Here is a 56,451-nt window from a genome sequence, read left to right as displayed (position 1 = left end):
GCGCCTGGGCGCTTGCACCCAGTTGCCGGGTGGTCGGGTACTCGACCGAGATCAACCCGGTGATCTCCGTCAAGCGCTTCATCGCCTGTTCATGAACGGCTTCTGAGACAGCTGGTGCGGCAAATGCCGGGGAGAGTATCGCAACGCGATCGCCCGGGCTTACCTTCGCTGGCGCAGTGAGGTTCTTTGGCGTCATCTGATCATTAGAGCAGTCAGCCATCGGATCCGGTCGCCTCCACGCCGGTCCGAACGCGGCGCTGCTAGCGTTTGTCGCGTGGATGCATACACCTGGCACGTGCCCGCTCCGTCCGAAGGGGGCAGGACCTGGACTCGCCTTGCCAAACTTGTCGCAAGCAACGAATTCGTGCTGCACGGGTCGCAGACACCGGGCCTAACGTTGCTTGCCCCAAGGGCGCCAGTCGACTCCAGCCCTGACGAGTTTTCCAAGACGACCGCCGTCTACGCGACTGAGGACCCGTCCTGGGCGGTCGCGTACGCGATCCGTTCATCGGCATGCCGACGTTTCCTGAACGCCTGCTTCTATCCAGGCGCCGTGGCCGGAGGATGGTCCGAACGGCGGATCTTCCTCTCGTACGCTGCAACCGAGGACGGCCAGGCTCCAACCAGGGCGGGGGTGGTCTACGTTCTTCCGCGGAACAGTTTCACAAGGATGCCCAGCTACACGGATCCCGTTCTTGGCCCGATTACCGAGTGCCAGTTCATTAGCACCGAGCCTGTTCCTGTCCTGGCCGAAATAGCAGTTGAACCCCAAGACCTGCCGCTCACTCCGGCGCTCCACGACTTCGAGGCCGTGTCCGGCCGCGCTTCTGCCATGCCTACGGGATTCCCTTGGCTCGGCTGAAGAGTCGTTCGTCTCCGACGCGTGCGTAACCCGATCCCGCCGTCGGGCACTTGCCGTGTCGGCAACCTTGGGAGGTTGCTCCGGGCGAGGCTGGGCGTTGGAGCCGGCGCTGAAGAGGCGATTGGTTAGGATCGGCGTCGAACGAGTCGGCGGGGGCCCGGCCATCCACCCGAGTCACGTTCAGCTTCGGGTCTTGAGATCACCAGGGTGTGCCTCGCAGATCGATGTCGCCGTTCGGCCACTCGCTCGCGTCGCGGGTCGACGAGCAGATAAGCGTTGGCCCTCCTTCGGACACGATGACCGAGCTCTGGTCCGCTCGGGACAGACACCGTGCAGTGGCACGCACCTGAACCCATCCCGCCGACGCGTAGAAGGGGACCACCTCTTTTCGACATCCGAGGAGACCAAAGTCGGCTCCGGCTTCGTCGCGCATCGCCACTTGGGCGTGACGCATCGCTCGGCTGCCGAGGCCAAGACCTCGAAAGCGTAGATCCACCAGCACGCCTCCTGCCCCAGCCACAAGGATGTCGCTGGCGCCTACCGAAATCACCCGACGCTGAAAGCCCACGTGCGCCGCCAGTTCAGACCCCCGGAACGCCAACACATGGAAATCCGCCGGCGAGTAGCCGTACGGCGCGTCGGGATCCCACCGGCCGTGGTCGCTTAGGTACTCACTGTCGAAAAGCACTTCCAGGGCCGCAAGTTCCCTCCTGCTGAGATCTCCATGCCGCCGCAGCTCCAGGGTTTCATTCATTGTCCGAGCCTATGCCTTCGTATCGGGAACCTGGACGCACCGGCCCGAGTGGCCGTGCTTCGGATCCCGGATCACCGCGTTCCCCAGTTGGGCACAGACCGCGAACTGGGACGCGCCGGACGACAATTTGGCGCGTCCCGCGGCGGGCAAGTAGAGGCGTTGGACTCAGACCGGCTGATCGAGGCGGACGGGCATGAGGATCGACAGGGTGCCGTCTCGGTCCGGGTTACGGATGGCCACCGGCGCAATCGGATCGTCCAGACCGAGGGTGAGCTGGCTGCCGGTGCCGAGCGCCTCCAGGAGGAACGCGCGGTTCACCCCGATGACCAGCGCGTCGGGGTCGCCGGATGAGCCGACCTCGACCCCCCCTTGAAGTGATGCTGAGTCGGCTGACGTCGTAAGCGACGCCGTCGTTGTCTCGAGTGAAGGTCTCGGTCGTACCCGCAGTTAGTGCGGCTCTCAACGCAGCGGCATCCACGGGGACTTCGCGGTTGCCGAGGCCGAGCCAGCTGCGATACGACGGGAAGTCGACGTCGGCGAGCTCCGCATGGATGGTGCCGGCATCACCGGTCAAGGTGATCGTGTCGCCGGTAACGACGACGTCCAGGAATCCCGTGTGGTTACCGGCGAGCAATTCGTTAACCGCTGCCGTGGGCAGAAGCACATGCAGTTCGGCCTGCTGCGACATGGGTACCGTGCTGGCGGCGAGTCGGTACCGGTCCGTAGCAACCACACGCAACCGGCCGGGCTCGCTGTCGAGGAACACCCCATTCAGGCGCAGCTGTTCTGGGTCGTCACTGATGGCATACCGAACTTCTCCGAGCGCTCGAATGAGTTCGGCGGCAGCCAGCGTGCATCGGGTCATGGTGATCTCCTGGTGTTCTAGTAGTTGATGAACGATGGAGATCTCCCTGCGGGCGTCGGCCAGGCCTGCTTCCAGCCGTCCGAGATGAGCTGCCACGATCGGCCGAGCCCGGGAAGGTTCGGCCAGGATCGTCCGGATGTCATCCAGCGGAAGGCCTACCCGCCGCAGGTGCGCCGCCAGCCGGGCGTGAACCACCTGACTCGGATGATAGAAGCGATACCCAGAGGAAGGGTCGACCACCGACGGCGGCAAAACACCGGCGCCGTCGTAGAAGCGCAGGGCGCTCACTGGCAGCCCGCTGAGTGCTGCCAGCCGGCCGATGCCGAGCAATTCGTTCTCCATGTATGCACTCTCCCGTCTCTACCTAGTTGAGGGTCAATCCCGAATATTCTTCGCATTTCCCTGCTTGCCCCGCGGAGGATCTTCGCGTCTAGCCTTGCGGAGGTACGAGATTAATACAGTGATGAAGAGAAGCACTGTGCAGCCAATGAGGGCCCAGGACAAAATGTGCGTGCCGCGGGTTCCGCTGATCGTAAAGAGTTGACCGGTAATTATCAGTGCACAAGTAACAGCGACCGAGATGACTGCGGTCTTGGTGGGTTGTCTTCGCGTTCGGGCCATGACCGGAACCCTACCGGGCAGGTTTTGCATCTCTAGGGCAACACGAACGCGAGCCGCTGTTCTGGCGCCCACACGTATGTGTCATCGCACCGATAGCCCCTTAGCCACGGCCGCCCATCCACGACACGGAGGTAGAAACCCTTGGGCTACTCCACGCCCTTGCTCAGCGGTTCGGAGGCGACGTGGATCGCTCCGGTCGGGGCGCGGCCTGCGGACAGGACGGAGTCCGGCGCGTTGGGCTGCTCCGTAATCGCCAATCGGAGGTAAGGGCCCGTCACCACGGGGCAAAGTTCGAGCCCTTGGTTCCTCGCCGCGGTGAAGACCCGTGACTGAATGGCGCCACGCTCAAAGCCAAGCTCCCCCACCGTTCGTTCCACGATTCGTATGCTTCGAGCCTCTGGAGCGTCGAAGGCGGGGTGGTCGAGCAACGTCTCGGCGTGAACATTGAGCATGACGTCCGCTGCGTGCAGTAAGTGTGTGAGCTCAGCTCGCGAGTGGCTCCCCACTTGAACCACGAAACCGTCACCATGAACTGTGCTGACCATGCACCGATTCTCCATCACTACCCATGGATGACGCCTCATCGCAGTCGCAGTTCTTAGGCCAACTTGCGCCAATCGGCCGGGCCGGCCTTGGCGATCTCCTCGTCATTGAGCGTGGCGCTGATATAGGGGCTCTGCGTCGCAACCGGAGCTAAACTCGGGATTGCCAGCTTTTTGGGGGCGTTTCTACGCGGTACCCGTAGCGTCGCACTGTCGGATACGGCCTGGGGTGACACGACTGCAAAAGGGGAAGCAACAGTGAGCGACCTGAAGCTAACACTCATCATCCTCGTCATAGTAATTTCCGCGGCAGTCGTCGGGGCCGTCTTGGGTCAGCTTTTCCCGCGGTCGGGCGTGCTGTATATGGTTCCCACAGGAATCGGTGTCGGCATATCCGTTCGCTTATTCGCACGACATCTGGCGCGCAGACGAGAGAACTAGATGTACTAACCCGGGACGTTAGTGACGCGGCTGGCGGGTGAGGCGCCTTTGAGGGCGGTGTGTGGCCTGTGGTGATTGTAGTAGTCGATGAAGTCCTGGTAACAGGCTTGGCGTTCTGTTTCTGACCGGTAAGGGCGCGCGTAGGCCCATTCTTCCTGGAGGATCCGGTTGAAGCGTTCGACCTTGCCGTTGGTTTGTGGCCGGTAGGGCCGGGTGCGTTTGTGTTTGATGCCTGCGTCGGCAAGAACTGCGGCGAACGCACGGGACCGGTAGCAGGAGCCGTTGTCGGTGAGTACCCGCTGAATTCTGACGTCGTGGGCAGCAAAAGCGGCGATGGCGTTGCGCATGAACGCGGACGCTGTGGCCTGGGTTTCGTCGGGAAGGATCTCGGAATAGACGAACCGGGAATGGTCATCGACTGCATGGTGAATGAAGGAATAACCCCGGACCTGCCCGCGGTCCGTGCGGCGGCCCTCGGAGAGGTTCCGGGCCCGGGAATTCGCCTCACCTCTGACGCGCCCATGGATCCGGTGTCCACCGCCGTTCGGGATCCGGCCCACCTTCTTTACGTCCACATGGACCATCTCGCCGGGCTGGGCGTATTCATAGCGGCGGGCATGGTCCCGGCCACGGACCCGGGCCCCGGTGGCCGGATCGGTGAACCGCAACGGCGGACAGAGGTACCGCGTCAGGATCCGGTGAACCGTCGAGATGTTCAGGTGCAGGTGATACGCGATCCGGGCCGGACCCCAGCGCCTGTTCACCCGCAGTCCCAGCACCCGCCGCTCCGTGCGTACGCCGGTACGGTGAGGGCAGGAACGCGGCCGGCTCCGGCGGTCTTCCAAGCCCGCTTCGCCGTAGTCCCGGTACCGATGGGACCAACGAGCTGCGGTCGGCACGGAGACATTGAACCGTTCAGCCGCCCTGCGCAAACTCCAACCATCATCAACGATGCATCGAGCCAGCCGAAGACGGCCCGAATGGGCCAGAAACGCGTTACGGTGGGACACGAGGACCTCCTGGATTGTGTTCGCTCTCGACAAGCACCACACAACACCCGGAGGTCCTCTTATTGCGTCAAATCAAACCACGTGTCATCAACGTGCCGGGACAATACATCTAGCCAGCACCCGCCCGTCCGGCCCACCCGGCGGCGGACCGCGGAACCGAAATGTAGACTGGTTCCTGGCATCCGCCGTCGAGGGCCCTCACGGGACCCGCGGACGACGGCGCCGCGCGCGAGTGGTGAAATTGGCAGACACGCAGGATTTAGGTTCCTGTGCCTTCGGGCGTGGGGGTTCAAGTCCCCCCTTGCGCACTGAACAAGACCCCGGTCCTCGGACCGGGGTCTTGGCGTTTAACCGCCGAGCCGGCCTCACCCTCCGGTCATCAAACCCCGGAACTACGGGCTGAAAGAGGGCAACATCTGCTGCCCGGACGGCCCGCCGGAAAAGAATTTCTATTCCCCACCCATCCCTTTCCGCTGAGCGCCCGAATACCCATTGAGACACCAACCAAGGGTAGGTGCCCACCAGTCGGAGAAAAGCCACAGCGGCAAAGATGTTCGCTGCAGGCAATGAAATCGGCACAACAAAGGAGAATCGAAATGCAGACCATCAAGCGCACGACTTTCGCCGTTGCAGGTATCGCTGCCGCAGCCATGCTCAGCCTCACTGCCTGTGGCGGTTCCAGCACGGGATCCGCTTCCTCGGCCCCGGCTTCCTCGCCGTCGGGCTCCGCCATGGAATCCAGCATGGCGCCGTCGCCGTCCATGTCCTCCTCCGCCGCAGCGATGGACCCGGCCGCTGACCTCGTCGGCTCCGGCTGCGCCGCTTACGCCGCCCAGGTTCCCGACGGCAAGGGTTCGGTCTCCGGCATGGCCCTGGACCCGGTGGCCACCGCCGCCTCCAACAACCCGATCCTGACCACCCTGACCGCCGCCGTTTCCGGCAAGCTCAACCCCAAGGTCAACCTGGTGGACACCCTGAACGGCAGCGAATTCACTGTCTTCGCTCCGACGGATGACGCGTTCAAGAAGATCGACGCCGCCACCATCGACAAGCTCAAGACGGACGATGCCCTGCTGAGCAAGATCCTGACCTACCACGTGATCCCGGGCAAGATCAGCCCGGCCGAGATCGTGGGCACCCACAAGAGCGTCCAGGGCGGTTCCGTGACCGTGACCGGCAGCAAGGATGCGCTCAAGGTTGACGGCGCCAACGTGGTCTGCGGCGGCGTCAAGACCGCCAACGCCACGGTCTACATGGTCGACTCGGTCCTGATGCCGAAGTAGGCAACACCCAAGCCCTCCTGACCCGGATCCAGCCTGACTCCCTGGATCCACCTGGAGAAACGAAGGCCCGCACCGGATGGTGCGGGCCTTCGCCTGTTCCGGGGCCCGCTCCGCCGGCCCACCGTGGCGGCGGCCCTGACGGGAATCCGGCGCACCGGTCAACTAGACTGGGGCTGTTCCGCAGCCGGCGGCCTTCCCGTACCCCAGAGGTGATTCCAACAGTGCCCAGCAGTACCCTGCCCACCAGTACCGGACCCCGCAGGCGGTTGCGCCGCGTCGCTGCCGGTTTGGGCGCGGTCCTGCTCATGCTGCCGCTGGCGTCGTGCACCGGAACACCGGGCCCGACGCCGCCGCCGTCGTCCTCTGCCAGCGCTTCGGCCGCCGCCCCCACCGCCACCTTCACCTTTGGCACCGCCTCGCGCCCGCTCGGCCTGGATCCGGCCCTCGTGTCCGACGTCGACTCGTACCGCATCACCCGCCAGATCCTCGAGGGCCTGGTCGGCGTCGACCAGACCAGCGGCAAGCCCACCCCGCTGCTGGCAACGGAGTGGACCACCAGCGGCGACGGCCGCGCCTACACCTTCAAGCTCCGGGAGAAGGTGACGTTCCAGGACGGCACGGCCTTCAACGCGGCGGCCGTGTGCACCAACTTCAAGCGCTGGTTCAACTTCTCCCCGGCCCTGCGGAAGCAGGCGCCCGGCACCACGTTCAAGGGCGTCTTTATGGCGCACGCGGACCAGGCGTCGCTGTCCATCTACAAGGGCTGCACCGCGCTGTCGGCGAACAGCGTCCGCATCGACCTCACCCAACCGTTCACCGGCTTCCTGCAGGCGCTCACCCTGCCCGCCTTTGCGATCTCCTCGCCCAAGGCCATGGCCGCGCACTCCGCCGACGTGCTCAACCAGAGCCGCGAGGGCCAGCCGGTCTCCGCCTACGCCCTGCACCCGGTGGGGACCGGACCGTTCGTTTTCAGCTCCTGGGACAACAACACTGTCACCCTGGACAGCAACAAGGGCTACTGGGGCAAAAAAGGCCAGATCGGCACCGTCCACTTTGTCAGCTACGACCACCCGCAGACCCGGATGCAGGCGCTGCTGGACGGCAAGATCGACGCCTACGATTCAGTGACCGTCGGAAACTTCGACCAGCTGGTCAAGCGCGGCAAGCAGATCATCCAGCGCGACCCATTCTCCGTCATGTACCTGGGCATGAACCAGCAGGTGCCGGTGCTGCGGAACCTCAAGGTCCGCCAGGCGATCGAAATGGCCCTGGACAAGGACACCCTGATCCGGAAGTTCTTCATTGACAACACCGCGGCGGCCTCCCAGTTCGTTCCGCCGAAGCTGAGCGGCTTCAACAACAACGCACCCTCGCTGGGGTACGACCAGAACAAGGCCAAGGAACTGCTCGCCGACGCCGGCTACAAGGGCGAGGAACTGAAGTTCTACTACCCGCTCAACGTCGCACGCCCCTACCTTCCGACCCCGGAGAAGGTCTACGCCGAGATCAGCCGGCAGCTCACCGCCGTCGGGCTCAACATCAAGCCTGTTCCGGTCGAATGGTCCGACGGCTACCTCCAGAAGGTCACCTCCCCCGGGGACCACGCCCTGCACCTGCTCGGCTGGAACGGTTCCTACGCGGATCCGGACAACTTCGTGGGCCCGCTGTTCGGTGAGAACACCGGCGAGTTCGACTACCAGGATCCGCAGGTGTTCTCCAAGATCTCCCGCGCCCGCGGCCTGCCGGACGGCAAGGAGCGGACCGAGCAGTACCAGACCATCAACGCCCAGATCGCCGCGACGGTGCCTGCGGTGCCGATCGCGTTCCCGATCTCGGCGCTGGCGCTGTCCGACCGGGTCCTGAAGTACCCGGCGTCGCCGGTCCTGAACGAAGTTTTCACCAACGTCGAGTTAAAGCCTTGACGGCAGGGCCCAATTTCAGTTAGTGGGCCGTGCGGGGATATTCTGTGACAGCCAGAGCCGCTGCTATCGGAGACTGATTGTGACTTTCATTTCCAAGACCCAACATGCCGACGTCGTCCTGATTGGCGGCGGCATCATGAGCGCCACGCTGGGCGCTTTCCTCAAGCAGCTGGAGCCGAACTGGACCATCTCCCTGTTCGAACGGCTGGACCAGCCGGGCCTGGAAAGCTCCGACCCGTGGAACAACGCCGGCACCGGCCACGCCGCCCTGTGTGAGCTTAACTACTCCCCCGCGGCCAAGGACGGCTCGGTGGACCCCTCGAAGGCCCTGCACATCAACGAGCAGTTCCAGCTCTCCCGCCAGTTCTGGTCCCACCTGGTCACCAACTCCCTGATCGGCTCCCCCAAGGGCTTCATCAACACCGTGCCGCACATGAGTTTCGTGGTCGGCGACGCCAATGCCAAGTTCCTGCGCACCCGCTACGAGGCGCTCAAGCCGAACCCGCTGTTCCGCTCCATGGAGTACTCCGAGGAGCACGCCCAGATCGCCAAGTGGGCGCCGCTGATCGTCAAGGGCCGCGACCCGAAGCAGCACATCGCCGCCACCCGCGCCGCCGAGGGCACCGACGTCGACTTCGGTGCCCTGACCCGCGAGCTGACCGGCTACCTCGGCAAAAACGGCGTGGAGATCAACTACGGCCACGACGTCACAGGTATCAGCCGGGCCTCCGACGGCCGCTGGGACCTTGCGCTCAAGCACCCGCGTTCCGGTGAGCACGGCTCCATCCACGCGAAGTTCGTCTTTGTCGGCGCCGGCGGCGGCGCCCTGCACCTGCTGCAGGCCTCCGGCATCCCGGAAAGCAAGGGATTCGGCGGCTTCCCGGTCTCCGGCCAGTTCTTCCGCTGCACGGACGAGACCCTCGCCGCCCAGCACAGCGCCAAGGTCTACGGCCAGGCCTCCGTGGGCGCCCCGCCCATGTCCGTCCCGCACCTGGACACCCGGTTCGTCAACGGCAAGCGCTCCCTGCTCTTCGGCCCGTACGCCGGCTTCTCCACGAATTTCCTGAAGAACGGCTCCTACCTGGACCTGCCGCTGTCCATCCGCCCCTCCAACATCATCCCGATGCTGGCCGTGGCCAAGGACAACATGGATCTGACCGCCTACCTGGTCAAGGAAGTCGCCAAGCGGCACGGCGCCAAGGTCGAGGCCCTGCGGGAGTACTACCCGGAGGCCAAGGACGGCGACTGGGAACTCATCACGGCCGGCCAGCGGGTCCAGATCATCAAAAAGGACCCGAAGAAGGGCGGCGTGCTGCAGTTCGGCACCGAGGTCATCGCCGGACGCGACGGCACCATCGGCGCCCTGCTCGGCGCTTCCCCGGGCGCCTCCACCGCCGTGCCGATCATGATCGAGCTGCTCCAGAAGTCCTTCCCGAAGAACTTCAAGGGCTGGCAGGCCAAGCTCAAGGAGATGATGCCCGGCTACGGCGTCAAGCTCAACGAGAACCCGGACCTCGCCGCCAAGCTCGAGGCCGAGACGGCCGCGGCACTGCAGCTGGAGCCGGTCAGCGCCACCCGCTGAAACCCTTCCGGGTTGCGGCACGTTGTACCCCTTGACGTCATGCGTTGACGCCTGCCCGTAGACCCTCCAGGAGACCATAAGATGTTTCGGCTGGCCCAGCTCTCGCTAGCAAACCGGGCGCTGATCGCGCTGATCACCGTCTTCGCGTCGGTCTTCGGGGTGATCACGATGACCTCGCTTAAGCAGGAGCTCATCCCGTCCATCGAGTTCCCGCAGATCACGGTCATCACCTCGATGCCCGGGGCCTCGCCGGAAGTGGTGGACAAGCAGGTCAGCGGGCCGCTGGAGACGGCGCTGAACGGCGTAGAGGGGCTGGAGTCGACGACGTCGACGTCGCGCAACGGCGTCTCGCAGATCACCCTGGCCTTCACCTACGGCTCCAACCTGGACCGCGCCCGGAACCAGATCGACCGCGCCATCTCCAACGCGAAGCAGGCACTGCCCAAGGACGTCCAGCCGCAGGCGATCGCCGGCAGCATCAGCGACTTCCCGATCGTCTACCTCGCGGTCTCCTCCGACAAGCCCTTGAGCGAACTCAACACGGACCTGGCCCGCCTGAGCGTGCCCCGGCTGCAGAAGCTCGACGGCGTGCGCGGCGCCGAAGTGACCGGCGGGGCCACCCAGCACATCAAGATCATGCCGCGGCCGGCGGCCATGGCCGCCTCCGGCGTCACCATCGCGTCCATTTCCGAGGCGCTGAAGAACAACGGCAGCCTGGTTCCGGCCGGCAGTATCGAGGAGCAGGGCAAGACGCTCTCGCTGCAGGTCGGCAGCCCGGTGGACTCTCTCGACGCGGTCAAGTCCCTGCCGCTGGGCGGCGCCCGCAGCGCCGCGACGATCGGCAGTGTGGCGGACGTGAGCATCACCGAGGACGCCCGCACCTCGATCACCCGCACCAACGGCAAGGAAACCCTCGCCGTCTCGGTCACCAAGAAGCCCGAGGGTGACACGGTGGGCATCTCCCACGCGGTGAAGGACACCATCCCGCAGCTTGAGGCCGAGCTGGGGTCCAACGCCAAGTTCACCCCCGTCTTCGACCAGGCTCCCTTCATCGAGAAGTCCATCAAGGACCTCACCACCGAGGGGCTCCTGGGACTGGGCTTCGCCGTCGCCGTGATCCTGCTGTTCCTGCTCTCGGTGCGCTCCACGCTGGTCACGGCCGTCTCCATCCCGCTGTCCCTGCTGATCACCTTTATCGGGCTCTCGGCGACCGGGTATTCGCTGAACATCCTGACCCTTGGCGCGCTGACCATCGCGATCGGCCGGGTGGTGGACGACTCGATCGTGGTGATCGAGAACATCAAGCGGCACCTGAGCTACGGCGAGCAGAAGATTACCGCCATCCTCACCTCCATCCGCGAAGTTGCCGGCGCGATCACCGCGTCCACGCTCACCACCGTGGCGGTCTTCCTGCCGATCGCCTTCGTGGCCGGACTCGCCGGGGAACTGTTCCGGCCCTTCGCGCTCACCGTGACGATCGCCCTGGTGTCCTCGCTGCTGGTCTCGCTGACCATCGTCCCGGTGCTGGCGTACTGGTTCCTGCGGACCCCCGCGGACAAGGCGGGCACTGCCGTCTCCGAGGCCTCCGCCCGCGAGACCGCCGCCAGAGCCCACGAGGCCGAGCAGCGCAGCTTCCTGCAGCGCGGCTACCTCCCGGTCCTGACCAAGACCCAGCGGCATCCCATCATCACCCTGGTCGCGGCCGTCCTGGTCCTCGGCGGCACGGTGGCGATGTCCCCGCTGCTCGCCACCGACCTGCTGGGCCGCTCCGGCGAAAACAGCATGACCGTAAAGCAGGCCCTGCCCGCCGGCACCAGCCTGTCCGAGGGCAGCGCCGCCGCCGTCAAGGTCGAGAAGGTGCTGCGCGGCATCGACGGGATCAAGGACGTGCAGGTCACCACCGGCAACGCCCAGTCCGGTTTCTCCGCGCTGCAGTCCACCGGGGCGGCGAATTCCAGCTTCACCGTCGTCACCGACGAGTCCGCCAAACAGGGCCAACTGCAGGACACCGTCCGCAGTGAACTCGCCAAGATCTCCGGCGCCGGCAAGATCACCGTCGGCTCCCAGCAGGGCGGATTCGGTACGACGTCGACGGTGGACATCACGCTCAAGGCCGCCAGTTCCGCGGACCTCAAGACCGCCAGCGATGCCATGGTCAAGGCCATGGACGGCGTCCCCGGTTCCTCCGAGGTCAGCACCAACCTGGCCGCGAGCCAGCCCGTGGTCCAGGTCAAGGTGGACCGCGCCAAGGCCGTCGCGGCCGGCTTGAACGAGCAGCAGGTCGCCGGCGTGCTGGCGTCCACGATCAGCCCGGTCCCGGCCGGCACCGTCCGGATCGGCACCAACGACTACCCGGTCCGGATCGGCGAAGGCACCCGCTTCACCAGCATCGGCGCCGTCCGGGACCTCCCGCTGCCGACGGCGCGGGGCCCGGTTCCGCTGTCCTCGATCGCCTCCGTGGAACAGGTCGACGTCCCGGTCTCGATTACGGCCAGCAACGGCCAGCGGACCGCGCGCGTGTCCGTCACGCCGTCGGGCGGCAACCTCGGGGCCGTGAGCACCGAGGTGCAGGCCCGGCTCAAGTCGGTCCAGCTGCCGCCGGGCGTGACCGCGGAAATCGGCGGCGCCACCACGCAGCAGGCCGAGTCCTTTGGCCAGCTGGGACTGGCGCTGCTGGCCGCGATCGCCATTGTCTACGTGATCATGGTGGCCGCGTTCAAATCGCTTGTGCAGCCGCTGATCCTGCTGGTCTCGATTCCCTTCGCCGCCACCGGCGCGATCGCGCTGCTGCTCGTGACCGGCGTCCCGCTGGGGCTGCCGTCGCTGATCGGCATGCTGATGCTGGTGGGCATTGTGGTGACCAACGCGATTGTGCTGATCGACCTGATCAACCAGTACCGGCAGCCCCGCAACGGCGAACCCGGCATGAGCGTGGCGGACGCCATCACGCACGGCGCCCGGCAGCGGCTCCGGCCGATCCTGATGACCGCGCTGGCCACCGTGTTCGCGCTGACCCCGATGGCGCTGGGCCTGACCGGCGGCGGCGGTTTCATCTCGCAGCCGCTGGCCATCGTGGTGATTGGCGGCCTGATTTCCTCGACCCTCCTGACGTTGATCCTGGTGCCGGTGCTGTACCGGCTGGTGGAGGGCCGGCGCGAACGCAAGGCCCTGCAGAAGGCCAACGGCGGCAGGGCCGCCCACGGCCGCCGGGCCCAGCCCGCGCCGTCGGAGGCCGCGGGGTCCGGCGCCGGGGCCGGGACCCCGGGCCGCGCCGGCGATGCCCGCCCGGCGACAGGCAGCAGGGACGATGACGAGCGCGACGACGAACCGGACGAGGCGCCCGCCCTCCGGCACTGACCCTCTCCCCCGCTGATCACTCCGGGGTACAGCCGTTGGGCAGCTTCCCCGGTTTCTACTTATGGATGGGTTTGGTCAGGTCGAGGCTGATGGTCTGGCCCGGGGCCAACTCCCCGGCGGGCAGGTCGGCGAAGGTGAACCAGACGCGGTCGGTGCCGGTGAGCGGGCGGTTCGCCGCATCCAGATTCGCTAGCTCCGATATTCCGAACCGGAAGGAGATCTGGCGTTCGGTGTCCCCGGGTGCTGTGGTGTAGGTCTGGGGAATCCCGGCGGCGTCGGCGGTGAAGGCGCCTTGGGCGCCGTCAATCTTGAGCTCTCCGGGCATGAGCCTCACCCTGGTCCCCGCGGGGATAGGCCGGTCTGCGATCAGGGACGGGTTGTACTGCAGCAACTGCTCCGTGGTGCATCGGAATTTGTAGCCGAGGCTGTCGAAAGAGTCGCCGTCGACGGTGGTGTAGAAGATGGTCTGACCGAATGAATTGTTGACGCTCGTTCCTCGACCGGATCGACTGTCGACGGGATTTTTCTGCAGCTGGATGCGGTTCCCCGCACGGACGAAGTAGACGTTGCCCTTCTCGTACACGTACGGGACCTTGTTCGCTTCCGCTAACTGTTCGCCGGTGAGCCCAAACCTGTATGTGATCCCGTCGAGGGTGTCATTGGGTTCAATTGTGTAACTCGTGGGGATGCCGTCCTCGTCGACGACGGCTGCACCCTTCGCCCCGACGATCGGACCCGGAGCCGGGATCAGTCGAAGCTTAGTGCCAGCCAGCAGGGGTGCGCCTTGGTCGAGGCCATTGAACTCGGCAAGTTTCTCCTCGGTGATGCCGAAGGACGCGGCCACTCCCGCCGACGTGTCACCGGAGACTGTGGTGTAGTAGTCCGCGTTCCCAAACGAATCGGTAACAATGGGCCCCGCGAGGGAAGACGTCCCGGTACCGGCCGGCGTCGCCGTCGCGGTGGCCTCTGCGGCGGTCGGAGCCGCTGCCGTGATGTCCGGACGTGTTCCTGGGTTCGAGACGATGACTATGCAGGCCGCGACCGCGGCGACCGCAAGCCCCGCGGCGGCGAAACGCCCCCAATGACGTTTGGCCGGCACGCGGTGGAAGTCGTCAACGGATCCGCCGACGGCGATCTGAGTGACGTCGGAATTCATGAACGACAGCGACCGCTGGCGGCTGAGGATCAGTTCCTCCTCGGTGATCGCGAGCGCAGGGTCGGCGGCTGAAAGCAGGTCGGCGGCGGTCTTGTCCGGGCTCATTCTGTCGTTCCTTCTGTCACTGTCTGCTGCTGAAGTATTCGGCTTAGTTCCTTGCGTGCCCGGTGCAGGCGCATTCGCACGGCAGCCGCTGATGTGTCGAGGAGGTGGGACAACTCGACGGCGGTGAGTCCGTCCCAGTACGTCAGCAGTAACACCTCCCGCTCCTTCGGGGCCAAGCGGTCGATGCCATCCCGGACGGCGGATTCCTCGGCGGGCGCCCCGTGGATGCGCTCCAACCGCAAAGCTCCGACGAGTGCGGCAGACCGGGACAAGGACCTGTCATGGTTTCGGAGTACATTCCGGGCGACGCCGAAAAGGACAACTACGGGGAGGTCATCGCCATGTCCGGACTTCTCCCAGACAATTCTGAAAACCTCAGCGCACAGGTCCTCCGCGGTGGCGGCACCGTCCGTCCTTCGCCGGAAATAGCGGTAGATACGGTCGTGGGCCGCCGTGTGAGCGGCCAGAAACCGTTGTTCCCTCTCCAGATCCACACGTTTCCCCATTGTTTTCAAGCCCATGCCCTGTTAATGTCCGGCAGCCAACAAACTGTAACGAGAATTTTGAAAAACTCTTAGGACGACGTCGCCGTCGTTCCTTACTGACCGCCTTGCACCGCGGCAGATGCCCACGCCCCCCGCCCGCAAGACGATCCCCCTTCCGGGGTGCGTTCCAAGCTAGGCGCGCTCTACTGAGGAGCGGAACTCACGAGCTCGTAGTGTTCGACCAAAGTTGCCTCAAAATCTTCTTCCGGGCTCGCCTAACGGGGCGGCGTGGAAGTCCTGGGATGACTTCCTTGACTGATCTAATGATGAGATGAAGCCAAGAGTATTTGCTGCCCCCGCGAAGGCTGGCGCTGGCGATCGGGTTGCGATCCTGTCTCCAGCATTCGCGGCACCTGCCGTCTCGGAGGCTGTTCACGAGCAGGCTATGAGGCGGCTGACGGAAACGACCGGGCTGATACCAGTCGAGTACGCAACTACAAGGCAACTGGGCGCAAGCGCGCAGGCTAGGGCAGCCGACATTAATGCCGCGTTCGCTGACCCCTCTATTTGGGCTGTACTTGCGACGATCGGTGGCAACGACCAGATCACCGTCATCAAGCACATCGACGCCGAGGTCATTACCGACAACCCGAAGCCATTCCTCGGCTACAGCGACAACACGAACCTGCACAACTTCCTGTGGGGTCTCGGGATCCCCAGCTACTACGGCGGTTCCACGCAGGTGCATCTAGGAGCAGGACCACGTGTGGATGGCGAGCACCTCGCCTCACTTCGCGCCGCGTTGATCGAGGGCGGATCCATCGAACTTACCGATCCTGGAGAGTCAGAAGACTTCGGCATCACCTGGACAGACCCCCGCGCCCTGACCCACTTCGGTATCCGCGAGGCGACGGAACCGTGGGCCTGGTCCGGTCCAACGACGGTCGTGGAAGGACGCTCGTGGGGCGGTTGTCTCGAGGTGATCGATCAGATCGCGATGGCTGATCGGATGCCGGCTGTGCGCGACCTCGAAGGGGCGATCCTGCTATTCGAGACTAGCGAGGAGCTGCCCGCCGCAGACGAAGTGCGGCGATGGGTGCGGGCCCTGGGAGAGAGAGGGATCCTCGAAGCCGCCGCCGGCGTACTGGTCGCCCGGCCACCAGTCAGCCGGCTAGGCGCACCTGTGCCGGCAGCGGACGAACGAGCCCGACTACGCGAGGAGCAGAGCGAAGTGATAATCGGGCAGGTCAGTGCGTACAACCCGGACGCGGTCATCTGCGTCGGAGTTCCCTTCGGCCACACCCGACCCCAATGGATCCTTCCCCACGGAGGATTGATCCGGATCGACGGAATCACCAAAACAATTACCGCTGACTACAGCTGAGGCGCCCCGGTCGAGGATTCGGAAATGGGACTGGCCGGCGCTCTGCGTTTGACGCGGCGCCCGTTAGCCGATCCAGGGGCGCTATCGGGCCATTATTGTGTAGCGTCCTACTTCCCCTCGGCTCGTCGTCACGATCCCGTCCAGAACTCCGCCGCAGCGTTCTATGGTCTTTACCGAGGGAACGTTGTCCACAAAGCTGCACAGCAGAACTCGATTCATACCGCGGGCCTGGGCCACGCCGAGCATCTCCCGGAGCGCCTTAACGGCAAGGCCGCGTCCTCTGGCGGACGGCCGGAGTCCGTAGCCCACGTGCCCCAGGACGTCCACGTCCCGGCCTGATTCGTGACGCAGAGCGATTCCCCCAAGGACTTTGCCGTCCTCGACGATCCAACGGAACGTGGCCCCGTCGTCTACTGAGGATTCCTTGGCCGAGAGCCGATCGACGAACTCGCGGAATCCCTCCGACGAACGAACATCGTCGGTCTCCAGCAGGCCGAAACCATCCTCGTGGAGGCCGTCGCCCCACTCCTCGTATGCTTCTCGCCACGCCGTATACAGGCCAACCGAAGGACGGACGAGCAGAGACATAGCCCAACGCTACCGTCCACGAGCGTCCCGTCGAGGGATCCCTCACTGAGACACATCCATTGTCATTTACCTCACGTAGACGCTCTCTTTTGCGAACGTATCGCTACCAATCCTTTCGGAGTGTCTCGTCGGGAACGACATAGGAGCTGGAGTAATGAACCCAATCGTCCCTGCGTCCCTCCCTGAAAAGGCGGTCTGCAACCATCTGGCACTCCTGCCAATCTTTCCGGGAGTCCTGCGGCCCATAACCGACAGCTTGACCGAGTTGATCCAACGTCACCAGCCGCGTGACTCCCGGCGCAGTCGCCACTTCGTAAGTGATCGTTCCTTTGAGGGAGAGCCAGCTCTTGCGGACGGGAATTTCGATCAGACGGAAGTAAGTGCCTTCATTGGCGAACATGGCAGCAGCCGCCGCGCTCTCTTTTGATTCCGGCTCAGCATTGACGAAATCCGTGAACTTCTGGAGAAGTTCTTCGTAGTCGGCGTTGAGGACTTCATCCACTTCTCCGTCCGTATGCACGTACCGGTCACTGAGGCTTCCGCTGCCGCCCTTCATTGACGAGCGGAGCCACAGTCGAACCTCCTCCACAGCATCTTCCGATGGTTCGCTCTGAAGCGCTCTGGCAAGGGATTCGCATTTGAGCGCCACGACAGTGAGGTTCATGTGTCTTAGCAAGGACGCAAACCGCATCATGTCGGCTGCCAGTACTTCCGTGTCCGTTTTCATTAGGCTTCTTTCGCGCGGTAGGGGTAAAGCTAACCACGGGAGGACGCCGCCTTCACGGTTTCCCGGTCTGAGGAAGCCGATCCTTATCGGGAGCCTCAGGAGGCCGCCCGTAAGCCGGTCCCCACCCGTCCAGTCATCCGCCTGTTTCCTGACTACGGGCATCGGTGGCCACTTTGGGAGAACAGCACCGCCGAGCACCCGACCAACTACGCAATGAAGCCAGCAGATTTCGGGCTGTCACAGACCTTAACTGGCCGGCTTCGCGCTTGGTACGACGCCTGGGATACCGAGAACCTGTATGAGAACGGTTGGAGTTCACGCGCCAACGAACGGGCCTGGAAAGCTGAGGGCGCCCGTATCGCCGAGCAACTTCGCGCAGAAGTCAAAGCCTTCGCTGACGTGGAATACGACGGATAGCGGCCCCGCCCCACGGGTGTCCCGTAAAGGATCCTTTACCGGGCAGCCGTGCCGGTCCGTGCGAGCCAGTCCTTCACTAGGGCGGCGGTGAGTTCCGGGCGTTCAAGATGGGCATTATGGCCGGCGGAATCCAGCACCGCGTAGGTTCCTCGGACATAGTGGTCGCGTAGTTTCCATCCGTCCTCGTACCCCGTCACGTGATCCTGACGCCCGAAAAGGTGCAACGAGGGCGCTTCGAACGGAGCAGGGTGCGCGATCTCCGGATCGACCGAGAGCGCATACTGCTCTGCCACCCGTTCAAGAATGTTTTGGTTCGCGCCACGGAGTCCAGGAAGTACATACGTGATGAATGCGTCGAGCGTGGCCTCGCTCTGGACTACGGCCATCTCTTCGTAGTCATCCCTCGCCTGGCCAGCCAAAGCCAGAACGGAGGGGTCCTCTCGGACAACCTGCCGACGGGGAAGGATGCGCGCCTGATGGGTCGGCTCGTACACGCCCGCAAGAGTAGCCAGTCCAAGGATCTGATCTCGACGCTCGTGAGCGACGTACCGGGCAATCATGCCCCCAAAGGAGTTGCCTATCACTGCGAAGGGCCGGTCGCCAAGACACGCATGGATGTCGTCCAAGGCCCCGTGTGCGACATGGTCTGCGCTAATGGCGTTGCTGTCAGCATTTCCTTCGGCCCACGGCAGGTCGATATAGATGCGCTGCCACCCGGATTCTTCAATGGCGTCCTCTAGCGGCAGCATGATCCGATGATCAACGCCGAATCCGTCGATCACGATTAGCGGAAGGCCTTCTCCTAAGACTTGAGCAATCACGACCAGAGCCTACAGCCCTAGCCGGTGGGCCAGCGAACGCCAAGCGCCAGAAGTGACTGCCCCACCTAGGAAACGAAGACGACCGCACCTGGCTCGCCATACGTCTGCCGATCTACGACGCCATCGTGGGGATTCCATGAAGCCGACTTGAATCCCTCAATCCTCAATGCCGGATATTTCTCGAACTCCGTCTTGACGATGGTCACGTTACCTTCAAAAATCAGCTCCCTTCCACCTTCAATCTCGATTTTGAGTCCATTCGGAAGATCCACGGCGGAGGTGAGTGCGAAGAGGGAATCTAAAGGCCTCCCGTACCAACCGTCAGGTAGCACCAAGCCAGCCCGCCCGTGCTTTTCGAAGAAACGCTCGACTATATGGGCAGGCGGACCAAGAGTCATCCAGCGCTTACGGGTCATAGGTCGATCCTACCGACGGGCTTCCTTCACCGGACCTGCCCTCTGTCGCCCCCGGTGAGGGTGCCCTATACGGACGCTTCCGGGGACTCAACGCATGCGGCACCCGGGCCCGGCGGCGGCCGGGGTCAGAACGGGCCGGAGGGCGAGGAATAATCCGACAAAGACGGCGTTGTAGAGAGGGTGATACATGCAAATGCATGTAAATCGGGTATAGTAGAAGCAGCAACCGGAAGTCTCCGGCCCCGGAAAGGAACACCATGCAGATCGGCGTCTTCAGCGTCAGCGACATCACCACCGACCCCACCACGGGCCGCACCCCCACGGAACACGAGCGCATCAAAGCCTCGGTTGCCATCGCCAAGAAGGTCGAAGAAATCGGCATGGACGTCTACGCCATCGGCGAGCACCACAACCGCCCGTTCTTCTCCTCCTCCCCCACCACCACGCTGGCCTACATCGCGGCACAAACCGAGCGGATCATCCTCTCCACCGCCACCACGCTGATCACCACCAATGACCCGGTGAAGATCGCCGAGGACTTCGCGATGCTCCAGCACCTCGCCGACGGCCGGGTGGACCTGGTCCTGGGCCGCGGCAACACCGCCCCTGTCTACCCCTGGTTCGGCAAGAACATCCAGGACGGGATCGAACTCGCGATCGAGAACTACTCCCTGCTGCGCCGGCTCTGGGACGAGGACACGGTCAACTGGTCCGGCAAGCACCGCACCCCGCTGCAGAACTTCACCTCCACGCCGCGCCCGCTCGACGGCGTCGCCCCCTTCGTCTGGCACGGCTCCATCCGCACCCCGCAGATCGCCGAAGTGGCCGCGTACTACGGCGACGGATTCTTCGCCAACAACATCTTCTGGCCCAAGGAGCACTACCAGCAGCTGATCGGCCTCTACCGTGAACGCTACGAGCACTACGGCCACGGCAAGGCGGACCAGGCGATCGTCGGCCTGGGCGGCCAGTTCTTCATGCGGAAGAACTCGCAGGACGCGGTGAAGGAGTTCCGCCCCTACTTCGACAACGCCCCGGTCTACGGCCACGGCCCCTCGCTGGAGGACTTCACCTCGCAGACCCCACTGACGGTCGGCAGCCCGCAGGAGGTCATCGAAAAGACCCTCACCTTCCGCGAGTACTTTGGCGACTACCAGCGCCAACTGTTCCTGATCGACCACGCCGGCCTGCCGTTGAAGACCGTACTGGAGCAGTTGGACCTGTTCGGCGAGGAAGTCCTGCCGGTGCTCCGCAAGGAATACGCCGAGAAGACCCCGGCCCACGTCCCGGAACCGCCGACGCACGCCGGCCGTGTGGCCGCCTCGCTGGCGGCCCGCGAGGCCGCCCCGCAGGACGCCTGATGTCCGCCGAAGCGGCGCCGGCGGAAGCCGGCCGGGCGGGCGCACCGGCAGGCCCGGGCACCAGCCCGGCCTCGCCGGTGCGGCTCGCGGCGCAGACCTGGGAGTCGCTGTTCCGGGCCCAGGTCGCCGTGATGCGCCGGCTGCAGGCGGGACCGGCGTTTAAGTCCCTCGCCCTGAACGAGTACGACGTGCTGTTCACCCTCTCCCGCTGCCCCACCGGCTGGCTGCGCCAGAATGAGCTCAACGACCACGTGCTGCTGAGCCAGTCGAGCCTGAGCCGCTTAGTGGAGCGGCTGGAAAAGCGGGGCCTCGTGGAGCGGCAACCCGCGCCCGACGACGGCCGCGGCGTGCTCGTCCGGCTCACCGAGGCCGGACGGGAACTGCAGAAGACCATCGGGCGGGAGCATGTCCGCGACATTGTGGACCTGGTGGGCCCGGCACTGACCGCCGAGGAACAGCGTGAGCTGATGCGCCTGACGGAGAAGCTGCGGGCCTCGGTCCTGGGCCGCTAGCTGTGCTGCTCCGCCGCGGGCCCGGGGGGCTCAGCGGATGGCGACCAGCGCCGCCGGGTCCTCGACCGGCAGGTCGCCGGTGACGGTGGCAGTGACCTTGAGTTCACGGAGCGAGAGGCTGCCGCCCACGGTGGACAGGAACGCGGTGTCCGAGGAGTCCCGGCCGGCGGTAATCCGAAGCATGCTCTCCCGGGGCGCCAGGCCGGTCGGATCGATCACGTGCCAGGCCCCGTCCACGTGGGCTTCGGCCACGGCGTGGAAGTCCATCGGGCTCAATCCGGGCGCGTACACGGCGGCCAGCCGCGCCGGGACGTTCTTGGACCGCAGCAGTGAGATGGCCAGGTGGGCGAAGTCCCGGCAGACGCCGCGCCGGTGCAGCAGCGTTTCGACGGCGCCGTCGGTACCGCGCGATGAGCCGCTGACGTAGCGCAGTTCGCTGAAGACCCAGTTCCGCACGGCGTGCAGCAGTTCCCCGCCGTCCAGCCCGCCGAACTCGGCGTACGCCGTCGGGAGCAGCCGGTCCGACTCGGCGTAGCGGCTGGGCCGCACGTAGCGGATGAGCTCCATCAGCCCGGGTTCCTCTGGAGCGGCGAAGCCGGTGACGGTCGCCCCGTACTCCACCAGCACCTCGGTGGGCTCGGCGAACTCCATGTAGTGGAAGCGCCCGCCGTGGTGGTCCGAGAGCTCGGTCAGGGGCACGTCCTCGCCGCCGGCCGTCACGGACAGCGACTCCTCGAATCCGCTGTAGCCGGGGTTGCGGGCAACAGCCACCGCCATCGCGACCTTGGTATCGGCCACGGTCTTGAAGGCCAGGCGTGCGGACACGATGCGTTCCATGAATCTCCGGAGGGTGCGAGCGAAGCCGCTGGATTGTCAGCGGGCGGGCGGTCGCCCCGGGCCGTTGTAGAGGGCGCGGGGCGGGACTAGTTTTTGATCTTCAGCGACATTAGCATCCGCTGGACATTGGCGAATTCCGAGCCCTCGTTGACGTATTTGTCCGCCTGGCCCAGCGTGTCAAAAGACTTGGCCGGGGCGACTTTCTGGTCCGGAGCGAACGCCTTGAACTCAGCCAGATCGCCGAAGGAGTAGTCGCCCTTGCCCTCGGGGCCGCGGACACTGTTCCGCAGGGTGCAGGCTTTCCCGCCCGCCCCGCCCACCACGTTGGTGATGCCGTAGGAGCCGAAGTACTTGTAGCCCTGGATCACACGGAAGACCACGTGCGGGTCGATGGTTCCCTCCCCGCCGCGGTGCGGCAGTTCCACCGGAACGCTGCTGACCACCACATACGGTTTCGCCGCCGAGGCCTTGCAGGAGGCGGCGGCCTGGGGCCGGAGCCCGGTCTGCAGAGTGGCCAGGTACCGGCCTTCCGCGTCCTTGACCTCGATCCTGAGCGCCCCCGGAAGGGTGCCCGGCGCCGGAGTGAGCGACTGCGCAATCCACTCCTGCGGCAGATCAAAACTCACGGTCTTCCCGGGATCGTAGAACGTTTTCCAGGCCGCCGCCGTCGCGCCCGCGGTCGCGCCGGCTGAGGGAGAGGTCCCGGGGGAAGCAGATGCCGTCCCCGAAGCCGGGCCGCCTGACGTAGCCGTCGACGCTGCGCTTGCGGAGGGGCCCGACGTCGCGCTCCCGCCCGGAGGTGCGGCCGTCCAGGCCGGCGCGCCCTTGCCCTCGCTGCTGCAGCCGGCGAGCGCCGCCGCGGTGAGCGCCAGCGCGGGGGCTAGCCGGAGTCCGCGGGATAGAACCGTGCCAGTCATGCTGCCAGCGTAACCGCGGGCCGGGGCTGTTCCGGGCTTCCGGAACCGCGTTTCGCAGAAGCGGACGCCGCGGCCGTCGGCACGGCCCGCCGCAGGTCCGGCAGCGAAACAAGGCTAGGCTGGGGGGATGGCGGAACAGCACCTTGATGCAGCGGAATCTGGCGGCCCGGACGGCGTGGCGCGGATGTCCGCCGTCGACATCGCAGACTGGCGGCTCCGGACCTTTGCGCTCTACGCCACCGTGCGTAAGATCGCCGCGGATAGCCCGGCCGAAGCCCACTCCTACTGGCGGCAGGAGCGCGACCGGATGTTCGCTACGCACCCCGCCTCGCCCCTGACCGAAGACGCCAAGGCGAGCTTCGGCGGCCTCCGGACCGCGGACTACGACCCGATCTACCGCTTCCACGTCCCCATCACGAAGGAGGGCGCCGGACGGGAGATGAACGTCGAAACCGGAACCGACGGCGTCGTCCGTTTTGTCCGGCTGGGCACCTTCGACCTGCCGGAGATGGGCCAGCTGGCGGTTTGGAAGCTCAACGGCTACGGCGGCGGCATATTCGTGCCGTTCCGCGACGCCACCGCCGGCCAGCCCGGCGGCAGCTACGGCGCGGGCCGCTACCTGCTGGACACCATCAAGGGCGCCTTCCACGGCGTGACGGGCTCGGGGCCCGACGCCGAGTTCGTGCTGGACTTCAACTTCGCCTACAACCCGTCCTGCGCCTACAACGAGGCGTGGGCCTGCCCGCTGGCCGGGCCGTCGAACCGGCTCGCCGTGGACATCCCGGTTGGCGAGCTGTACTAGCCGGATGGAGTCGCAGCTACAACAAGCGCAGCACGGCCCGCAGTTCCCGCCGGATACCACCGCGGCCTCCCCGGCTTCTTCCCCCTCAGCTACTTCCTCCACCGCACGAGCGCGCCGCCACCGGGGCGTACTCCGCTACCCGGTGGTCCGCCAGCTCCTGCGCTTCACCGGCGTCGGCGTCGTTTGCACCGTGTCTTCGCTGGCACTCTATGCCTTCCTGCGGCCGTGGATCGGGCCCCAGCCGGCCAACGCGGCCGCGCTGATCATCACCTCGCTGATGAACACCGCGCTGAACCGGCGGCTGACGTTCAAAATCACCGAACGCCACCGGATGAAGCGCGACCATCTCAACGGGCTGATCGTGATCGCCGTCGCCCTGCTGATCACCGGCGGCAGCCTCGGCATCCTGCACTGGATCAACCCGGACGCCACCGTGGCCGCCGAACTCTGGACCACCACCCTGTCCGGCTTCCTGGCCACGGCCGTAAGGTTCACGATGCTGCGGCACTGGATCTTCCGCCGCGCCCGGCACCGCTAGCACCCAGCGGACTGCCGGCTACCCGAGTGCGCGGATGCTGCCGACGGCGGTGCCCACCGCGGCCGCTGCTTCCCGCAGCTCGGTGGCGGTGATGGACGAATCGAAGCTGAAGCGCACGGCGGTCTGGGCCACTTCGGCGCTGATTCCCATAGCCATCAGCACGGGCGATGGCTCGTCGGAGCCCGCGGCGCAGGCCGAACCGCTCGAACAGACCACACCCTGCCGTTCCAGCTCCAGCAGCACAGACTCGCCGCTGGTTCCCGGGAAGCAGAACGACGCCACCGAGGGCAGCCGCTCGTCCGGATGGCCGGTCAGCACGGCGCCGGGCACTCCGGCCAGGACGGCGCCGATGAAGTCGTCACGCAATCCAGCGACCCGGGCGGAGGCCGCCTGCTGCGAGGTCCCGGCGAGGCTCAGCGCCGTTGCCAGGGCCACCGCGCCGGCAACGTTCTCGGTACCCGAGCGGCGGCCGCGTTCCTGGCCGCCGCCGTGGATCAGCGGCTCCAGCCGGGTCCGGCCGCGCACGAACAACGCCCCGCAGCCCTTCGGTGCGCCCAGCTTGTGGCCGGAAATGCTCAGGGCATCGACGCCCAGGCCACGAGTGTCGAGGGGGAGCCAGCCCGCGGCCTGCACGGCGTCGCTGTGGAACGGGATGCCGCGACCGCGGGCCAGTGCCGCCAGCCGGGCTACGGGCTGGATTGTCCCGACCTCGTTGTTGGCGTACATGACGCTGGCCAGCACGGTTTCCGGCCGGAGCACGGCCGCGAACGCTTCCTCGGTCACCTGCCCGTAGCGGTCCACCGGGATCACGTCGACCGCGAAGCCGTGGACACGTTCGAGGTACCTGGCGGATTCCTCCACCGCGGGATGTTCGACGGCGCTGATCGCCACCCGGTCAAGGCCCGGGTCCGCAGCGCGGCGGGCCAGGGCGATGCCCTTGACGGCGAGGTTGTCCGCTTCCGTGCCGCCGGAGGTGAAGACGACCTCCCTTGGGCGGCAGCCCAGGGCCTTCGCCGTCGTTTCCCGGGCTCCTGCGAGCGCCGCGGCGGCGGCGTCGCCGAGCGAATGGTGGCTTGATGGGTTGCCGAAGTCCCCGCTGAGGTACGGCCACATGGCCTCGAGCACCTCGCGGCGGACCGGCGTGGTGGCGGCGGCGTCCAGGAAGATCACGGCATCCCTCAGCTAGCCGGTAGTTCGACGTCGAGTTCGATGTCGAGGCCCAGGTCCAAGGCGGTGACGCTGTGGGTGAGCGCACCGATCGAGATGACGTCCACCCCGGTGGCGGCGATGCCGGCCACGGTCGCGAGGCTGACGTTGCCGCTGGCCTCGACCCGTGCCCGCCCCGCGACGAGTTCGACGCCGTCGGCGAGTTCGATCAGTGAGAAGTTGTCCAGCATGATGGTGTCCACGCCGGCGGCCAGCACGGGCTCAATCTGCTCCATCCTGTCCACCTCCACCTCGAAATGCGTGGTGTGCCCCAGCCGTGCCTTGGCGTCGCGCAGCACCGCGGTGAGCTTTGCAGGGTCTCCCCCGGTGAGCACCGCAAGGTGGTTGTCCTTGGCCAGGACCGCGTCCGAGAGGCTGAAGCGGTGGTTTGCTCCGCCGCCGCAGCGGACCGCGTAACGCTCCAGCACCCTAAGCCCCGGCGTCGTCTTCCGGGTATCGGTAATCCGCGCGCGGGTGCCGGCGACCAACGCGACGAACTCCGCGGTCCGGGTGGCGATCGCGCTCATCCGCTGCACCAGGTTCAGCGCCACCCGTTCGGCCAGCAGCACACCGCGGGCGTTGCCGTTCACCCGGGCCAGTGCGGTGCCGGCGTCGAAGGCCTCACCGTCCGCCACGAGCAGTTCGACGACGGCGGCCGGGTCCGCCAGCTTCATCGCCGCGGCGAACACCTCCCCACCGCTGAACACGCCGGGCACCCGGGCCGCGAGCACGGCGGTGGCGCGGGCACCGGCCGGGATCAGGGTCTGCGAGGTGATGTCGCCGTAGGGTGCGTCCTCTTGCAGGGCGGCGCGCAGCACGGCACCGACGGCGGCCGCCGGAAGGGTGCCGGCGAGGGCGGCCGCAGGGACGACGGCGGGAAGGGCGGCGGCAGGTGCTGTCATGACGGAATCCTTTGTTTCGGGCGGGATACGGCGGCATACCGGTGGCCGTGCGGGCCGGCCGGCGGGTTGGACCGGGGCGGGGCTGCGAGCATCGCCGGCGGGCCGGGGGCAACAGCGTCACTGGCGGCGTCGGCTGCATCGGCGCGGAAGTGGGCACCGACCGAGCCGGTCCTGGCCCGGGCGGCCTCCACCAGCAGCCGGGCGGCCAGCAACAAGTTCCGGTCCTCGTACTCGGATTGAACCAGCCCCGCGTCCGCCACACTCTCGGGCCGGACAACAGCGCCCCACGCAGCCAGTTGGGCAGCCGCAGCATCGAGCTCAGCCCCCGAACGCAACACCCCCGCAGCCCCAGTCATCAACCGCCCAAGAGCATCCCTCGAAAACGGCGCCGGAACGGGCCCCGTCTTCCCAACACCCTCGGGCAAGCTGGCCGGGTGGGTTACTCCCCCAGTCGTGTCGCGCGAGGGTACTGCGGAAGCGTGCGTCAAAGGGAGGCCGCCCGCGGCCGAGCTAGCACGCGGAGCAGTGCCGTCGTGCGACGCTTCGACTCGGAGGAAGTCCTCAACCGCCCGTCGCCCGAACACCAGCCCTTCGAGCAGCGAATTGCTGGCCAGCCGGTTGGCGCCCTGCGCGCCGGTGCAGGCGGTCTCGCCCGCCGCGTACAGCCCCGGTACCGAGGTGCGTCCGCAAAGGTCGGTCGTGACCCCGCCCATCCAGTAGTGCGCGGCCGGGGACACGGGCAGCGGCTCGGCGGTCCAGTCGTAGCCGGCGGCGCGGGTGGCCGCGGTGATGGTGGGGAACCGCCGGGCCAGGAAGCCGCGGCCGCGGGCGGCTTCAATGCCCCGGGCATCCAGGTACACCGGGCTGTCCGCCGGCTGCCCGGTGGCCGCCAGGTGCAGTGCGATGCTGCGGGAGACGACGTCGCGCGGTGCCAGTTCGGCGTCGGGGTGGAAGTCAGGCATAAAGCGGTGGCCGGCGGCGTCGAGCAGGAGCGCACCCTCGCCGCGCACCGCCTCGGAGATCAGCAGCGCGGGCGGCCCGCCGGGCACCCCGGCCGCGGCCAGTGTGGTCGGGTGGAACTGGAAGAACTCCAGGTCGCGGACGGCAGCACCCGCGCGCCAGGCCAGGGCGAGGCCGTCGGCGGTGGCCACCGAAGGATTGCTGGTGCGGGCAAACAGCCGCCCGGCGCCGCCGGTGGCGAGCAGCACAGCGTCGGCGTCGAGCCGCTTCAGCTCCCCGCCGGCAAGGTAGGCGACACCGGTGACGGCTGGCGAACTTGCGCCTTTCGGGTTTCCGCCCTCGGTCAGGAGCTCGGTCACGAAGGCGCCGGTCTCGACCCGGAGTCCGCCCTGGACGGCGCGGTCCAGCACGGCGGCCACGAGGGCACGCGCGATGCGGGCCCCGGTCGCATCGCCGCCGGCGTGCAGGATGCGTGCGGCGGAATGCGCAGCCTCCAGCCCCAGCGCCGGGCCTCCATCGTCACGGACGTCGAAGTCCACACCGAAGCGGCGCAGCCCGACGATGTCCCGGACGGCCTCCGTGCACAGGATCCGCACCGCGTCCGGATTGTTCAGCCCGGCCCCGGCGGCGAGGGTATCGGCGATATGCGCCGCCACGGAGTCACCCGGTGCGGCCTCCCCCGGCGCCAGCACGGCGGACACGCCGCCTTGGGCGTAGAAGGTGTTGCTCTCCTCGAGCGCGCCCTTGGTCAGGAGCACCACCTCAGATGCGGGCGCTTCAGAGGCCAGCAGTGCCGCGTACAGCCCGGCGATGCCGCTGCCGACGACGACGAGCCGCCTGGTCACGGCCGGGCCGCCAGCATGCGTTCCAAGGCCACGCGGGCGGGGGCCGCGACGTCGTCCGCCACCGTGATGCGGTTGACCACCTCGCCGCGGACCAGGGACTCCAGCACCCAGGCCAGGTAGCCCGGGTGGATGCGGTACATGGTGGAGCAGGGGCAGATCACCGGGTCGAGGCAGAAAATGGTGTGCTGCGGGTATTCGGCGGCCAGCCGGTTGACCAGGTTGATCTCGGTGCCGACCGCGAAGACGGTGGGCTCGGTGGCGGCGGCAATGGCCTTGCGGATGAAGTCGGTGGATCCGGCAGCATCGGCAGCGTCGACCACCTCCATGGGGCACTCCGGGTGCACAATCACCTGCACGCCCGGGAACTCGGCGCGCGCCTTCTCGATCTGGGCCACGTTGAAGCGCTTGTGGACCGAGCAGAAGCCGTGCCAGAGGATCACGCGGGAATCCTGCAGGGTCTGTCCGTCGTTGCCGCCGAGGTCCTTGCGCGGATTCCACATCGGCATCTGCTCCAGCGGCACCCCCATGGCTTTGGCGGTATTGCGGCCCAGGTGCTGGTCCGGGAAGAACAGCACGCGCTGGCCCCGCTCGAACGCCCACTCCAGCACGGTGGCGGCGTTCGAGGAAGTGCAGACAATGCCGCCGTGCTCGCCGCAGATGCCCTTGAGCGCTGCCGAGGAGTTCATGTAGGTGACCGGGATGACGGGCACCCGGCCGTCGGCGTCGGGTTCGGTGCCGAACAGCTCCTCCAGCTGTTCCCAGCACTCGGTGACCGAGTCGATGTCCGCCATGTCCGCCATCGAGCAGCCCGCGGCGAGGTTGGGCAGGATCACGGCCTGCTCCGGCCGGGACAGGATGTCCGCGGTTTCGGCCATGAAGTGCACGCCGCAGAAAATGATCGCCTCGGCGTCGGGCCGGGTCAGGGCCGCGTTGGCGAGCTGGAAGGAGTCGCCCACGAAGTCGGCGTATTCCACCACCTCGTCGCGCTGGTAGAAATGGCCCAGGATGACGGCCCGGTCCCCCAGCGCCGCCTTGGCGGCCCTGATGCGGGCGTCCAGTTCGGCGTCGCCGGCCAGGCGGTACTCCTCCGGGAGCTGGCCCTGGCGGGGGGTGGACGGCGGGGCGACGTCGGCCACGGAGGCTCCGGGGCCGTAGGCGGGCATGCCGGTGCGGGCCTCGGCAAGATCGAAGTCCCAGGGGCCGCGGGCGAGGGCCGGGCTGCAGGTGGACCCCGCCGCCGCAATGCCGGCGGCGCTGCCGGCGGCCTGTTCGCGCGTGATCAGCTGGATCGCCGTGTTGACGCTGCTCATGGTGTGCTCCTGTTGTCTGGATCGAGGCCGGGGCGGCCGGTAAAGCGGTAGAGGCGGGGCGGGCGGTGCTTGCCGCCTTGCAGGTATTCATCGGTTTCTTCAATTTCCGGGGTCGCCTTGATCTGGCGGCGGAAGTTGGCCGGGTCCAGCTCGCGGTCCAGGACTGCCTCATAGACCTCCCGGACCTGCGCGAGGGTGAAGTATTCGCCGAGCAGGTGGTAGGCGATCGAGCCGTAGGCCATCTTGTTCCGCAACCGCCAGAGCGCGTAGTCGATGATCGTCTTGTGGTCGAACGCCAGCTCGCCCAGCCGGTCGGCCCGGAACCAGCGGACGTTTTCGGATTCGTCGGCGAGCGCGGCCTCGGTGGGCTGCACCAGCGCCCAGTACACGATCGACACCACACGCTGGGTGGGCGAACGGTGCAGGCCGCCGAAGGCGTAAAGCTGCTCAAGGTAGCTCGGCGCCAGGCCGGTGGTCTCGCGCAGGTTGCGTGAAGCGGCATCCTGCAGCGACTCGTTGTGCGTCAGCGGACCGCCGGGCAGCGCCCAAAGGCCCTTGAAAGGCTCACGGATCCGGCGCACCAGCGGGATCCAGAGCGTGGGCCGGCCGGAACGTTCGCTCGGCCGGAGCGCGAAGATCACCGTGGAAATCGCCAGCGACGGCGGCGCGAGCTGGCGCTCCGAGACGTTGGCTGGAGAGGTGTAAACGGTGATCGACCCCCGCTATCCTTCGGCCCGGGCCCTCCTGTGGGGACCGCCCGGCCGGCTCCGGCCCTACCGCCGGAGTAGTTATAGTCAAGTTGACTAGAACTAATTCTACGACGGCGGCCCCCCGGTACAAAATGTTGCTGCTCCCGGCCCGGCGGCCCGGGCTGGTTCCGGCCTACTGGCCCCGTGCGGCGGCTTCGAGCAGCGGCAGGGTCCGGCCCTCGAAGTGGGTGTTGAGCACAATCACCGAAGAAGAGCGCAGCACGGTCCGGGTGGCGATCATCGCGTCCAGCACGCGCTGCAGGTCGGAGTTGGAGCGGGCGGCAATCCGGGCCATTAGGTCCGAGCCGCCGGACACGGTGTGGATCTCGATCAGCTCGGGGATGCGCGCCAGGGCCTCCACGACGGCGTCGTGCCCGAGGTCCTGGTTGATGGTCAGCGAGCAGAACGCGACCACAGGATAGCCGAAGCGGGCCGGGTCCGGCTGCGGAACCCAGGAGCCGATGACGCCGCTGTCCTGCATCCGGTCCAGCCGCGACTGGACGGTGGCGCGGGCGACCTTCAGCACCCGGGACGCCTCCAGCACGGAAGCCCGCGGAGAATCCGTGAAGAATCGGACAATTTTGGCATCCAGCGGATCCACGTTCACGTCAGTTTCCTTATCCCGGGGCATTTCACAGCACAAATCGTCAGAATCAGGGTCAGCCCCTCAACAAACTGCAACCATGCTCTCACGCCCGGCGCGCCCGCGGGCCCCTCCGGGACGGTAAATTCGAATGGTCCCAAAAGGACGCACCCACCACCGTAAGAAGGTTCGCCAGCATGACAACGAAGTCCACCGCGGAGCGCCCGGCCCTGAAACTCGGCCACAGCATGTTGCCCCGCCAGCTCACCATGATGGGACTCGGCAGCGCCATCGGCGCCGGCCTGTTCCTCGGATCGGGGGCCGGAATCCAGGCCGCCGGACCGGCCGTCCTGATCTCCTACCTGGTCGCGGGCACCCTGATCATCATTGTCATGTGGGCCCTCGGCGAGATGGCCGCCGCCAACCCGAACAGCGGCGCGTTCTCCGTGTACGCCGAGAAGGCCATGGGCAAGACCGCCGGCGCCACCGTGGGCTGGCTCTGGTGGCTGCAGCTCGTCGTCGTCATCGCTGCGGAGGCCCTCGGCGCGGCCGGGCTGCTCTTCACGGTCTGGCCGGCGGTCCCGGTCTGGGGGCTCGCGCTGATTTTCATGGCGGTCTTCACGGCCATCAACCTCGCCGGGGTGAAGAACTTCGGCGAGTTCGAGTTCTGGTTCGCGATCCTCAAGGTCGCCGCCATCCTGCTGTTCCTGGCCATCGGCGCCGCGCTGCTGTTCGGCTGGCTGCCGGACGTGCCCAGTCCGGGTCTGAGCAACATCACGTCCAACTTCGCCCCGGCCGGCCTGGGCGGCATCGCCACGGCACTTTTTGTGGTGATCTTCGCCTTCGGCGGCACGGAAATCGTCAGCGTTGCCGCGGCCGAGACCGAGAACCCCGAGCGCAGCGTCGGCCACGCGATCCGCACCGTGGTCTGGCGGATTCTGGTCTTCTACATCGGCTCCGTCTTCGTCATTGCCGCCGTGCTTCCGTCGACGTCGACGGCGCTCAAGTCCCCGTTCGCGGGCGTCCTGGACCTGGCCCGCATCCCCGGCGCGGGAGCTGCGATCACCTTGGTCGCCGTCGTCGCCCTGCTCTCCGCCCTCAACGCGAACCTGTACGGCGCTTCCCGGATGGCCTACTCGCTCTCCGAGCGCGGCGAAGCCCCGCGGTTCCTGTCGCGGCTCAACCACGCCCGGGTTCCGGTCATCGCGGTCAGCATCTCGGTGGCCTTCGGCTTCCTGGCCGCCGTGCTTGAACTGCTGTTCCCGGAACAGATCCTGCCGGCACTGTTCCAGCTGGTCGGCTCCACCTGCCTCGTGGTGTGGGGCTCGGCCCTGGTGTCCCAGCTGATCCTGCGGCGCCGCGCGGACCGTGCGGGCACCGAGCTGCCGCTGCGGATGAAAGGCTTTCCGGCGATCACCATTTTCGGACTGGTACTCCTGGCCCTGATCTTCGCCGTCGGCTTCAGCAGCCCGGACAGCAGCCGGCAGCTCTTCAGCACGATGGCGTTGATCGCCGGCATCGCCGCGGCGTGCTGGGTCGGCGCCCGGCTCAGCCGCCGCGCCGCCCGGTAGCCGAGGCGCCGGGACCGTAGAGGGCTGTACAAACTGCTAAGCACATCGGCGCCGGCGCCGGCGGGTTTGTGCAGACTGGCCAGCATTTCCTGAGCTGATTGCCCAGCACCCGCCGCGTGACTAGGGTCACAGGCATGGACACACTCCCCCTCGCGGTACCCGGTGACGACGCCGGGCCGCTCACTCCCGCCCAGCTCCGCGAGCTGTACTCGCTGATGGTCGCCGTCCGGCACCTCGACACCTCCGCGATCGCCTGGCAGCGGCAGGGCATCATCCCCGGCTACGCCCCCGAATTCGGCCAGGAGGCGGCCCAGGTGGGCAGCGGCTACGCCGTGGACACCGCCCGCGATTTCGTCTTCCCCACCTACCGCGAGATGGGCGTCGCCCGGACCATGGGCGTGGACATGGTGGGCTACATGTCCACCCACAAGGCCACCTGGCACGGCGGCCTGTACAACCCGGCGGAGTCCCGGCTGGCCCCGATCCAGGCCGTCGTCGCCGGGTCCGTGCTGCACGCCGTCGGCTGGGCCCACGGCCAGACCCTGGACCAAAACGACGGCGTCGCGCTGACCTATTTCGGCGACGGCGCCTCCTCGCAGGGCGACGTCCATGAGGCGATGAACTTCGCGGCGGTGATGAAGGCCCCCGTGGTCTTCTTCGTCCAGAACAACGGCTGGGCCATCTCCGTGCCCACCGAACGCCAGGTGGCTGGCGGCTCGGTCGCCGCCCGCGCCGCCGGTTACGGGATGCCGGCGCTGCAGATCGACGGCAACGACGTCGTCGCCGTCGTCGCCGTCGTCGAGGCGACCCGCCGCGCCTTCGCGCACGCCCGCGGCGGCAACGGCCCCGTCCTGGTCGAGGCCATGACCTACCGCCGCGGGCCGCACTCGACCTCCGACGATCCCGGCCGCTACCGCTCCCTCGACGAGGAGCGCGACGGCGCCGGGGCGGACCCGCTGGAGCGCCTCAAGCAGCGGCTGCTGGCCGAGGGCATCGCCGACGAAGCCTTCTTCGCCGAGGCCCTTGCAGCGGCCAAGGCGGAGGAGGAACAGATCCGCACCGGCATCCAGGCCCTCGGATCCCGCCCCGGCGCCGAAATGTTTGACCTGGTCTTCCAGGAAACCACCCCTGCCCTGCAGGCCCAGGCCGCCAACTGGCGCGAGGAGTCCGAACATGTCTAACTCGATTCTCGAAGGCGCAACTGTGGCAGGCGACAACGCAGAAAGCACAGCCTCCAGCACCACCGTGATGTCCATGCAGCAGGCACTCAACCGGGCCCTGGACGAGGTGCTCGCGGACAATCCCAAGGCCGTGATCTTCGGGGAGGACTGCGGCCGGCTCGGCGGCGTCTTCCGGATCACCGACGGGCTGCAGGCCAAACACGGCGCGCAGCGGGTCTTCGATACCCCGCTGGCGGAATCCGGCATCCTCGGCATGTCCGTGGGGCTGGCGATGGCCGGTTTCCACCCCATCCCCGAGGTCCAGTTCGACGGCTTCGCCTATCCGGCGATCAACCAGATCGTCTGCCAGATCGCGCGGATGAACTACCGCAGCCGCGGCACCCTACCGATGCCGATCACCCTGCGGGTTCCCAGCTTCGGCGGCATCCGCGCTCCCGAACACCACGGCGAAAGCCTGGAGGCGCTCTTCGCCCACGTGCCCGGGCTCAAGGTGGTCTCGCCGTCGAACCCGCACGAGGCCTACCACCTGCTCAAGTACGCCGCCACGCGGCCGGACCCGGTGATCTTCATGGAGCCGAAGTCCCGCTACTGGCAAAAGGGCGAGGTGGACCTGGCCGCGCACGATGCCGCCGGCGGCCCACCGGAGGGCGCCAAGGTCATGCGCGAAGGCCGGCACCTCACGCTCGTGGCCTGGGGCGCCATGGTGGCCCGCTGCCTCCAGGTGGCCGAGCTCGCGGCCGAGGACGGGATCGACATCGAGGTCCTGGACCTGCGCTGGCTCAAGCCGATCGACGCCGAGGCGCTGGCCGTGTCGGTGCGCAAGACGCGCCGCGCCGTCGTCGTCCATGAGGCTCCGCTGACCTCCGGACTGGGCGCCGAGGTGGCGCAGCTGATCACGCAGAGCTGCTTCGACACGCTCAAGGCGCCGGTGGAGCGCGTGACCGGCTTCGACGTCCCGTACCCCTCCGGTGACCTCGAAGATGAATACATCCCGAACATTGACCGGATCCTCTTCGGCATCCAGCGAGTATTGGAGTACAAACGTGGCTGAAATTTCCTTCCCGCTGCCGGACCTGGGCGAGGGCCTGATCGAGGCGACCGTGCTGGAATGGCTGGTCGCGCCCGGCGACCAGGTGGAGCGGAACCAGCCGCTCGTGGAGGTCGAAACCACCAAGTCGGCCGTCGAATTGCCCAGCCCGCAGGCAGGTAAGGTAGTGCGTATCCACGGCGGGCCCGGCGACAAGATCAACGTCGGCGAGCCCCTGATCGTGTTCGAGGTGCCGGACAACACGGCCGGCATCGTGGGCACGGTCCCGAAGGAAGAGGCACCGAAGCGCCGGGTCCGCCTGAGCGCCGTACTTGATGAGGACTGACACCATGAGCGGCAGGCACACCGGCGAGCAGCATTCCCACACGGTCGAGGGCACCGACCCGCAGCTTTACGTGGGGGTGCACGACCCCAAGCACGACGCCGGGCTGCGTCCGGTCCTGCTGCTGCACGGCTTTTCCTCCTCCGCCAAGCTCAACTGGGAGGACACCGGCTGGATCGCCGCCCTCACCGACGCCGGCCGGCGCGTGATCACCGTGGACCTGCCCGGCCACGGCCGCAGCGGCGCCCCCGAGGACCGGGACTCCTACTCCCCCAGCCGGATCCGGGCGGATCTTTTGCAGATCGCGTTCGACGCCGGCGCCCGTCCCCTGCGCGACGGCGACCCGGCCAGCGGCCTGGACGTCATCGGCTACTCGCTGGGCTCCCGGCTGGCTTGGGAATTCGGCGCCACCCAGCACGAACTGGTCCACCGGCTGGTGCTCGGCGGCCCCAACGTGGCGGACCCGCTGGCGGAGTTCGACCTGGTTGCCGCGCAGCGCTACCTGGCCGACGGCACGCCCATCGCGGACGCTTCCACGGCCGGGCTGCTGAAGATGGCACAGCTGCTGCCCAGCAACAACATTTTCGCCCTGCTGTCCCTGGTCGAGGCGATCAAGGATGAACCGTTCGACCCCGCCGAGGCCGTCCCGCAGATGCCTGTGCTGCTCGTTGCCGGAGAAAACGACGAGCGGGCCGCCTCCATGCCTGAACTCGCGGCCCTGGGCGCCAAGGCCGGGGCGATGGTGGAACAGCTCATCCTGCCGGCCCGGAACCACACGAATGCCGTCACGAGCAGGGCCTTCAAACAGGGCGCCATCAGCTTCCTGGGCGTCTAAGCGGCGCGGCTGCTCTTACAACAGGCGAACACAAGAGAGGCACGGACCGCGGTCCGTGCCTCTCTTGTGTTGTGCGTTTCTTGTGTTGTGCGTTCCCTACCGGAACCGCAACCTAGTGGTGGCGGCTGACGCCCAACGCGCGGCCGCGGGTTTCCTTGGCCAGGATGACGCCGACGGCGGAGATAACGCAGAGGATCATGATGTAGATGCCGATGGAACCGGTCCACTTGGTGCTCTGCAGCAGGGCCTCAGCGATGGTCGCCGCGAAGGCGCCGCCGAGGATGGCACCGAACGCGTAGCCGATGGAGATGCCCGAGTAGCGGACGTTGGCCGGGAACATTTCGGCGTACATCGCCGACATCGGGCCGTAGGACAGGCCCAGGCCGATGGTCAGTACAAACAGCGCCACGCCGTAGAGCACGATGTCCTTGGTGTCGATCAGGGCGAACATCGGGATCATCCAGGCGAACACGATCCCGTAGCCGATCAGGAAGGTCTTGACCCGGCCGATCTTGTCTGAGAGCCAGCCGCCGACCAGGGTGAAAATCAGCCAGCCGAAGGATGCCAGCGTGGTGGCCAGCAGGATCTGCGGGGTGGGCATCTTCAGCGATTTGGTGGCGTAGGAAATGAAGAACGCGATCAGCAGGTAGCCGGCGGCGTTGTTGCCGATGAAGATCATCGTGGAGTAGAGGACGGCCTTCTTGTGCTTGCGGACCAGCTCGCCGAGCGGCGCCTTGCTTTCTTCCTTGCGCTCCTGCATCTCCTGGAAGACCGGGCTCTCGGCCACGGCGCGGCGGATCAGGTAACCGACCACAATCAGCACGATCGAGAGCAGGAACGGCACGCGCCAGCCCCAGGCGGCGAAGTCGTCCTTGGACATGGACGTGTTGAGGAAGTACAGCAGGCCGGTGGCGAGGATCATGCCTACCGGAACGCCGATCTGCGGGTAGGCGCCGAACAGGCCGCGCTTGCTCATCGGTGCGTGCTCCACGGCCATCAGGGCTGCACCGCCCCATTCGCCGCCGGCGGAGAAGCCCTGGATCACGCGGAGCGTGATGAGCAGGATCGGGGCCCACACGCCGATCTGGGCGTAGGTGGGCAGCATGCCGATCAGCGCCGTCGCGGCACCCATCATCACGAGGGTGAAGACCAGCATGGCCTTGCGGCCGAGGCGGTCGCCGAGGTGGCCGGCGATGACGGCGCCGAGCGGGCGGAACAGGAAGCTGATGCCAATCAGGGCGAAGGAGAGGATCTGCGCCAGGCCCGGGTTGGAGGCGTTCAGGGGTGCGAGGAAGAGCGGGGACAGCAGCGTTGCTGTCAGCTGGGCGAAGATGAAGAAGTCGTACCACTCGATCGTGGTGCCGACCAGCGTCCCGGCGAGGACCTTGCGTTCCTCATGCTTGCTGCTGGGGCCCGCCTCTGAATCGACGGTTGAAGTTACGGTCATTGGAACTCCGTTGCTGGGGGCAGGGGTACTGCCCGGGTGGGTGCGAAGTGAAAAACTAAATGCCTCATGAATTACTGATCGAACGGTCAGTTAGTAACTGTGATCTTACTACGAAAGTTGTGATAAAGCACACATTCCGCCTGGTACGTGTCCGGCGGGGCGCCCCCGGCTGGGGATGCCGCCAGGCCGGGCTCTTGTTGGCTCCTTGCTGGAGTTCTATAATCGAACACAGCGTTCTTATATAGAACGTTGTGCCAGAACGGTACTGCACTGTGAGCCGGAGCACAAGACTCGCCGCCCGCCAATAGGATGGACTCCATGACCCCGAATGCCGGCAGCACCCAGGCCCCGCCGTCCCAGACCCTGTCCCGGGGCATCCGGGCCCTGGAGATCCTCGCCGATGCGCCGGAGCCGCTCACCATCGCCGAACTCGCCGACGCCATGGGCGTCCACCGCTCGGTCGCTTACCGCATCCTGCGCACGCTTGAGGACCACTCGCTGCTGGTGCGGGACGACGGCGGCCGGGTCCAGCCCGGCCCCGGACTGGCCGTCCTGGCCCGCGGGGTGGCCCGCAGCCTGCAGACCGCCGCCCTCCCGGAGCTCACTCAGCTGGCCAACGCCCTGACCATGAGCGCGTTCGTGGCCGTCTGGGACCGCGAAGACTGCGTCACCCTCGTGACGGTCGACCCGCGGCACACCGGCGCCGCCGTGGTCCAGCACCCCGGATCGCGGCACCCGGTCAGCGCCGGAGCACCGGGCATCGCGATCCAGTCCGCGCTCTCGGAACAGGAATGGCACCGCCTCGCCCCGGGCATCCCCTACCGGCCCGAAGCGGATGAGGCACGCCGGCGCGGTTACGCGTCCAGCCACGACGAGGTCATCCCAGGCGTCTCCTCGCTGGCCGTACCCCTCCGGGTTCCCGGCGGCCGGCCGGCCGCCCTGGCGGTGGTTTACATCCGCGCCGCGCAGGATCCCGACGAGGTTGCCGTTGCCCTGACGGCGAGCGCCGCGCGCATCGAGGCGCAGCTGGGCTGACGCCCGAAGACTGCTCCACCGGCGATCCGGACCACCCCACGGTGACCGGGGACGTGCACGACAACGCCGCACCCGGCTGGCTAGGCGGCAGCCGTCGTCGTCTTTGTCCGCCGCTGGAGTACGACGGCGGCTGCCGCGCCGAGCAGGAACAGCGCCGCCGCTGCGCAGACCGGAACCAGGAACGCTGCCGAATAGCCGACGTTCTGTGCCAGCTGCCCCGCGACGGACGAACCTACCGCGGTTCCGGCGACAATGCCGCTGGCCAGTGCCGTCATCACCGTGCCGAGTTTCCCGTCCGGGGCCACGACGCCGCCGATGGCGAACACGGTGACCATCAGCGGACCGACCGGCAGGCCCAGGACCAGCAGCACCAGGATCATCGGCAGTGCGGTCGAGGGTAGCAGCAGCAGCGCCGCGAGCCCGGTCATTAGCGCCGCGCAGGCCAGCCAGCGGGCGCGGACGCTGAACCGCCGCGGCCAATAGGCGACCGACAACGCCGCGGCGGCCGAGCTCAGCCCCATCACGGCGTACAGCAGCCCCGCCAGTTCGGAGGTGGCGAAGCTGGCCGAGAAGGAACTCAGCGAGGTCTGGGTGGAGCCGAAGAAGGTGCCCATGCAGACCATGGCCAGGACCGGCAGCCCGACGGAGGCGTAGCCGGCCACCCGCTGCCCCAGCGTCAGGGCTTGCCGCTGCGCCCTGGCGGCATCCGAGGCCGCCCGGCTCCGCGCCGGGGTGCGCGGCACGGCGCGGTGCGTCGGGTGCACGGCGAAGGCGGGAACCAGGGTCAGGGTGAGCGCGGCGGCGAGCGCGAGCGGCAGCCAGGGGCTGACCAGGCTGGCGAGGATTCCCACCAGGGCCGGTCCCAGCACGAAGGTCAGCTCGTCGGCGGTGCTCTCATAGGACAGCGCGGTGTCCAGGTCTTCCGGGTGTCTGCCGCCGGCGCCGCGGGCGCTCAGGGCCATCCAGCGGACCCGTGCCAGCGGGCCGACCTGCGGGCAGCTGGCGCCGGCGACGAACGCCGCGGCGAGCACCGGTACGGCGGCAGCCAGCTCCGGACCGCCCGGGACCAGGTACGCGGCGAGGATCAGGGCGGTCACGGCCAGCGTGTTGAAGACCGCGGAGAAGAGCAGGACGGGGCGTTGGCCGAGCCGGTCGGCCAGGGCCCCCAGCACCGGGGCGCCGAGTGCTGAACCGATGCCGACGGCGCCGGCTGCGGCGCCGCCCACCGCATAGGAGCCGCTGACAGCGGTGACGAGGGTGAGGGCGCCGACGGTCAGCATGGCGAGGGGAAGGCGGGCAAAGAGTCCCAGCGGGATGAAACTCCGGCCGGCCAGCAGGGGCAGCCGGGCAAAGCGGCCGCCGCTGCGGGGTGCTGCGGACACCGCAGCGGAAGGGGACGTCGTGGACGACGGTGAAGGGGTCATGTTTCCGGGTTCGTTCGATCGTGCGCATCGTCCCTCCTCCCGATGCGCGCGACCCGGTAACCCTGCGATTATACCCGAGCCGGCAGGCCTCAGGCCTGGGCGTCGTCCAAGATGTGCAGGGTGGAACCGTTGCGGCCCTTGACCACCTGCAACTGCGTGGTGATCCGCTGCTTCATTTCCGCCACGTGGCTCACCAGGCCCACCACCCGGCCGCCGTCGCGGAGCCCTTCGAGCGCGTCCATGACCTGTTCCAGGGACTGTTCGTCGAGGCTGCCGAAGCCCTCGTCCACGAAGAGGGTCTCAATGTCCACCCCGCCGGATTCCATCTGCACCACGTCCGCCAGGCCCAATGCAAGGGCCAGCGACGCCATAAAGGATTCCCCGCCGGAAAGCGTGGCGGTGTCGCGGCGCTGGCCGGTCCACTGGTCCACCACTTCCAGGCCCAGCCCGGATTTCTGTCCCCGGGCTGCCTTGGCATCGGTGTGCTGCAGGGTGTACCGGCCGTCGCTCATCCCGATCAGCCGCTCGGACGCCGCGGCCGCCACCTGTTCCAGCCGGGCGGCGAGCACGTAGCTGTTCAGGCTCATGCGGTAGTTGTTGTCGCCGCCGCCCCGCGCCGCCTCGGCCACGGCGCTCCACAGCGCCGCCCGTTCCCGGGGCTCCCGCCCGGCGGCGGCCTGGTCCGCGTACTGTTCCGTGAGCCGGGCCAGGGTCCGCACCGACTTCGCGGCGAGTCCGGACGCCAGGGCGGTTTCCCGGGCCAGCCGTTCCGCCGCTTCGGCGTCGGCCCGGAGCCGGGCGAGCACCGCAGGGTCCACGGGTCCGTCCGCTGCCAGCTCCCGGGCGGCTTGGGCGAGCTCCTCGCCGGCGAAGAGCTCCTCCAGCCGGGCGGTCTCGTCCTGGCCGGCCCGGACAGCCGCTTCCAGCCCGGCCGCCTCCGGGGCCGGGAGCAGCACAGCGCGGGCTGCGGCGGCGGACTCGAAGCCGGCTGCCGGCAGGGCCCGCTCCAGCTGGCTGCGGGACTCTGCGGTCCGTTCCCGGGCCTGATCGAGGCTGCCTGCGGCCGCGTCGGCCCGCTCCAGCAGGGCCGTCGTTCCGCGGACTGCGGCGAGCCGGGCGCCGAGCGTTGCGTGGCCGGAGCGCAGGCCTGCCAGGGCGGCGTCCAGGTCCCCGGCCTGCCCGCGGACCTCGCTGAGGGTGGACTCGGTCTGCACGATTCCCGCCGCGGCCTCCGTCCGGGCTTGCTCCGCCGCCAGGATCTCTTCCTCCAGCGCGGACCGCCGGGCACGGTTGGCTGCGAGCTCCGCGGCGGCGCGCGTGGCTTCATCCACCCGTTCCTTCGCCTGCACGGCGTCGCTGCGGGCAACGTCGGGCGCGGTGTCCCCGCCCTGCGCGGCCAGCACGGCGAGCTCCTGCCGGGCCTCGCCCAGCTCGCGTTCCAGCGCCGACAGCGCGGCTTCGGCCGTTTCTGCGTCCTGCTGGGCGTCCTGTTCGGCTTCGGCGATGGCCAGCGCGGAGGCCGCGGCCGGCGCCGGAGCGGGATGTTCGGCGCTGCCACAGACCGGGCACGGATGGTCCGGGACCAGCTGTGCTGCCAGCTCCGCGGCGGCGTTGGCGAGCCGTGCCTCCCGGAGGTCGAGCCAGTGCTGCCGGCGGTCCTGGTGCGTGTCGCGCGCCAGACGGTGGCGTTCCGTGATCCGGGCGCAGTTTTCCGCGGCCGAGGCGTGCCGGCCCACGATGGCGACAAGCTCGTTGGCGGCGGCGTACTCCTTGGTGCGCAGCTGGACTTCGGCGGCAAGTTCTTCAAGCGGGGCCAGCGCCGCCTGGAGAGCGGCTGACTCGGCCCGCAGCGTGTCCAGGACCGCGGCGCCGGAGAGGTGGGCAGTGCGGAGCCCGGCCAGGGTGGTCTGCAGTTCGGTGCTGCGCTTGAGGAGGGCGGCGAGCCGTTCCTCGTCCGGCAGCCGCTCTTCCAGGACCGCCCGGAGGGAGCGCAGCCGGCCGAGCTCGGTCCGCAGCACGCCGCCGTCGACGAGCGGGCCCTCAGCCCCGCCGGAATCGCCGGAATCCGGCAGCCCGGCGGCCAGCGCGGCCAGTTCCGGATCGGTGAGCGCCGCGGACCGCAGCTCCGCGGCCGCGGCGGCGGCGGCAGCGGCAGCGCGTTCCTCTGCGGCATGGGCGCTGTCGACCGCGTGCAGCTGGCCGCCGAGCACTTCGGCTTTCCGGTGCTGCTCCAGCCGTCCGGCCTTGTCCTGCAGCTCCGGGGCGGCTGCCTCGGCCGCTGCCCGGCGTTGTTCGGCTGCGGCGAGTTTTGCCTGCCGCGCGGCGCGCGCCGCCGTGTCCTCCAGCCGGGCGGCCAGCGCGGCGCCGGCGCTGTCTGCTGCGGCCGCCGCAGCCTGGCGTTCCCCGGCGGCCGTCGCGGCACCGTCCTCAAGCCAGGCCAGCAGCGCCTCGGCGTTCTCCCGCTCGGGTGCCTCGTCAGTGTCAAGGCCGAGGCCTGCGGTTTCCGCTTCGGCCTGGGCCAGCAGCAGCGCGAGCTTGTTGTTGAGGCTTTCCACTGCACTCCGCGCCGCGGCGGCGCGTCGTCCCAGTTCCTGTTCCACCGCTTCGAAGCGCTGCGTGCCAAAGAGGCTTTGGAGCAGCACCAGCCGCTCGGAGGCTTTGGAGCGCAGGAAAGCCGCGAAGTCGCCCTGCGGCAGCATCACAACCCGGGTGAACTGTTCCCGGTCCATACCCAGCAGGGCGGTGATCTCGGCGCCCGCCTCGTCGTTGCGGCCGGACTTTTCCAGCCATGCGCCGTCCACCCGCTCGCGCAGCAGGGTGTTGGCCTTTTGCTCGGTGAAACCGTTTTTGCCCCGGGCGCTGGGTTTGTTCCACGCAGGTGTCCGGGACACTTCGAAATGCCGGCCCTGGGCGGAGAACTCGCAGGTGACGCGCGGCTCCGCGGCGGGGTCGGCGTGGTCGCTGCGCAGCCGTTTGCCCTCCTGCCGGGCCCCTGGCACCGAGCCGTAAAGGGCAAAGCAGATGGCGTCCAGGACGCTGGTCTTCCCGGCCCCGGTGGCACCGTTGAGCAGGAACAGCCCGTGCGCACTGAGCCGGTCAAAGTCGATCTGTTCGGTGCCGGCGAACGGGCCGAACGCGGAAATTTCCAGGCGGTGGATCCTCACCGGGACACCCCTTCCAGTCGGACGGCTTCAAGGGCTTCGGCCAGGATGGCGGATTCGGGCTCATCGGCACGGCGGCCGCGGACATGCTCGAGGAACCCGCAGCATATTGAGAGGTCGTCGCCGGCCTGGGCCAGCCTGCTGCTGTAGCTGGTCCTCGCGGAAGCCTCGGCGCCTTCGGGGTCGAAGCCCAGGACGAGGGTGTCGGGAAAGCGGGCGCGGAGCCGTTCCATGGCCTGGTTCGGGCGTTGCGCGTCGGTCAGCGTGATCTGGCAGTACGCGCCCTCCGCCCACGCGTGCTCCTCATCGGTGAGCAGGTCCTCCAATTTGCCGCGCAGGACGGCGAGGCGGCGCGGGGCGTCCCAGTGGACTTCGGTGACGGCGGTGATGCCGCTGGCGTCGACGTCGATCAGCCAGCCGCCCTTCTGGTGCCTCGCCTCGGAGAACGAGTAGGCCAGCGGCGAACCGGAATAGCGGACGGCGGGCGAGAGCGACTGACGGCCGTGCAGGTGGCCCAGCGCGGTGTAGCTGAAGCCGTCGAAGAGATCCAGCGGCACGGCGCCCACCCCGCCGATGCTCAGGTCCCGTTCACTGTCCGAGCTGATCCCGCCGCTGGCGAAGGTGTGGGCCAGCACCACCGAATGGACGGTCCGGTCCTTGGACCGGGCGGCGAGGTCGGCGCGGACCAGTGCGGTGGCGGCGCGCGTTACCTCGAAGTGGCTGGCCGACTCCACGCCCAGCTGGGCGGCGACCAGGCGCGGCTCCAGCCACGGGATTCCGTAGATCGCCAGCACCGGAGCCGCGCCAGGATCATTGGGCACAGCGTCAGTGGCTTCGGCGTCGTCCGTGAGCGGCAACAGCAGCGGCGTGTCCAGCTCCCCGAGCCGGGTGCGCAGGTGCACTCCCCCGCGCTCTAGCAGCCGGGAGGCAAAGCCGAGCCGGATGGCCGAGTCGTGGTTGCCGCTGGTCAGCACCACTTTCGCCCCGGCGGCGCTCAGCCGCACCAGGGCGTCGTCGAGCAGGCCCACGACGTCGACGCCGGGCAGTGCACGGTCGTACACATCGCCCGCGATCAGGACGACGTCGACCGATTCTTCGCGGACGACGCCGACCAGTTGGTCGATGAAGGCGCGCTGGGCGTCGAGCATCCCGACGCCGTGGAACGACCGGCCCAAATGCCAGTCCGAGGTGTGCAATAACCGCATGCCACTACGCTATCGGCTGCCACTGACACTCTTGCGCACCGGCCCCGCGCCGGGGGTGGCGGGCGTTACGGCGTGCGTTTGTCGAAGAAGTCCCGCGCCTCGTCAGACGGGGCGACGGGCGCGGAAGGCGCGGCGGGCGCGACGGGCGCACCGTCGCCGTCGTCGGCGTCATGGTGACCGTCGCCGTCGTCGCCAAACCCGCCCTCACGCGCCGCTCCCGGGTCAGCGGAAACCGGCACCCCGCGGCCCGGGGTGTGGGCAAAACCACGGAACACCAGTCCCGCAACAGCGGCGCCGACCAGCGGTGCCACCCAGAAGAGCCACAGCTGGCCCAGGGCATCCGGGCTGCTGAACAGCGCGGACGCCGTGGCGCGCGCCGGGTTGAAGGGGGTGTTCCCGATGCTCTGTCCCAGCTGCAGCAGCGCCGCCCAGCTCAGGCCCACGGCAAACGGCGCCGCTGCCCTGGCCGGGTTCCGGGCCGCCGCGGTGCCGAGGTAGACCGCCACCAGCAGGGCGGCGCCGAGCACCTCGACTAGCAGGACCCCGGCCATCGGTGCCTGGATGACCGAGCGCGCGTCGAAGCCGGCCGCCACCGTATCGAACGCCGTACGGGTTCCGTTGAGCTTGGGGACGGTGCGCAGCACGCCGAACAAGGCCAGCGCCCCCAGCAGGGCGCCCGCCAGCTGCGCGCCAACGTAGGCGGCGGCGGCAACCGGCCTGATCCGGCCGGCGATCGCGTTGCCCACCGTCACGGCGGGGTTGAAGTGGCCGCCGGAGAGGTACCCGAAGGCCAGCATGGCCGCGGTGAGGGCCAGCCCCGCGGCCAGCGACGCGGACATCGGGTTGTACTGCGGCACGGCGAACAGCGGCACGCCCAGGCCCGCGACCACCAGGAACAGGGATCCGAGGGCCTCCGCGGAGAGCCGGGCGGCCAGGCCCGGCCGGTCGTCGGGGACGGTACCCGGCTGGGCTCCGTCCGGTCCGGGGGCTGGCATGGGCTTGGTCATGGTCGAGGGGTTCCTTTGGCTGGGGGCAGGGTCTGCTTGGAGTCTGCCAGCGGAGTCTGGGCGTTGGCTGGAGCCCCGCCGGCCGCTACGGACCAAGGGCGATCGCAGCCACCGTGCTCGCGGCGAGCGCCAGAACGGCGGCGGTCGCACCGAACATCAGCAGCGCCGGGGCAGCGCCGGACGACGAGCGTAGCTGCCGGGAGCGCAACCGCACGCAGATCAGCAGGACCGCGGTGGAGCCGAGCGCCGCGGCGGCGCACAGGCCAAGGTAGTCAAAGCTGCCCGGGGTGCCGGTCCCCGGTCCGGACAGTGCCCAGGTGCGCCAGATAAACAGGTCGGCGACGGCGAGGGCCAGCAGGGTCCGGCCCCAGGACAGGGTGGTGCGCTCCGGCTGCAGCCCGGGGTCCCGCGGCGGCGCTGTCACCGGGCGATGAATATCAGGATTGCAATGGTGAGCGCGGCGATGGCGACGCCGACGGTCATGACCAGCATCAGCCCGGAGTAGGGCAGTTCCCGGTTGTTGCGCATGGCGGCTTCCATCCGGCCCCAGCGGTGGTACGCGAGCGCTGCCAGTCCGGCGCCAAGGAGCGCCAGCACGACGCAGATGGCGATGCGCAAGGGAGCCGGGGCAATGTTGGGCGCCAGCTGGTCGATGGCCAGGGCACCCGCGATCAGGGCCAGTGAGGTTCGCAGCCAGGCCAGGAAGGTCCGCTCGTTGGCCAGCGTAAACCTGTAGTCGGGCGTGCTGCCTGTCTTCCGCCACGCTGGTTCGCGCATCGCTCTCCCCTGCTGGGTCCGCTGGTTGGGTCCGCTGGTTGGGTCCGCGAAGGCGCCGGGACCGCGAAGGCGCCGGGACCAAGACGGCGCCAACAGCACCCTACCGGGATATGGCGGGCACCCGTGACGTACGGGGCCCTCTCCGGCTCCCGCACCGGGTAAATTTGAAGGCATGAGCTCTGAGCCCGGCAGCATCCCGGCGGCAGCCCCTGCGCCGTCCCACAAGTCCCGCATCCACGCCTGCCTGCTGGGAGGGGCGCTGGGCGATTCGCTTGGCTACGCCGTGGAATTCGAGAAGATCGACGCGATCCGCGCCACGTACGGACCCGCCGGGCTGCGGGACTTCACCGCGCTCGACGGCGGCAGCCACTTCTCCGACGACACCCAGATGACGCTGTACACCGTGGACGGCCTGCTGGAGGCGCTCGAGTGGGCGAATTCGGGCGTGGCGGCGGACACGAATTCTTGCCTCTGGCTTGCCTACCTGCGCTGGCTGGCCAGCCAGGGCGTCAAGCTGCCGGAGTCCGCGCCGTTCCAGCCGCCGCGCTGGATCGACAGCCACGACGTGCTCCGGCACCGCCGCGCCCCGGGCAACGCCTGCCTCAGCGGCCTCGCCACCGGGGAAATGGGAACCGTGTACCGGCCGGTGAACCCGGAGTCCAAGGGCTGCGGCACGGTGATGCGGTCGGCCCCGTTCGGCTTGATCCCGTACGTCGCGGCGGACGCGGTGTACAAGATGAGCGCAGATGCGGCGTCCCTGACCCACGGGCACCCCTCGGCCCGGCAGAGCGCGGGCGTGTTCAGCCTGCTGATCCATGCGCTGGTCAGCGGCAAGGACCTGCATGAAGCCGCCGGCGCCGCGCTCTCGCAACTGCAGGAAGGCCGGCTGCCGAAGGGCGAAGATCCCGATCCGGCCTTGGTGGACCGTCTGGCAGCGGCACTGCGCCTGGCCGCAGCGGCAGCACCGGGGGCCGGCGGCGCGGCCGACGGCGCCGGCGGCCTGCTCGACGCCGAGGAACTGGTGCGGGAACTGGGCGAGGGGTGGGTGGCCGAGGAGGCTCTCGCCGTCGGGCTCTACGCCGTGCTGGCCACAGCCCCGGACCCGACGGCGGCCGGCGCCGCGGGCCCGGCGGAGCACTTCCGGGCCGCGATCGCGGTGGCGGTGAACCACAGCGGTGACAGTGACTCCACCGCTTCGATCGCTGGCAACATCCTCGGGGCGCACTACGGTGAGGACTGCCTGCCGGCGGACTGGCTGGCGGCGCTTGAGGCCCCGGAGGTGATCCGCGGCATGGCCGAGCGGCTGGCGGCAGTTACGGGCGCCTGAGCGAAATGTTGTTGCAGGCTTCGCAGACATCCTCGGGGATGAGGCCGCGGCGCTGCAGCAGCCCGAAGACCGCGCAGCCGAGGCAGAAGCCGGCGAAGGCCTCCAGCGAGGCGGCAAGGATGAGCACTGCGAGCAGGATCCAGGCGGCAGGCGCCAGACCCGCAGCGAAAAGCGCGGCGGCCGCCGTGGAGACGGCAGCGCCGATGCCCTGCGCGAAGCGCTTCGGCGGCCCGGGGACCAGCCGCTTCTTGCCCAGCAGCGGCGTCAGGACCTTGACCGAGAGCACGCCGAAGGGCGAAATCCGGGGCCCGAACAGCACCCGCAGCCAGAACCCGGCGGCGATGACCGCCAGCCCCCAGCCGAACCCGGTCAAAAGCGTCACGAGGGAGAGCAGGACCACCAGCGCCGCAGTGATCCGCGCCGAGTACTCATTCACCGGATTGGGGAAGGCGAACACCTTGGCCCAGTCGATTCCGCTCCGCGGGTCACCGGCGGGAGTCTGCGGTGGGCGTGCCGGTGCAGAGATCAGTTTGCTCATCGTTCAAGGCTAGGAGCGGCCCGGGCACGGGCGAAATGTTTGTTGCGCAGTATGACCTGCAGGCGGAGCAGCACGGGCGGGCCGCTGCCTTCGGACCGCTGAACGGCGCCCGGACGCAATCGAACCGCCGGCCTAACCGGCCTGGGCCACCGCTGCGGCGCCGACGTGGCCGCCGACCATCTGCAGGAACTCCCCCTCGGAGAGGACCTCGATCCGCTGGCCGCGTTCATGCAGTTCCAGGACCCGGCGCGCCTTGCCGGTCAGCCGGCCCGAACGCAGGTCGGCCGCGACAAACCCGTCCCCCACCACCAGGACCGTGGTGCGTGCAGTAACGCGGCTCTCGGGCCGGGCGCCCAGCTCGGCGGAGCGCAGTTTTGCCTCGGGCCGCGGAATCGCCAGCTCGCCGGTGAACACGACGGTCTGCCCGAACAGGGGGTGGTCCGGTTCGGCCCCGGCGTTGGGCACCGGGTTGGCGCCCTCTTCCGGCCAGCCGGGCCGGAACGGGCGGGCCGCGGGGGCCGTGCCCTGCCCGGTGCCCTGCCTGCCGGCCAGTGCCTCGAGGGCGGACCGGGTGGCCTTGGAGAGCGGATCCCGGCGCGGGTCGAAGGCCGGCTGGCTGGACACCGTCAGCCCGAGCGAGAGGTGGAGTTCCGCGATGCTGTTGGCGCCGTTGCGGGCGGCGATGTCGATCAGAATGCCGGCGCAGGCCCGGGCATCCTCGGCCGCGTCGTGGTGGTTCAGCAGCGGGACACCGGCCTCCTCGGCGGCGTACGGCAACGAGTTGGACACCAGCGAGTAGCAGCGCCGGGAAAGCATGACGGTGCAGACATAGTCGTAGGCCGGGCCGGGCAGACCGGAAACCTCCAGGCCGGAACGGATCACACCCAGGTCGAAGGCGGCGTTGTGGGCGGCCAGCACGTCGCCGCCGATGAACGCGCCGATCTCGGGGAACAGGTCCCCGAAGCGTGGCAGGCCGGCCACCTGCTCGGGCCGGATGCCGTGGATGCGCACGTTGTGGTGGTCAAAAGCGTCGTGGTTCGCCGGCGGCCGCATCAGCCAGGAGGCTTCCTCAACGACGACGCCGCCGCGCACCTTGCTCAGGCCGACGGCGCACGGCGAGCCGCGGAAGCCGTTCGCGGTCTCAAAGTCGATCGCCGTAAAGTCCAAACCCACGCTCCAAACTTTACCGCCGGATCGGGCAGAGCCCCGTCAAGTACCCTAGATAGGTGAACCCTTACACCCTGCACGACTTCGCCGTGACCACTTTCGGAGGCGCCGGACCGGTCCAGCCGCACCTGGCCTCGTTCCTGCCCGACTGGCTCAACCCCCAGGTCTTCCTGGCCGACCCGGCGCTCGCGCCGTGGGTCGTCTTGCTGGTGTGCGGCATCATCTTCGCCGAGACCGGACTGCTGATCGGCTTCTTCCTGCCGGGCGATTCGATGTTGTTCACGGCCGGGCTGCTCGTGGCGACGGACACGATCAAGTTCAACATCTGGGCGTTCGCGGCGCTGATCGTGGTTGCCGCGATCATCGGCAACCAGGCCGGCTACCTGATTGGTTCCAAGGCCGGCCCGGCCATCTTCAACAAGCCAGACTCGAAGCTGTTCAAGCGCGAGAACGTCGAAAGCGCGCATGCGTTCTTCGAGAAGCACGGCGGCAAGGCGCTGATCCTGGCCCGCTTCGTCCCCATCATCCGGACCTTCGTCCCGGTGATCGTCGGCGTGGCCCAGATGAGCAAGCGCAAGTTCTTCACCTACAACGTGATCGGCGCCGTGCTCTGGGGCGGCGGCGTCACCCTGCTGGGCTACCTGCTGGGCGACAAGGTGCCGTGGGTCCGCGACAACCTGGACATTATCTTCATCGCGATCGTGCTCCTCTCGGTCATCCCGATCGGCATTGAAGTGATCCGCGGCTTCGTCGCCAAGCGTCAGGCCGAGAAATACGGCACGGGCCTGGTCGAGGAATTCATCGAGGAGCACGAGCCCGAGGAAGAGCGCAAGACGCCGTAGCTCCGGTAGGGAGCAGGCATTGCGGACACGGCCCAAAAGGAGGGCGCCCCACACCGTGGGGCGCCCTCCTTTTACGTTGTCTCAGTCCGGCGCTACCTCCCGGCCAAGGCCTCCACGATCGCCGGCAGCAGCGCCCGGAAGGCATGCCCCCGGTGGCTGATGGCATTCTTTTCCTCCGGGCTGAGCTCGGCGCAGCTGCGGTCCAGTCCGCTCGGCTGAAGCACCGGATCGTAGCCAAAGCCGCCGGCCCCGCGCGGCTCCCGCAAAAGGGTGCCTTCCAGCTGGCCGTATTCCACCACCTCACGGGCTTCCCCGCCGGCCGACGCCGGGACCGCGAGGGCGGCGGCGCAGACAAACGCGGCGCCGCGGAAGTCATCCGGCACGTCGGAGAGCTGGTCCAGCAGCAGCTGGAGGTTCGCGGCGTCGTCGCCGTGCCTGCCGGCCCAGCGGGCAGAAAAGATGCCGGGCGCGCCGCCCAAGACGTCCACGGCCAAGCCGGAGTCGTCGGCGATTGCGACCAGCCCGGTGGCCGCCGCCACCGCCCGCGCCTTGAGCAGCGAGTTCTCGGCAAAGGTCACGCCCGTCTCGGCGACGTCGGGAGCGCCGACGGCGCCGGCATCCACCACCTGCGTGTCGACGTCGAGGCCGGGCAGCTGCCCGCGCAGCAGCTCGCGGAGTTCCCGGAGCTTGCCCTGGTTGTGGGTCGCGAGGACCAGGACCGGCCGGTCCGTGCCGCTGCCGGCGGGGAGGCCGCTCACGGGGCCTCAGCCAGGGTGTCGCGCTGGATCGCGGCAAGCTGCTCCGTGCCCAGCAGGGCCAGGTCCAGCAGCTTGTTGAGTTCGTCGCGGTCGAACGGCGCGCCCTCGGCCGTGCCCTGTACCTCCACGAACTTGCCCGAGCCCGTCACCACGACGTTCATGTCGGTCTCGGCCCGGACGTCCTCCACGTATGGCAGGTCCAGCATCGGCACGCCGTCGATGATGCCCACCGAAACCGCGGCGATGGTGTCTACCAGGGGCTGGGCGTTGCGGGCAATCAGCTTGTTCTCCCGCGCGTAGCGGATCGCTTCGGCCAGCGCGACGTAGGCGCCGGTGATCGCGGCCGTGCGGGTGCCGCCGTCGGCCTGCAGGACATCGCAGTCCAACACGATGGTGTTTTCGCCGAGGGCCTTAGTATCGATGATGGAGCGCAGCGAGCGTCCGATCAGCCGGGAAATCTCGTGCGTGCGGCCGCCGATCTTGCCCTTGACGGACTCGCGCGCGGAGCGGGTGTTAGTGGCCCGCGGCAGCATCGCGTACTCAGCGGTGACCCAACCGCGGCCCTCACCCTTGAGCCAGCGCGGCACGCCTTCGGTGAGCGAAGCCGTGCAGAGCACCCGGGTGTTGCCGAACTCGATCAGGGCCGAACCTTCGGCCTGCTTGGACCAGCCGCGGGTGATGCTGATCGGGCGGAGCTGGTCGGGGGTGCGGCCATCGGCGCGGATGACGGGGGCGGTAAGAGCTTCGGAAGTCATGCCTTCCAGCATATCGACCCGGCGCCGCGCGCCGCCCCCGACGCCGCCACCCTCCCGCAGATCACACCGCCCCCAACGCCACCCTCCCGCAGATCACGTGAGGGAGGATCGGTGGGTTTCCGGTCAAACGTGAGGGAGGATCGGTGGGTTTCCGGTCAAACGTGAGGGAGGATCGGTGGGTTTCCGGTCAAACGTGAGGGAGGATCCTGCGGGGTCGCCGGCTCAGACGGTGTAGTGCACTCCCGCGACCGCGACCGCCACGTGCTGGCCGAAGACCTCCTTGGCCTCCCCCATCACCTTCGTCGGCGACGTCCAGACCGGGATGTGGGTCAGCAGCAGCCGCCGCGCACCGGCGGCCACGGCCGCTTCGGCGGCACGTTTGCCGGTCAGGTGGACGTCCTTGATGCCGTCGTCGCGGCCCTCCTCGAACGCCGCCTCGCACAGGAACAGGTCCGCGTCCCGGGCGGCGTCCTCGAGGCCGCCGCAGGAGTCGGTGTCCCCCGAGTAACTGAGCACCCGGGTGACCGGGGTGCCGTCCTTGTCCGGTTCAGTGACCTCCACCCGCAGGGCATACGCCTCCTCGACGGGGTGGTTGACCGCGTACGGGGTGACGGTGAACGGGCCCATCGCCACGGGCTTGCGCTCGGACCAGTTGCTGAAGTCGAACTCCTCATGCATGCCCGGGTCCAGGTCCAGGCCGTACGCGGTGGCCATCCGGTCCGCGGTCGCCGCGGGCCCCCAGACCGGGATCCGGCCCCGTCCCCAGCCGCCCGGCTTCCAGCGCACCGCGACGTGGAGGCCGCACAGGTCCATGCAGTGGTCCGGGTGCAGGTGGGTCAGGAAGATACCGTCAATGTCCTCCAGGTCGGTGTACCGCTGGATGGCGCCGAGCGCGCCGCTGCCCAGGTCCAGCACGATCTTCCAGCTCCGCTCGCCGTCGTGCGCGGTCAGCAGGTAGCACGACGCCGGCGAGCCGGGCCCCGGAAAGGATCCGGTGCAGCCCACGATGGTCAGCTTCACCGGCCGGACCTCCCGAAGCCGGCCAGCGGGGAAGCCGGGGCGTCAACATCGGAGGAGACGAAGTTGGAGATCCGGGGCCGGCCGGCGGAGGCCTGCGCGGCGGCAATCATCTCCGGCGTGATCCGGGCCAGGCTGCCGGTGGGGTACTGCGCGGCGACGTGGTCCACGTGGCGGACGCTGAGCACCTCCGGGCCGAGGAAACGGCGGGCCAGGTGCTCGAACTGCGCGGCGTCGCCGGTGGCGATGAAGTGGTGTTCCGGGGCGGTGGTACCGGTGCGTTCGAGGCCGCGCGAGGCCAGGGCGCGGTAGACGTCCTTGGCAGTTTCCTCCGCGCTGGAGACCAGCGTGACGTCCTCGCCCATAACGTAGGAAATCACGCCGGTGAGCAGCGGGTAGTGGGTGCAGCCCAGCACCACGGTGTCCACGCCGGCGGCCTTGAGCGAGGCCAGGTATTCGCGGGCGACGGCGAGCAGCTCCGGGCCGGTGGTGATGCCGGCCTCCACGTAGGAGACGAAGGCCGGGCAGGCCGCCGAGGTGATCTCCAGGTCCGGGGCCGCCGCGAAGGTGTCCTCGTAGGCCCGGGAGCCGACGGTGGCCGAGGTGCCGATCACGCCGATCCGGCCGTTGCGGGTGGCCGCGACCGCGCGGCGGACGGCGGGCTGGATCACCTCGATCACGGGGATGCCGTACCGGGCCGTGTAGCGTTCCCGGGCGTCGCGGAGCACGGCCGCGGACGCCGAATTGCAGGCGATGGTGAGCAACTTGACGCCGGAGTCGACGAGTTCGTCCATCACGCCGAGCGCGTTGGCGCGGACCTCGGCGATTGGCAGCGGACCGTAGGGCCCGTGCGCGGTGTCGCCGACGTACAGGATGGATTCGTTGGGCAGCTGGTCAATAATGGACCGTGCCACCGTCAGGCCGCCGACGCCGGAATCGAAGACGCCGATCGGACGCTCCCCCGGCCGGGACTCCCCGGTGCTGCCCGCTGCGGTCTCCGCCGCAGCTTGCGCTGCCGGATCCGTGCTCGATGCTGAAGTCATGATTATTCGAGGATAGGGCTTCGCTACAGGTGCAGCCATCACATTGTGTCGAGCAACTCGTGTCTGATAAGTCACAGGCGGCCGGGACGGCCGCGACCTTGCAGGCGCTACGCCTCGAGCGAGGCCAGCATCGCCTGGACCAGGGATTCCTGCAGCCAGGTGGTGAAGTTGTAGACCAGGGCTAGGTAGCTTTCCACGTCCTCGGCCTGGGACCAGTCCTGCATCCGGTGGACGTGCTCGGCGTCGGCGTCGTCCCGGATGTCGAGCCGCTCGGCGAGCACCAGCCGTACGTCGTTGAGCGCGGTGGACCAGTGCCGGGCGTCCGCGGGCGTCAGCACCAGCTCGTCCTTGTCCAGGCCCAGGGCCGCGGCCTTCAACGCCCCGATCTTGCTCTCCCGCAGCGAGCGCTCGGTGTACCGGCGGAACTCGAGGGAGGCCTGGTCATCGTCCTTCATCACGTTGGGCAGCAGCCGGCGCAGGGCGCGGTCCGACGGCTCACGGGCTTCGGCGTCCAGCCCGACAAGCGCGGCCAGCGGGTCCTGGTTGGCACGTTCCTCCGGCGCCAGCATGGAAATGACGTCATCGAAGAGGCTGCGCAGCAGGTCCCGCTCGGCCGGCTCCAGATAGCCGGTGATGCCCTTGAGCCCGTATTTGAACGCCTTAGCCACGTTTTCCCTTGCCCTTGCCTGATCCGTTGCCGCCATGGCCGCCGCTGGCCTTCTCCACCGTGGCCCACAGGCCGTAGCCGTGCATCGCCACCGCGTGCTGCTCCACCTGCTCCTTGCTGCCGTGCGCCACGATCGAGCGGCCCTTCTTGTGGACCTCCAGCATGAGTTTGTTGGCCTTCGCCTCGGAGTAGCCGAAGTAGCTGCGGAACACGTAGCTCACATAGCTCATCAGGTTCACCGGATCATTCCAGATCACAAGGTTCCAAGGGATGTCCGGGGCGGTCAGGACGTCGGTCGACGACGCTGTTCCGGTCTGGGTGCTCTCCTGGGTGTCAGGGCCGAGCGCAACGCTGAGGGTCATCTGTCCATTCTATGGGGAGGGTGGGCCCACGCCGGCGAGGGCCCCGCGGCGAAGCGAAGCGAGACGCGGGGCCCGGTGGGTGGGCCCACACCGGCGAGGGCCCCGCGGCGAAGCGTAGCGAGACGTGGGAGCCGGTGGGGACTAGAGTGAATTTGTGAGTACCTCAGCTGGCTGGGACCATCCCCGCACGTCCCTGTACACCGACCACTACGAGCTGACCATGCTGCAGGCCGCGCTGCATTCCGGCGCCGCCCACCGCAAGTCGGTGTTCGAAGCCTTCGCGCGCCGGCTGCCGGACGGCCGGCGCTACGGCATCGTGGCGGGCACCGGCCGGCTGCTGGAGGGGATCGCCGACTTCCGCTTCGGCGACGCCGAGATCGATTTCCTGCGCCGGACCAAGGTGGTCAACGAGGAGACCTTGGAGTACCTGGCCAACTTCTCGTTCTCCGGCGACATCTGGGGTTACGCGGAGGGCGAGGCGTACTTCCCCAACTCCCCCATCCTGATCGTCGAATCCACCTTCGCCGAGGCCTGCATCCTCGAGACGTACATCCTTTCGATCCTCAACCACGACAGCGCCATCGCCTCCGCGGCCTCCCGCATGATCACCGCCGCCGGGTCCCGGCCCTGCGTCGAGATGGGTTCCCGCCGGACCCAGGAGGAATCCGCCGTCGCCGCCGCCCGCGCCGCCGTGATCGCCGGGTTCGACAGCACCTCCAACCTTGAGGCCGGCCGCCGCTACGGGATCAAGACGGTGGGCACGGCAGCCCACTCCTTCACCCTGCTGCACGACACCGAGCGCGAGGCCTTCGAGGCGCAGATCGCCTCGATGGGCGCCGGCACCGCCCTGCTGGTGGACACGTACGACGTCGAGGCGGCCGTCCGCACCGCCGTCGAACTGGCCGGCGACAAGCTGGGCGCGGTGCGGCTGGATTCCGGCGACCTCGTGGCGCAGGCGCAGTGGGTGCGCCAGTTGCTGGACCAGCTGGGCAATGAGAACACCCGGATCATCGTCACCTCGGACCTCGACGAATTCGCCATTGCCGCGCTGCAGTCCGCGCCGGTGGACTCCTACGGCGTCGGCACCTCGCTGGTGACCGGCTCCGGCGCGCCGACGGCGAGCATGGTCTACAAGCTGGTCAGCCGCACCGACGACGCCGGCGACTTCGTTCCGGTAGCCAAGGCGGCCAAGAACAAGACCAGCAAGGGCGGACGGAAGTACGCACTGCGCAAGCTCAACGAACGCGGCACCGCCAGCCAGGAGATCGTCGGGATCGGGCACCGCCCGGACGACGACGGCAACGACCGGCAGCTGCTGCAGCAGTTCATCAAGAACGGCGAGCTGCTGCCCGGCTGGACCGGGCCGGAGGGTGTGGTGCGGGCCCGGCAGCGGCACGCGGACAGCATGAAGGAGCTCCCGGCCGTGGTCAACCGGCTCCAGCGCGGCGAAGCGGCCATCCCCACCATCTACGAGGAGGACTGAATGTCCCGTGCCTTGATCATCGTTGACGTGCAGAACGATTTCTGTGAGGGCGGGGCGCTCCCGGTCGAGGGCGGGGCGGCCCTGGCCGCCGAGATCAGCGAATACGTTGACGCCCATCACGGGCAGTTCGACCACGTCGTGGCCACGCAGGACTGGCACATCGAGCCGGGCGCGCACTTCTCGGAGCAACCGGACTTCGTCGACAGCTGGCCGCCGCATTGCGTCGCCGGCACCCGCGGCGCGGAGCTGCACCCGGACCTGGACACCGAGTACATCCAGGCCTACTTCCGCAAGGGCCAGTTCACCGCGGCGTACTCGGGGTTTGAGGGGCTGCTCGCCCCGGACGACGCCGTCCCCACCGGCGACCGCAAGCCCGGGTCGCTTCCTGTCGCCGGAACCGGGGCCGGCGACGCCGCTGGGGCTTTCGCCGCGGACGAGGACGCCATCGGCCTGGACGACTGGCTGCAGAGCCACGACGTCGAAGAGGTCGTGGTGGTGGGCATCGCCACCGACCATTGCGTGAAGGCCACCGCGCTGGACGCCGTCCAGGCCGGCTACTCGGTCACCGTCCCGCGCGGTCTCACCGTGGGGATCGCGGAGGACCTCGAGGACGCGTTTG

Annotated in this window: 54 protein-coding genes and 1 tRNA gene (2 of these 55 running past the window's edge); 22 read left to right on the top strand and 33 right to left on the bottom strand. The window is 68.1% G+C overall.

The genetic code is table 11. From position 1 onward, the window contains the following. The 5 genes from ABIN76_RS08295 to ABIN76_RS08275 form a co-directional block, all read right to left on the bottom strand. Window positions 1–196: the beginning of a S66 peptidase family protein gene (locus tag ABIN76_RS08295; RefSeq protein ID WP_346959233.1), read on the bottom strand. It extends 857 nt beyond the left edge of the window; 196 of the gene's 1,053 nt are visible here — the first part of the coding sequence; it begins with the start codon at window positions 194–196; the stop codon falls past the left edge of the window. 865 nt (window positions 197–1,061) lie between these two features. Further along, entirely contained in the window at window positions 1,062–1,616 is a 555-nt protein-coding gene (locus ABIN76_RS08290; RefSeq protein WP_346959232.1) for a GNAT family N-acetyltransferase, read from the bottom strand. Window positions 1,617–1,842: 226 nt separating this feature from the next. Further along, window positions 1,843–2,823 (bottom strand): MerR family transcriptional regulator, encoded by a 981-nt coding sequence (locus ABIN76_RS08285; RefSeq protein ID WP_346959231.1) that lies wholly within the window; start codon window positions 2,821–2,823, stop codon window positions 1,843–1,845. A gap of 425 nt (window positions 2,824–3,248) precedes the next feature. After that, complete coding sequence (locus ABIN76_RS08280; RefSeq protein ID WP_346959230.1) at window positions 3,249–3,479, bottom strand: hypothetical protein; 231 nt, start codon at window positions 3,477–3,479, stop codon at window positions 3,249–3,251. A 611-nt stretch (window positions 3,480–4,090) separates the two neighbouring features. Next, window positions 4,091–5,095 carry an IS481 family transposase gene (locus ABIN76_RS08275; protein WP_346958000.1) on the bottom strand — a complete coding sequence of 335 codons (1,005 nt, stop codon included), beginning with the start codon at window positions 5,093–5,095 and terminating at the stop codon, window positions 4,091–4,093. Window positions 5,096–5,321: 226 nt separating this feature from the next. Between ABIN76_RS08275 and ABIN76_RS08270 the strand changes: the two genes are divergently transcribed. From ABIN76_RS08270 to ABIN76_RS08250, 5 genes are all read left to right on the top strand, one after another. Beyond that, a tRNA-Leu gene (locus tag ABIN76_RS08270) sits at window positions 5,322–5,403 on the top strand. A 288-nt stretch (window positions 5,404–5,691) separates the two neighbouring features. Next, entirely contained in the window at window positions 5,692–6,378 is a 687-nt protein-coding gene (locus tag ABIN76_RS08265) for a fasciclin domain-containing protein (RefSeq protein WP_346959229.1), read from the top strand. A 305-nt stretch (window positions 6,379–6,683) separates the two neighbouring features. After that, window positions 6,684–8,300: an ABC transporter substrate-binding protein gene (locus ABIN76_RS08260; RefSeq protein ID WP_346959318.1), complete on the top strand. Its 1,617-nt coding sequence runs from the start codon at window positions 6,684–6,686 to the stop codon at window positions 8,298–8,300. Window positions 8,301–8,379: 79 nt separating this feature from the next. After that, window positions 8,380–9,882 carry a malate:quinone oxidoreductase gene (locus ABIN76_RS08255; RefSeq protein ID WP_346959228.1) on the top strand — a complete coding sequence of 501 codons (1,503 nt, stop codon included), beginning with the start codon at window positions 8,380–8,382 and terminating at the stop codon, window positions 9,880–9,882. 81 nt (window positions 9,883–9,963) lie between these two features. Beyond that, on the top strand, window positions 9,964–13,239 hold the full coding sequence (locus tag ABIN76_RS08250; protein WP_346959227.1) for an efflux RND transporter permease subunit: 3,276 nt from the start codon (window positions 9,964–9,966) through the stop codon (window positions 13,237–13,239). A gap of 55 nt (window positions 13,240–13,294) precedes the next feature. On the opposite strand, the gene ABIN76_RS08245 is transcribed toward ABIN76_RS08250, so the two are convergent. Further along, window positions 13,295–14,500, bottom strand: coding sequence for a LysM domain-containing protein (locus ABIN76_RS08245; protein ID WP_346959226.1), 1,206 nt, complete (start codon window positions 14,498–14,500; stop codon window positions 13,295–13,297). Between the two features lie 281 nt (window positions 14,501–14,781). Here ABIN76_RS08245 and ABIN76_RS08240 point away from each other — a divergent pair, with 281 nt between their 5' ends. Both ABIN76_RS08240 and ABIN76_RS08235 read left to right on the top strand, forming a co-directional pair. Then, window positions 14,782–15,078, top strand: coding sequence for a hypothetical protein (locus ABIN76_RS08240; protein WP_346959225.1), 297 nt, complete (start codon window positions 14,782–14,784; stop codon window positions 15,076–15,078). Window positions 15,079–15,316: 238 nt separating this feature from the next. Then, window positions 15,317–16,369 carry a S66 peptidase family protein gene (locus ABIN76_RS08235; protein ID WP_346959224.1) on the top strand — a complete coding sequence of 351 codons (1,053 nt, stop codon included), beginning with the start codon at window positions 15,317–15,319 and terminating at the stop codon, window positions 16,367–16,369. Window positions 16,370–16,450: 81 nt separating this feature from the next. On the opposite strand, the gene ABIN76_RS08230 is transcribed toward ABIN76_RS08235, so the two are convergent. Both ABIN76_RS08230 and ABIN76_RS08225 read right to left on the bottom strand, forming a co-directional pair. Further along, window positions 16,451–16,957, bottom strand: a complete 507-nt coding sequence (locus tag ABIN76_RS08230; protein WP_346959223.1) for a GNAT family N-acetyltransferase — start codon at window positions 16,955–16,957, stop codon at window positions 16,451–16,453. Between the two features lie 103 nt (window positions 16,958–17,060). Then, entirely contained in the window at window positions 17,061–17,684 is a 624-nt protein-coding gene (locus ABIN76_RS08225) for a hypothetical protein (protein ID WP_346959222.1), read from the bottom strand. Between the two features lie 213 nt (window positions 17,685–17,897). Between ABIN76_RS08225 and ABIN76_RS08220 the strand changes: the two genes are divergently transcribed. After that, a complete protein-coding gene (locus ABIN76_RS08220; protein ID WP_346959221.1) occupies window positions 17,898–18,101 on the top strand; it encodes a hypothetical protein in 204 nt (67 codons plus the stop codon). A 35-nt stretch (window positions 18,102–18,136) separates the two neighbouring features. On the opposite strand, the gene ABIN76_RS08215 is transcribed toward ABIN76_RS08220, so the two are convergent. Continuing rightward, window positions 18,137–18,922: an alpha/beta hydrolase gene (locus ABIN76_RS08215; RefSeq protein ID WP_346959220.1), complete on the bottom strand. Its 786-nt coding sequence runs from the start codon at window positions 18,920–18,922 to the stop codon at window positions 18,137–18,139. A 65-nt stretch (window positions 18,923–18,987) separates the two neighbouring features. Continuing rightward, a complete protein-coding gene (locus tag ABIN76_RS08210) occupies window positions 18,988–19,338 on the bottom strand; it encodes a hypothetical protein (protein WP_346959219.1) in 351 nt (116 codons plus the stop codon). A gap of 257 nt (window positions 19,339–19,595) precedes the next feature. Between ABIN76_RS08210 and ABIN76_RS08205 the strand changes: the two genes are divergently transcribed. Then, window positions 19,596–20,699 (top strand): LLM class flavin-dependent oxidoreductase, encoded by a 1,104-nt coding sequence (locus ABIN76_RS08205; protein ID WP_175322930.1) that lies wholly within the window; start codon window positions 19,596–19,598, stop codon window positions 20,697–20,699. Beyond that, window positions 20,699–21,211 (top strand): MarR family winged helix-turn-helix transcriptional regulator, encoded by a 513-nt coding sequence (locus ABIN76_RS08200; protein WP_346959218.1) that lies wholly within the window; start codon window positions 20,699–20,701, stop codon window positions 21,209–21,211. The genes ABIN76_RS08205 and ABIN76_RS08200 overlap by 1 nt, the downstream gene beginning before the upstream one ends. A gap of 30 nt (window positions 21,212–21,241) precedes the next feature. Here the strand turns inward: ABIN76_RS08200 and ABIN76_RS08195 are convergent, their stop codons facing one another. After that, entirely contained in the window at window positions 21,242–22,048 is an 807-nt protein-coding gene (locus ABIN76_RS08195) for a transglutaminase family protein (protein WP_346959217.1), read from the bottom strand. An 86-nt stretch (window positions 22,049–22,134) separates the two neighbouring features. Next, window positions 22,135–22,674 (bottom strand): hypothetical protein, encoded by a 540-nt coding sequence (locus ABIN76_RS08190; RefSeq protein ID WP_346959216.1) that lies wholly within the window; start codon window positions 22,672–22,674, stop codon window positions 22,135–22,137. A 418-nt stretch (window positions 22,675–23,092) separates the two neighbouring features. Here ABIN76_RS08190 and ABIN76_RS08185 point away from each other — a divergent pair, with 418 nt between their 5' ends. Beyond that, window positions 23,093–23,767, top strand: a complete 675-nt coding sequence (locus tag ABIN76_RS08185; protein WP_346959215.1) for a DUF1684 domain-containing protein — start codon at window positions 23,093–23,095, stop codon at window positions 23,765–23,767. 4 nt (window positions 23,768–23,771) lie between these two features. Further along, entirely contained in the window at window positions 23,772–24,305 is a 534-nt protein-coding gene (locus ABIN76_RS08180) for a GtrA family protein (RefSeq protein WP_346959214.1), read from the top strand. An 18-nt stretch (window positions 24,306–24,323) separates the two neighbouring features. Here ABIN76_RS08180 and ABIN76_RS08175 read toward each other — a convergent pair whose 3' ends face one another. The 6 genes from ABIN76_RS08175 to ABIN76_RS08150 form a co-directional block, all read right to left on the bottom strand. Beyond that, window positions 24,324–25,475 carry a cysteine desulfurase family protein gene (locus tag ABIN76_RS08175; RefSeq protein WP_346959213.1) on the bottom strand — a complete coding sequence of 384 codons (1,152 nt, stop codon included), beginning with the start codon at window positions 25,473–25,475 and terminating at the stop codon, window positions 24,324–24,326. A gap of 8 nt (window positions 25,476–25,483) precedes the next feature. After that, the gene (nadC, locus tag ABIN76_RS08170; protein WP_346959212.1) at window positions 25,484–26,413 is read right to left on the bottom strand and encodes a carboxylating nicotinate-nucleotide diphosphorylase; all 930 of its coding nucleotides are present in this window, start codon (window positions 26,411–26,413) and stop codon (window positions 25,484–25,486) included. Continuing rightward, complete coding sequence (locus ABIN76_RS08165) at window positions 26,410–28,218, bottom strand: FAD-binding protein (RefSeq protein ID WP_346959211.1); 1,809 nt, start codon at window positions 28,216–28,218, stop codon at window positions 26,410–26,412. The genes nadC and ABIN76_RS08165 overlap by 4 nt, the downstream gene beginning before the upstream one ends. Then, entirely contained in the window at window positions 28,215–29,528 is a 1,314-nt protein-coding gene (nadA, locus tag ABIN76_RS08160; RefSeq protein WP_346959210.1) for a quinolinate synthase NadA, read from the bottom strand. Before nadA ends, ABIN76_RS08165 begins: the two co-directional genes overlap by 4 nt. Next, the gene (locus ABIN76_RS08155) at window positions 29,525–30,241 is read right to left on the bottom strand and encodes an NrtR DNA-binding winged helix domain-containing protein (protein ID WP_346959317.1); all 717 of its coding nucleotides are present in this window, start codon (window positions 30,239–30,241) and stop codon (window positions 29,525–29,527) included. Before ABIN76_RS08155 ends, nadA begins: the two co-directional genes overlap by 4 nt. A gap of 169 nt (window positions 30,242–30,410) precedes the next feature. Further along, entirely contained in the window at window positions 30,411–30,884 is a 474-nt protein-coding gene (locus ABIN76_RS08150; RefSeq protein ID WP_346959209.1) for an Lrp/AsnC family transcriptional regulator, read from the bottom strand. A gap of 173 nt (window positions 30,885–31,057) precedes the next feature. On the opposite strand from ABIN76_RS08150, the gene ABIN76_RS08145 reads away from it, so the two are divergent. The 5 genes from ABIN76_RS08145 to ABIN76_RS08125 all read left to right on the top strand — a co-directional run bounded on the left by ABIN76_RS08145 (window position 31,058) and on the right by ABIN76_RS08125 (window position 35,817). Next, window positions 31,058–32,431: an amino acid permease gene (locus ABIN76_RS08145; RefSeq protein WP_346959208.1), complete on the top strand. Its 1,374-nt coding sequence runs from the start codon at window positions 31,058–31,060 to the stop codon at window positions 32,429–32,431. 134 nt (window positions 32,432–32,565) lie between these two features. After that, the gene (locus ABIN76_RS08140) at window positions 32,566–33,612 is read left to right on the top strand and encodes a thiamine pyrophosphate-dependent enzyme (protein ID WP_346959207.1); all 1,047 of its coding nucleotides are present in this window, start codon (window positions 32,566–32,568) and stop codon (window positions 33,610–33,612) included. Window positions 33,613–33,679: 67 nt separating this feature from the next. Continuing rightward, window positions 33,680–34,663 (top strand): alpha-ketoacid dehydrogenase subunit beta, encoded by a 984-nt coding sequence (locus tag ABIN76_RS08135; RefSeq protein ID WP_346959316.1) that lies wholly within the window; start codon window positions 33,680–33,682, stop codon window positions 34,661–34,663. Next, entirely contained in the window at window positions 34,656–34,985 is a 330-nt protein-coding gene (locus ABIN76_RS08130; RefSeq protein ID WP_056426240.1) for a biotin/lipoyl-containing protein, read from the top strand. Before ABIN76_RS08135 ends, ABIN76_RS08130 begins: the two co-directional genes overlap by 8 nt. A gap of 4 nt (window positions 34,986–34,989) precedes the next feature. After that, window positions 34,990–35,817, top strand: coding sequence for an alpha/beta fold hydrolase (locus ABIN76_RS08125; protein WP_346959206.1), 828 nt, complete (start codon window positions 34,990–34,992; stop codon window positions 35,815–35,817). 112 nt (window positions 35,818–35,929) lie between these two features. Here the strand turns inward: ABIN76_RS08125 and ABIN76_RS08120 are convergent, their stop codons facing one another. Next, window positions 35,930–37,264 (bottom strand): MFS transporter, encoded by a 1,335-nt coding sequence (locus tag ABIN76_RS08120; RefSeq protein WP_346959205.1) that lies wholly within the window; start codon window positions 37,262–37,264, stop codon window positions 35,930–35,932. Window positions 37,265–37,582: 318 nt separating this feature from the next. Between ABIN76_RS08120 and ABIN76_RS08115 the strand changes: the two genes are divergently transcribed. Continuing rightward, on the top strand, window positions 37,583–38,299 hold the full coding sequence (locus ABIN76_RS08115; RefSeq protein WP_346959204.1) for an IclR family transcriptional regulator: 717 nt from the start codon (window positions 37,583–37,585) through the stop codon (window positions 38,297–38,299). An 80-nt stretch (window positions 38,300–38,379) separates the two neighbouring features. On the opposite strand, the gene ABIN76_RS08110 is transcribed toward ABIN76_RS08115, so the two are convergent. From ABIN76_RS08110 to ABIN76_RS08085, 6 genes are all read right to left on the bottom strand, one after another. After that, window positions 38,380–39,723, bottom strand: coding sequence for an MFS transporter (locus ABIN76_RS08110; RefSeq protein ID WP_346959203.1), 1,344 nt, complete (start codon window positions 39,721–39,723; stop codon window positions 38,380–38,382). Window positions 39,724–39,812: 89 nt separating this feature from the next. Continuing rightward, window positions 39,813–42,887, bottom strand: coding sequence for an SMC family ATPase (locus ABIN76_RS08105; RefSeq protein WP_346959202.1), 3,075 nt, complete (start codon window positions 42,885–42,887; stop codon window positions 39,813–39,815). Next, complete coding sequence (locus ABIN76_RS08100) at window positions 42,884–44,089, bottom strand: exonuclease SbcCD subunit D (protein ID WP_346959201.1); 1,206 nt, start codon at window positions 44,087–44,089, stop codon at window positions 42,884–42,886. The genes ABIN76_RS08105 and ABIN76_RS08100 overlap by 4 nt, the downstream gene beginning before the upstream one ends. Window positions 44,090–44,154: 65 nt before the next feature. Next, window positions 44,155–45,096 carry an aquaporin gene (locus tag ABIN76_RS08095; protein ID WP_346959200.1) on the bottom strand — a complete coding sequence of 314 codons (942 nt, stop codon included), beginning with the start codon at window positions 45,094–45,096 and terminating at the stop codon, window positions 44,155–44,157. An 85-nt stretch (window positions 45,097–45,181) separates the two neighbouring features. After that, window positions 45,182–45,520 (bottom strand): DUF202 domain-containing protein, encoded by a 339-nt coding sequence (locus tag ABIN76_RS08090; protein ID WP_346959199.1) that lies wholly within the window; start codon window positions 45,518–45,520, stop codon window positions 45,182–45,184. Further along, complete coding sequence (locus ABIN76_RS08085) at window positions 45,517–45,873, bottom strand: DUF202 domain-containing protein (RefSeq protein ID WP_346959198.1); 357 nt, start codon at window positions 45,871–45,873, stop codon at window positions 45,517–45,519. The genes ABIN76_RS08090 and ABIN76_RS08085 overlap by 4 nt, the downstream gene beginning before the upstream one ends. Before the next feature lie 172 nt (window positions 45,874–46,045). Between ABIN76_RS08085 and ABIN76_RS08080 the strand changes: the two genes are divergently transcribed. Next, window positions 46,046–47,200 (top strand): ADP-ribosylglycohydrolase family protein, encoded by a 1,155-nt coding sequence (locus ABIN76_RS08080; RefSeq protein WP_346959197.1) that lies wholly within the window; start codon window positions 46,046–46,048, stop codon window positions 47,198–47,200. Here ABIN76_RS08080 and ABIN76_RS08075 read toward each other — a convergent pair. Both ABIN76_RS08075 and ABIN76_RS08070 read right to left on the bottom strand, forming a co-directional pair. Next, window positions 47,187–47,738: a DUF4395 domain-containing protein gene (locus tag ABIN76_RS08075; RefSeq protein WP_346959196.1), complete on the bottom strand. Its 552-nt coding sequence runs from the start codon at window positions 47,736–47,738 to the stop codon at window positions 47,187–47,189. The two genes, ABIN76_RS08080 and ABIN76_RS08075, sit on opposite strands and share 14 nt — an antisense overlap. 132 nt (window positions 47,739–47,870) lie before the next feature. Then, window positions 47,871–48,911, bottom strand: coding sequence for an exonuclease domain-containing protein (locus ABIN76_RS08070; RefSeq protein WP_346959195.1), 1,041 nt, complete (start codon window positions 48,909–48,911; stop codon window positions 47,871–47,873). A gap of 68 nt (window positions 48,912–48,979) precedes the next feature. Between ABIN76_RS08070 and ABIN76_RS08065 the strand changes: the two genes are divergently transcribed. Further along, entirely contained in the window at window positions 48,980–49,747 is a 768-nt protein-coding gene (locus ABIN76_RS08065) for a VTT domain-containing protein (protein ID WP_346959315.1), read from the top strand. A gap of 92 nt (window positions 49,748–49,839) precedes the next feature. Here ABIN76_RS08065 and rdgB read toward each other — a convergent pair whose 3' ends face one another. The 6 genes from rdgB to clpS form a co-directional block, all read right to left on the bottom strand. Continuing rightward, complete coding sequence (gene rdgB / locus ABIN76_RS08060; RefSeq protein ID WP_346959194.1) at window positions 49,840–50,505, bottom strand: RdgB/HAM1 family non-canonical purine NTP pyrophosphatase; 666 nt, start codon at window positions 50,503–50,505, stop codon at window positions 49,840–49,842. Then, entirely contained in the window at window positions 50,502–51,260 is a 759-nt protein-coding gene (gene rph / locus ABIN76_RS08055) for a ribonuclease PH (protein ID WP_346959193.1), read from the bottom strand. The genes rdgB and rph overlap by 4 nt, the downstream gene beginning before the upstream one ends. Before the next feature lie 222 nt (window positions 51,261–51,482). Continuing rightward, complete coding sequence (locus ABIN76_RS08050) at window positions 51,483–52,280, bottom strand: MBL fold metallo-hydrolase (protein ID WP_346959192.1); 798 nt, start codon at window positions 52,278–52,280, stop codon at window positions 51,483–51,485. Further along, on the bottom strand, window positions 52,277–53,359 hold the full coding sequence (murI, locus tag ABIN76_RS08045; protein WP_346959191.1) for a glutamate racemase: 1,083 nt from the start codon (window positions 53,357–53,359) through the stop codon (window positions 52,277–52,279). The genes ABIN76_RS08050 and murI overlap by 4 nt, the downstream gene beginning before the upstream one ends. A 68-nt stretch (window positions 53,360–53,427) precedes the next feature. Continuing rightward, window positions 53,428–53,988, bottom strand: a complete 561-nt coding sequence (locus ABIN76_RS08040) for a DUF2017 domain-containing protein (RefSeq protein WP_346959190.1) — start codon at window positions 53,986–53,988, stop codon at window positions 53,428–53,430. Beyond that, window positions 53,981–54,349, bottom strand: coding sequence for an ATP-dependent Clp protease adapter ClpS (gene clpS, locus ABIN76_RS08035; RefSeq protein WP_346959189.1), 369 nt, complete (start codon window positions 54,347–54,349; stop codon window positions 53,981–53,983). Before clpS ends, ABIN76_RS08040 begins: the two co-directional genes overlap by 8 nt. Window positions 54,350–54,503: 154 nt before the next feature. Between clpS and ABIN76_RS08030 the strand changes: the two genes are divergently transcribed. Together ABIN76_RS08030 and ABIN76_RS08025 are read left to right on the top strand one after the other, a co-directional pair. Further along, entirely contained in the window at window positions 54,504–55,832 is a 1,329-nt protein-coding gene (locus ABIN76_RS08030) for a nicotinate phosphoribosyltransferase (RefSeq protein ID WP_346959188.1), read from the top strand. Beyond that, window positions 55,833–56,451: the 5' portion of an isochorismatase family protein gene (locus tag ABIN76_RS08025; RefSeq protein ID WP_346959187.1), read on the top strand. It continues 35 nt past the right edge of the window; only the first 619 of its 654 coding nucleotides appear in the window; the start codon lies at window positions 55,833–55,835; the stop codon falls past the right edge of the window. It begins immediately after the preceding gene.

The sequence above is a fragment of the uncultured Arthrobacter sp. genome (assembly GCF_964021775.1).
GTDB lineage: Bacteria > Actinomycetota > Actinomycetes > Actinomycetales > Micrococcaceae > Arthrobacter.
Note: the sequence above shows the minus strand (reverse complement) of the source record. Positions and strands in the feature narration are given on the sequence as shown.

What these genes read in the sequence shown, in the direction of transcription:
- ABIN76_RS08290 (WP_346959232.1), bottom strand. Translation starts at nt 1,616, where the DNA reads ATGAATGAAACCCTGGAGCTGCGGCGGCATGGAGATCTCAGCAGGAGG.
- ABIN76_RS08285 (WP_346959231.1), bottom strand. Translation starts at nt 2,823, where the DNA reads ATGGAGAACGAATTGCTCGGCATCGGCCGGCTGGCAGCACTCAGCGGG.
- ABIN76_RS08265 (WP_346959229.1), top strand. Translation starts at nt 5,692, where the DNA reads ATGCAGACCATCAAGCGCACGACTTTCGCCGTTGCAGGTATCGCTGCC.
- ABIN76_RS08260 (WP_346959318.1), top strand. Translation starts at nt 6,684, where the DNA reads ATGCTGCCGCTGGCGTCGTGCACCGGAACACCGGGCCCGACGCCGCCG.
- ABIN76_RS08250 (WP_346959227.1), top strand. Translation starts at nt 9,964, where the DNA reads ATGTTTCGGCTGGCCCAGCTCTCGCTAGCAAACCGGGCGCTGATCGCG.
- ABIN76_RS08245 (WP_346959226.1), bottom strand. Translation starts at nt 14,500, where the DNA reads ATGAGCCCGGACAAGACCGCCGCCGACCTGCTTTCAGCCGCCGACCCT.
- ABIN76_RS08240 (WP_346959225.1), top strand. Translation starts at nt 14,782, where the DNA reads ATGGTTTCGGAGTACATTCCGGGCGACGCCGAAAAGGACAACTACGGG.
- ABIN76_RS08235 (WP_346959224.1), top strand. Translation starts at nt 15,317, where the DNA reads ATGAAGCCAAGAGTATTTGCTGCCCCCGCGAAGGCTGGCGCTGGCGAT.
- ABIN76_RS08230 (WP_346959223.1), bottom strand. Translation starts at nt 16,957, where the DNA reads ATGTCTCTGCTCGTCCGTCCTTCGGTTGGCCTGTATACGGCGTGGCGA.
- ABIN76_RS08225 (WP_346959222.1), bottom strand. Translation starts at nt 17,684, where the DNA reads ATGAAAACGGACACGGAAGTACTGGCAGCCGACATGATGCGGTTTGCG.
- ABIN76_RS08220 (WP_346959221.1), top strand. Translation starts at nt 17,898, where the DNA reads ATGAAGCCAGCAGATTTCGGGCTGTCACAGACCTTAACTGGCCGGCTT.
- ABIN76_RS08210 (WP_346959219.1), bottom strand. Translation starts at nt 19,338, where the DNA reads ATGACCCGTAAGCGCTGGATGACTCTTGGTCCGCCTGCCCATATAGTC.
- ABIN76_RS08205 (WP_175322930.1), top strand. Translation starts at nt 19,596, where the DNA reads ATGCAGATCGGCGTCTTCAGCGTCAGCGACATCACCACCGACCCCACC.
- ABIN76_RS08200 (WP_346959218.1), top strand. Translation starts at nt 20,699, where the DNA reads ATGTCCGCCGAAGCGGCGCCGGCGGAAGCCGGCCGGGCGGGCGCACCG.
- ABIN76_RS08195 (WP_346959217.1), bottom strand. Translation starts at nt 22,048, where the DNA reads ATGGAACGCATCGTGTCCGCACGCCTGGCCTTCAAGACCGTGGCCGAT.
- ABIN76_RS08185 (WP_346959215.1), top strand. Translation starts at nt 23,093, where the DNA reads ATGGCGGAACAGCACCTTGATGCAGCGGAATCTGGCGGCCCGGACGGC.
- ABIN76_RS08180 (WP_346959214.1), top strand. Translation starts at nt 23,772, where the DNA reads ATGGAGTCGCAGCTACAACAAGCGCAGCACGGCCCGCAGTTCCCGCCG.
- nadC (WP_346959212.1), bottom strand. Translation starts at nt 26,413, where the DNA reads ATGACAGCACCTGCCGCCGCCCTTCCCGCCGTCGTCCCTGCGGCCGCC.
- nadA (WP_346959210.1), bottom strand. Translation starts at nt 29,528, where the DNA reads ATGAGCAGCGTCAACACGGCGATCCAGCTGATCACGCGCGAACAGGCC.
- ABIN76_RS08145 (WP_346959208.1), top strand. Translation starts at nt 31,058, where the DNA reads ATGACAACGAAGTCCACCGCGGAGCGCCCGGCCCTGAAACTCGGCCAC.
- ABIN76_RS08140 (WP_346959207.1), top strand. Translation starts at nt 32,566, where the DNA reads ATGGACACACTCCCCCTCGCGGTACCCGGTGACGACGCCGGGCCGCTC.
- ABIN76_RS08135 (WP_346959316.1), top strand. Translation starts at nt 33,680, where the DNA reads ATGTCCATGCAGCAGGCACTCAACCGGGCCCTGGACGAGGTGCTCGCG.
- ABIN76_RS08125 (WP_346959206.1), top strand. Translation starts at nt 34,990, where the DNA reads ATGAGCGGCAGGCACACCGGCGAGCAGCATTCCCACACGGTCGAGGGC.
- ABIN76_RS08120 (WP_346959205.1), bottom strand. Translation starts at nt 37,264, where the DNA reads ATGACCGTAACTTCAACCGTCGATTCAGAGGCGGGCCCCAGCAGCAAG.
- ABIN76_RS08115 (WP_346959204.1), top strand. Translation starts at nt 37,583, where the DNA reads ATGACCCCGAATGCCGGCAGCACCCAGGCCCCGCCGTCCCAGACCCTG.
- ABIN76_RS08110 (WP_346959203.1), bottom strand. Translation starts at nt 39,723, where the DNA reads ATGACCCCTTCACCGTCGTCCACGACGTCCCCTTCCGCTGCGGTGTCC.
- ABIN76_RS08100 (WP_346959201.1), bottom strand. Translation starts at nt 44,089, where the DNA reads ATGCGGTTATTGCACACCTCGGACTGGCATTTGGGCCGGTCGTTCCAC.
- ABIN76_RS08095 (WP_346959200.1), bottom strand. Translation starts at nt 45,096, where the DNA reads ATGACCAAGCCCATGCCAGCCCCCGGACCGGACGGAGCCCAGCCGGGT.
- ABIN76_RS08085 (WP_346959198.1), bottom strand. Translation starts at nt 45,873, where the DNA reads ATGCGCGAACCAGCGTGGCGGAAGACAGGCAGCACGCCCGACTACAGG.
- ABIN76_RS08080 (WP_346959197.1), top strand. Translation starts at nt 46,046, where the DNA reads ATGAGCTCTGAGCCCGGCAGCATCCCGGCGGCAGCCCCTGCGCCGTCC.
- ABIN76_RS08075 (WP_346959196.1), bottom strand. Translation starts at nt 47,738, where the DNA reads ATGAGCAAACTGATCTCTGCACCGGCACGCCCACCGCAGACTCCCGCC.
- rph (WP_346959193.1), bottom strand. Translation starts at nt 51,260, where the DNA reads ATGACTTCCGAAGCTCTTACCGCCCCCGTCATCCGCGCCGATGGCCGC.
- murI (WP_346959191.1), bottom strand. Translation starts at nt 53,359, where the DNA reads ATGGCTGCACCTGTAGCGAAGCCCTATCCTCGAATAATCATGACTTCA.
- clpS (WP_346959189.1), bottom strand. Translation starts at nt 54,349, where the DNA reads ATGACCCTCAGCGTTGCGCTCGGCCCTGACACCCAGGAGAGCACCCAG.